Origin of the sequence: Devosia sp. RR2S18, assembly GCF_030177755.1 — a bacterium.
Classification (GTDB): domain Bacteria; phylum Pseudomonadota; class Alphaproteobacteria; order Rhizobiales; family Devosiaceae; genus Devosia; species Devosia rhizosphaerae.
In genome coordinates, this window is record NZ_CP126539.1 from 2149989 (window position 1) to 2207659 (window position 57671).

Annotated in this window: 49 protein-coding genes and 1 tRNA gene (2 of these 50 cut by a window edge); 28 read left to right on the forward strand and 22 right to left on the reverse strand. The window is 61.1% G+C overall.

Features of this window, described 5'->3' with window-relative positions:
- The 4 genes from QOV41_RS10690 to QOV41_RS10705 form a co-directional block, all read right to left on the reverse strand.
- A protein-coding gene (locus tag QOV41_RS10690; protein ID WP_284576478.1) for an NAD-glutamate dehydrogenase crosses the window boundary here: on the reverse strand, positions 1-1474 show its 5' end (the start). The gene continues 3194 nt to the left of window position 1, outside the view; only the first 1474 of its 4668 coding nucleotides appear in the window; the start codon lies at positions 1472-1474; its stop codon lies beyond the left edge, outside the window.
- A 374-nt stretch (positions 1475-1848) separates the two neighbouring features.
- Positions 1849-2127 (reverse strand): DUF6894 family protein, encoded by a 279-nt coding sequence (locus QOV41_RS10695; protein ID WP_284576479.1) that lies wholly within the window; start codon positions 2125-2127, stop codon positions 1849-1851.
- A 69-nt stretch (positions 2128-2196) separates the two neighbouring features.
- Positions 2197-2730, reverse strand: coding sequence for a flavin reductase family protein (locus QOV41_RS10700; protein ID WP_284576480.1), 534 nt, complete (start codon positions 2728-2730; stop codon positions 2197-2199).
- A gap of 129 nt (positions 2731-2859) precedes the next feature.
- The gene (locus tag QOV41_RS10705; RefSeq protein ID WP_284576482.1) at positions 2860-3462 is read right to left on the reverse strand and encodes a superoxide dismutase; all 603 of its coding nucleotides are present in this window, start codon (positions 3460-3462) and stop codon (positions 2860-2862) included.
- A gap of 162 nt (positions 3463-3624) precedes the next feature.
- Here QOV41_RS10705 and QOV41_RS10710 point away from each other — a divergent pair, with 162 nt between their 5' ends.
- From QOV41_RS10710 to QOV41_RS10720, 3 genes are all read left to right on the forward strand, one after another.
- Entirely contained in the window at positions 3625-4230 is a 606-nt protein-coding gene (locus QOV41_RS10710; protein WP_284576483.1) for a helix-turn-helix transcriptional regulator, read from the forward strand.
- Complete coding sequence (locus tag QOV41_RS10715) at positions 4223-4708, forward strand: group III truncated hemoglobin (RefSeq protein ID WP_350149790.1); 486 nt, start codon at positions 4223-4225, stop codon at positions 4706-4708. The genes QOV41_RS10710 and QOV41_RS10715 overlap by 8 nt, the downstream gene beginning before the upstream one ends.
- A gap of 124 nt (positions 4709-4832) precedes the next feature.
- Complete coding sequence (locus QOV41_RS10720; RefSeq protein WP_284576484.1) at positions 4833-5867, forward strand: sulfate/molybdate ABC transporter ATP-binding protein; 1035 nt, start codon at positions 4833-4835, stop codon at positions 5865-5867.
- 61 nt (positions 5868-5928) lie between these two features.
- Here the strand turns inward: QOV41_RS10720 and glnA are convergent, their stop codons facing one another.
- A complete protein-coding gene (gene glnA / locus QOV41_RS10725) occupies positions 5929-7338 on the reverse strand; it encodes a type I glutamate--ammonia ligase (protein WP_284576485.1) in 1410 nt (469 codons plus the stop codon).
- Between the two features lie 48 nt (positions 7339-7386).
- Positions 7387-7725, reverse strand: a complete 339-nt coding sequence (locus QOV41_RS10730; RefSeq protein ID WP_284576487.1) for a P-II family nitrogen regulator — start codon at positions 7723-7725, stop codon at positions 7387-7389.
- Between the two features lie 305 nt (positions 7726-8030).
- Here QOV41_RS10730 and QOV41_RS10735 point away from each other — a divergent pair.
- From QOV41_RS10735 to QOV41_RS10745, 3 genes are all read left to right on the forward strand, one after another.
- Positions 8031-8115 (forward strand) — tRNA-Leu (locus QOV41_RS10735).
- A gap of 46 nt (positions 8116-8161) precedes the next feature.
- A complete protein-coding gene (gene tig, locus QOV41_RS10740; protein WP_284576489.1) occupies positions 8162-9541 on the forward strand; it encodes a trigger factor in 1380 nt (459 codons plus the stop codon).
- A gap of 96 nt (positions 9542-9637) precedes the next feature.
- Entirely contained in the window at positions 9638-11113 is a 1476-nt protein-coding gene (locus QOV41_RS10745; RefSeq protein ID WP_284576491.1) for an NAD(P)H-hydrate dehydratase, read from the forward strand.
- Here QOV41_RS10745 and QOV41_RS10750 read toward each other — a convergent pair.
- A complete protein-coding gene (locus tag QOV41_RS10750) occupies positions 11110-12366 on the reverse strand; it encodes a cytochrome P450 (protein ID WP_284576493.1) in 1257 nt (418 codons plus the stop codon). The genes QOV41_RS10745 and QOV41_RS10750 overlap by 4 nt on opposite strands.
- A gap of 126 nt (positions 12367-12492) precedes the next feature.
- Here QOV41_RS10750 and QOV41_RS10755 point away from each other — a divergent pair, with 126 nt between their 5' ends.
- The 3 genes from QOV41_RS10755 to clpX all read left to right on the forward strand — a co-directional run bounded on the left by QOV41_RS10755 (position 12493) and on the right by clpX (position 15053).
- Positions 12493-12723: a hypothetical protein gene (locus QOV41_RS10755; RefSeq protein ID WP_284576495.1), complete on the forward strand. Its 231-nt coding sequence runs from the start codon at positions 12493-12495 to the stop codon at positions 12721-12723.
- 248 nt (positions 12724-12971) lie between these two features.
- Positions 12972-13601: an ATP-dependent Clp protease proteolytic subunit gene (locus QOV41_RS10760; RefSeq protein WP_284576497.1), complete on the forward strand. Its 630-nt coding sequence runs from the start codon at positions 12972-12974 to the stop codon at positions 13599-13601.
- Between the two features lie 174 nt (positions 13602-13775).
- Positions 13776-15053, forward strand: coding sequence for an ATP-dependent Clp protease ATP-binding subunit ClpX (gene clpX / locus QOV41_RS10765; RefSeq protein WP_284576498.1), 1278 nt, complete (start codon positions 13776-13778; stop codon positions 15051-15053).
- 53 nt (positions 15054-15106) lie between these two features.
- On the opposite strand, the gene rocF is transcribed toward clpX, so the two are convergent.
- Positions 15107-16105, reverse strand: coding sequence for an arginase (gene rocF / locus QOV41_RS10770; protein WP_284576500.1), 999 nt, complete (start codon positions 16103-16105; stop codon positions 15107-15109).
- A 244-nt stretch (positions 16106-16349) separates the two neighbouring features.
- On the opposite strand from rocF, the gene lon reads away from it, so the two are divergent.
- From lon to QOV41_RS10840, 14 genes are all read left to right on the forward strand, one after another.
- Positions 16350-18779, forward strand: coding sequence for an endopeptidase La (gene lon, locus QOV41_RS10775; protein WP_284576502.1), 2430 nt, complete (start codon positions 16350-16352; stop codon positions 18777-18779).
- Between the two features lie 369 nt (positions 18780-19148).
- Complete coding sequence (gene dnaE, locus QOV41_RS10780) at positions 19149-22604, forward strand: DNA polymerase III subunit alpha (RefSeq protein WP_284576504.1); 3456 nt, start codon at positions 19149-19151, stop codon at positions 22602-22604.
- A 323-nt stretch (positions 22605-22927) separates the two neighbouring features.
- A complete protein-coding gene (rpsB, locus tag QOV41_RS10785; RefSeq protein ID WP_284576506.1) occupies positions 22928-23698 on the forward strand; it encodes a 30S ribosomal protein S2 in 771 nt (256 codons plus the stop codon).
- A 71-nt stretch (positions 23699-23769) separates the two neighbouring features.
- On the forward strand, positions 23770-24696 hold the full coding sequence (gene tsf / locus QOV41_RS10790) for a translation elongation factor Ts (protein ID WP_284576508.1): 927 nt from the start codon (positions 23770-23772) through the stop codon (positions 24694-24696).
- 190 nt (positions 24697-24886) lie between these two features.
- A complete protein-coding gene (gene pyrH / locus QOV41_RS10795) occupies positions 24887-25597 on the forward strand; it encodes a UMP kinase (protein WP_284576510.1) in 711 nt (236 codons plus the stop codon).
- Positions 25598-25623: 26 nt separating this feature from the next.
- Positions 25624-26184 carry a ribosome recycling factor gene (gene frr, locus QOV41_RS10800; RefSeq protein ID WP_284576512.1) on the forward strand — a complete coding sequence of 187 codons (561 nt, stop codon included), beginning with the start codon at positions 25624-25626 and terminating at the stop codon, positions 26182-26184.
- Positions 26185-26216: 32 nt separating this feature from the next.
- Positions 26217-26978: an isoprenyl transferase gene (locus QOV41_RS10805; RefSeq protein ID WP_284576514.1), complete on the forward strand. Its 762-nt coding sequence runs from the start codon at positions 26217-26219 to the stop codon at positions 26976-26978.
- A complete protein-coding gene (locus QOV41_RS10810) occupies positions 26975-27829 on the forward strand; it encodes a phosphatidate cytidylyltransferase (protein WP_284576515.1) in 855 nt (284 codons plus the stop codon). The genes QOV41_RS10805 and QOV41_RS10810 overlap by 4 nt, the downstream gene beginning before the upstream one ends.
- 28 nt (positions 27830-27857) lie before the next feature.
- On the forward strand, positions 27858-28994 hold the full coding sequence (rseP, locus tag QOV41_RS10815; RefSeq protein WP_284576517.1) for an RIP metalloprotease RseP: 1137 nt from the start codon (positions 27858-27860) through the stop codon (positions 28992-28994).
- A gap of 183 nt (positions 28995-29177) precedes the next feature.
- On the forward strand, positions 29178-31292 hold the full coding sequence (gene bamA / locus QOV41_RS10820) for an outer membrane protein assembly factor BamA (RefSeq protein WP_284576519.1): 2115 nt from the start codon (positions 29178-29180) through the stop codon (positions 31290-31292).
- Between the two features lie 72 nt (positions 31293-31364).
- Positions 31365-32393, forward strand: a complete 1029-nt coding sequence (gene lpxD / locus QOV41_RS10825; RefSeq protein WP_284576521.1) for a UDP-3-O-(3-hydroxymyristoyl)glucosamine N-acyltransferase — start codon at positions 31365-31367, stop codon at positions 32391-32393.
- Complete coding sequence (gene fabZ / locus QOV41_RS10830; RefSeq protein ID WP_284576522.1) at positions 32390-32866, forward strand: 3-hydroxyacyl-ACP dehydratase FabZ; 477 nt, start codon at positions 32390-32392, stop codon at positions 32864-32866. The genes lpxD and fabZ overlap by 4 nt, the downstream gene beginning before the upstream one ends.
- A complete protein-coding gene (gene lpxA, locus QOV41_RS10835; RefSeq protein ID WP_284576524.1) occupies positions 32863-33669 on the forward strand; it encodes an acyl-ACP--UDP-N-acetylglucosamine O-acyltransferase in 807 nt (268 codons plus the stop codon). Before fabZ ends, lpxA begins: the two co-directional genes overlap by 4 nt.
- Positions 33669-34817, forward strand: coding sequence for a lipid-A-disaccharide synthase (locus QOV41_RS10840; protein WP_284581276.1), 1149 nt, complete (start codon positions 33669-33671; stop codon positions 34815-34817). The genes lpxA and QOV41_RS10840 overlap by 1 nt, the downstream gene beginning before the upstream one ends.
- Here QOV41_RS10840 and gltA read toward each other — a convergent pair.
- The gene (gene gltA, locus QOV41_RS10845; RefSeq protein WP_284576526.1) at positions 34804-36093 is read right to left on the reverse strand and encodes a citrate synthase; all 1290 of its coding nucleotides are present in this window, start codon (positions 36091-36093) and stop codon (positions 34804-34806) included. The two genes, QOV41_RS10840 and gltA, sit on opposite strands and share 14 nt — an antisense overlap.
- Positions 36094-36240: 147 nt before the next feature.
- Positions 36241-37656, reverse strand: a complete 1416-nt coding sequence (gene gltX / locus QOV41_RS10850) for a glutamate--tRNA ligase (RefSeq protein WP_284576528.1) — start codon at positions 37654-37656, stop codon at positions 36241-36243.
- Positions 37657-38116: 460 nt separating this feature from the next.
- Between gltX and QOV41_RS10855 the strand changes: the two genes are divergently transcribed.
- Positions 38117-39877, forward strand: coding sequence for a ComEC/Rec2 family competence protein (locus QOV41_RS10855; RefSeq protein ID WP_284576530.1), 1761 nt, complete (start codon positions 38117-38119; stop codon positions 39875-39877).
- On the opposite strand, the gene QOV41_RS10860 is transcribed toward QOV41_RS10855, so the two are convergent.
- The 4 genes from QOV41_RS10860 to QOV41_RS10875 are packed head-to-tail and all read right to left on the reverse strand — an operon-like array spanning position 39846 to position 44231.
- On the reverse strand, positions 39846-41804 hold the full coding sequence (locus tag QOV41_RS10860; RefSeq protein WP_284576532.1) for a beta-galactosidase: 1959 nt from the start codon (positions 41802-41804) through the stop codon (positions 39846-39848). The genes QOV41_RS10855 and QOV41_RS10860 overlap by 32 nt on opposite strands.
- Before the next feature lie 8 nt (positions 41805-41812).
- A complete protein-coding gene (locus QOV41_RS10865) occupies positions 41813-42691 on the reverse strand; it encodes an SMP-30/gluconolactonase/LRE family protein (protein ID WP_284576533.1) in 879 nt (292 codons plus the stop codon).
- Positions 42688-43299, reverse strand: a complete 612-nt coding sequence (locus QOV41_RS10870) for a 2-dehydro-3-deoxy-6-phosphogalactonate aldolase (protein ID WP_284576535.1) — start codon at positions 43297-43299, stop codon at positions 42688-42690. Before QOV41_RS10870 ends, QOV41_RS10865 begins: the two co-directional genes overlap by 4 nt.
- Positions 43299-44231: a 2-dehydro-3-deoxygalactonokinase gene (locus QOV41_RS10875; protein WP_284576536.1), complete on the reverse strand. Its 933-nt coding sequence runs from the start codon at positions 44229-44231 to the stop codon at positions 43299-43301. The genes QOV41_RS10870 and QOV41_RS10875 overlap by 1 nt, the downstream gene beginning before the upstream one ends.
- A gap of 283 nt (positions 44232-44514) precedes the next feature.
- Between QOV41_RS10875 and QOV41_RS10880 the strand changes: the two genes are divergently transcribed.
- Entirely contained in the window at positions 44515-46323 is a 1809-nt protein-coding gene (locus QOV41_RS10880; RefSeq protein ID WP_284576538.1) for an IlvD/Edd family dehydratase, read from the forward strand.
- A 54-nt stretch (positions 46324-46377) separates the two neighbouring features.
- Here QOV41_RS10880 and lexA read toward each other — a convergent pair whose 3' ends face one another.
- The 8 genes from lexA to QOV41_RS10920 form a co-directional block, all read right to left on the reverse strand.
- Positions 46378-47091 carry a transcriptional repressor LexA gene (gene lexA / locus QOV41_RS10885; protein ID WP_284576539.1) on the reverse strand — a complete coding sequence of 238 codons (714 nt, stop codon included), beginning with the start codon at positions 47089-47091 and terminating at the stop codon, positions 46378-46380.
- A 125-nt stretch (positions 47092-47216) separates the two neighbouring features.
- The gene (locus tag QOV41_RS10890; protein WP_284576541.1) at positions 47217-48419 is read right to left on the reverse strand and encodes a molybdopterin molybdotransferase MoeA; all 1203 of its coding nucleotides are present in this window, start codon (positions 48417-48419) and stop codon (positions 47217-47219) included.
- Positions 48416-48898 (reverse strand): cyclic pyranopterin monophosphate synthase MoaC, encoded by a 483-nt coding sequence (gene moaC / locus QOV41_RS10895; protein WP_284576543.1) that lies wholly within the window; start codon positions 48896-48898, stop codon positions 48416-48418. The genes QOV41_RS10890 and moaC overlap by 4 nt, the downstream gene beginning before the upstream one ends.
- Complete coding sequence (gene trpC, locus QOV41_RS10900; RefSeq protein WP_284576544.1) at positions 48895-49710, reverse strand: indole-3-glycerol phosphate synthase TrpC; 816 nt, start codon at positions 49708-49710, stop codon at positions 48895-48897. The genes moaC and trpC overlap by 4 nt, the downstream gene beginning before the upstream one ends.
- A complete protein-coding gene (trpD, locus tag QOV41_RS10905; protein ID WP_415926705.1) occupies positions 49707-50729 on the reverse strand; it encodes an anthranilate phosphoribosyltransferase in 1023 nt (340 codons plus the stop codon). The genes trpC and trpD overlap by 4 nt, the downstream gene beginning before the upstream one ends.
- Positions 50726-51325: an anthranilate synthase component II gene (locus tag QOV41_RS10910; RefSeq protein WP_284576546.1), complete on the reverse strand. Its 600-nt coding sequence runs from the start codon at positions 51323-51325 to the stop codon at positions 50726-50728. Before QOV41_RS10910 ends, trpD begins: the two co-directional genes overlap by 4 nt.
- Positions 51326-51437: 112 nt before the next feature.
- Positions 51438-52946, reverse strand: coding sequence for an anthranilate synthase component I (trpE, locus tag QOV41_RS10915; protein ID WP_284576547.1), 1509 nt, complete (start codon positions 52944-52946; stop codon positions 51438-51440).
- Between the two features lie 38 nt (positions 52947-52984).
- Complete coding sequence (locus QOV41_RS10920) at positions 52985-54859, reverse strand: peptidylprolyl isomerase (protein WP_284576550.1); 1875 nt, start codon at positions 54857-54859, stop codon at positions 52985-52987.
- A 130-nt stretch (positions 54860-54989) separates the two neighbouring features.
- Here QOV41_RS10920 and tpiA point away from each other — a divergent pair, with 130 nt between their 5' ends.
- The 3 genes from tpiA to QOV41_RS10935 all read left to right on the forward strand — a co-directional run.
- Complete coding sequence (gene tpiA, locus QOV41_RS10925; RefSeq protein WP_415926773.1) at positions 54990-55739, forward strand: triose-phosphate isomerase; 750 nt, start codon at positions 54990-54992, stop codon at positions 55737-55739.
- 106 nt (positions 55740-55845) lie between these two features.
- The gene (secG, locus tag QOV41_RS10930; protein WP_284576553.1) at positions 55846-56358 is read left to right on the forward strand and encodes a preprotein translocase subunit SecG; all 513 of its coding nucleotides are present in this window, start codon (positions 55846-55848) and stop codon (positions 56356-56358) included.
- Between the two features lie 111 nt (positions 56359-56469).
- Positions 56470-57671: the 5' portion of a CTP synthase gene (locus QOV41_RS10935; protein WP_284576555.1), read on the forward strand. The gene runs 427 nt beyond the window's last position; the window shows 1202 of its 1629 coding nt (coding positions 1-1202); its start codon is at positions 56470-56472; the stop codon falls past the right edge of the window.

The following is a 57671-nucleotide window of genomic DNA, read 5'->3' on the forward strand; positions in this document are numbered from 1 at the left end:
CGGCAGTGTTGCGGGTTTGGTAGGCAGCCGAAAAGGCGCTGCGGTAATCGCTGACAGCGGCGGGATCCGGCGCAGCCGACATCAGGAGGTCGCCGAACTGGGCGGTAAGCTTTTCGACTTCGGCTTCGAGTTCGGCACGGTTGGGGCGCGGCGTCGGCCCGCCAACACGCCCGATGATTACGTGGACCCGCACCAGGGAGGCTTCAAGGAAGTGCGGGTAAAAGGCCGACACCCGGCCGTCATAGACGCGGGCGAGATAATCGGTGATGCGGGAGCGGACCTCGGCGTCGTAGCGGTCGCGCGGTACATAGACGAGCACCGACACGAAATTGTCGAAGCGGTCGATGCGCGGGAGCACCCGCACGCGCGGGCGATCGTGCAAAGCAGCGATTGTGGTGGCGAATTCTTCGAGCTGGTCGATGTCGATCTGGAACAGTTCGTCGCGCGGATAGCTCTCGAGTGCTGCAAGGAGCGTCCGACCGTCATGGCCCTGCGGATCAAAGCCCGAGCGCTGCATGACGGCTGCGATCTTGCGCCGGACGATCGGAACCTGGGCGTGGGGCGTGGCTTGCGCTTGGGCGGTGAAGAGGCCGACCACCCGCAACTCGCCAATGGGCTTCCCTTCAGCATCGAAGCGCTTGATGCCGACATAATCGAGGTGCGTTCGGCGGTGCACCCGTGCTCGGAGATTGGCTTTGGTGATCAAGAGCGGTTCGGGTTCGGAGAGAAACGATGCGTGCTGCGGGGTGGAGTGCACGAAATCAGGTCCGCTGCGCAGGACCCTAAGGTCTGGGTCGCGCATGATCCCCAAGCCGCTTCCGTCCACCGGCACCAGTTCGCCCGCTGACAGGTCGTAGGTCCGGGTACCTAGGAAAGTGAAGTTGTGCTGGAGCAGCCAGTCGAGGAACTGGGCTGCTTCCTCCCCACCGGTCTGCTTGAGCAGCTGGGCTGCGGCGCTCACGCGCTCCTGCATCCCGTTCCAGTCGCTAGTTGCCTGGACGACCTCTTGCATGGTTGCTTCGATCTCATGCCGCAAAGCATCGGCATCCGCGACAGGGTCGCTGTGGATATGCAACAGACTGAGTGGCCGGCCATCGGAGGAGACTTGCCCACCAGCCACACGGACCATCGGGTGGGCGAAAAGGCGCGTTGTGCCCCCCGAGGCCCGCACGGCTGCCAGAACGCTGTCCACGATAAAGGGCATGTCGGGAGATATGACGTCGATGATGATCGGCTCAGCCGGATCGGTCGAGGTGGTGATCACCACTTGGCTTTCGTCTCCCGAGAACTCCGTCAGCAAAGCAAAAGCGCGGCGCAGTCGATTCTCGAGCTGTTGCAGGGGTGCCTGTGCCAAATCCTCAGGGTCACTGGATTTGGCTGCCGTGAGGAGGAAAAGTGCGAAGCCCGGTTCGCTCTCCGCTAGCGCATCGGCGCGCTTGAGCAACTCGGTTTGGTTCGCCTGCGTCGCATTCATGCCGTGCCCTTCCGTATGCAGCAACGGGCGTTCAGCCCATCTCATTAGCTAACATCTCTGGTGCGAAACTGTTGCGACGCAATCTCCGCATACCCAGGCGAGGGGTGATCGCTGTGGGATCGCGCGAGATCGTCAAGGCAATCGCATCGCTGTTGCTGGGGCATGCTTAGCAAAGTGTTTCCTGCCAGAGCCCGGACGGTGTCAAACCAGCCTTGTTAATCCCTACTTAACTGATAGTCTTTTCGCATCCTTCTAGTGGAGCATCGCGATGAAGATCATCGCTCGAGTCCTTGCCTATGTCGCTCTTGTCGCGGCCCTTGCCCTTGGATTTGCAATCACCGCACACGGCCAGTGGCCGGCGGAGTTTGCCCTAATCAGTGCACCGTAGCCGGTGAAACCGGAGGTCCGCCCATGCCGCCGATCTTAGGACCAGCCCAGAAGACGACGTAGAGAAGCTCGCGGCCTGCTGCGTCGGTGATCTCTATGGAGCGGGGCAAACCTGTATCGCCACCGGTGCTGGCAGCTCGATCAACAATGGCTCGCCCAAGTTCAGCTGCATTGTGTTCGGCTGCGTCCAGGTCTTGGAGTTCGACGCCGTCTGTGTCGCGGATCAGTTCGTCGTCGGTGCGATAGTGAAAATAGAACTTTGGCACGTGCGCCTCCCTCTTTGCGGGAAACTGATGGGGCGCAGAGGGGTTGCACCCTTCACAAGCTTTGCAGGTCTAGACTTCCTCGTCGAGCACGCCGAGCCGATGATAGTGATGGCGTTGCCAGAGGAGTGGCGAGCGGCTGGTGATGGTCTCGGCCTCGATCACCGCACCGGCAAACAGCACATGAGTGCCAGTCTCGATCGACCCTATGACCTCACAGTCGAGAGCTGAAACGGCGCCTTGGAGCATGGGGCTTCCAGAAGGCCAAGCGGACCACTCCCCGACATCGAAGCGCTCTTCGGGATCGACGGCGCCGGCGAAGGCATCGGCAAGATGCTGCTGATCCTCAGCCAGCATGGCGAATGAGAACCTGCCAGTTTTGGCGATCACGTCCGCCAACCGGCTCACCATGTCGATGGAGATGAGGATCGCGGGCGGATTGACTGACAAGGACAGCACGGAGGTGACGGTGCGGCCAAGACGCTCGTCGCCACGGCGGGCAGTCACCACCGTAACAGTCGCTGCCATGGCCGACATGGCAGCACGAAACTCGGCGTTGCCCACGGGGGGACGTCGGGATGGCCGCAAAGCCATGGTATCGGGCATGTCGAATCCGGCCATGCTGTTCAAGAGTGCACCTCGCGATCCTCAATCCGTGGTTCTGGCGGGAGTTCCAATCCCACCAGGGAGAGCCGGGTTGTTGTTAACCCAGCCCTTTGTCCGTTCGCGGGGAGCTTAGCCGAGGTTGGCTTCGGCAAACTCATAGTTCGCCAGCTTGTCGAGAAAGTTCGAGACGTAGTCCGGACGGCGGTTACGGAAGTCCACGTAGTAGCTGTGCTCCCACACATCGAGGCCCAGCAGCGGTTTGCCTTCGCCGGTCGCCAGAGGGTTCGAGCCGTTGGGCGTCTTGGTAATTTTGAGCTTACCCTCGGTGCCGAGAACCAGCCAGGCCCAGCCTGAGCCAAACTGACCGACAGCGGCGGCCTTGAACTGCTCCTTGAAGGCGTCGACGCCGCCCAGATCGCTGACGATCCTGGCCTCGAGCTTGCCCGGCAGTTTGCCGCCATCAGGTGACAATGCATTCCAGAAGTGAATGTGATTCCAGTGCTGGCCGGCATTGTTGATGACCGGAGCGAGATCCGCCTTGCCGTTGGCGAACGCGATGATCTCTTCGAGCGACTTACCCTGCAGATCTGGGTTCTTCTCAACGAAACCGTTCAGGGCGGTTACGTATGCCTGGTGGTGCTTATCATGGTGCAGTTCCAGCGTTTCCTGGCTCATGCCACGTTCGGCAAGGGCAGAATGGGAATAGGGCAGGGCAGGCAGTTCAAACGCCATCTTTTAAGCTCCTCAGGGCTGCGGCATCAGCGGCGCTTGCTTTGCGACGCGGCTGCCTTTATTTTCCAAGCAACAACTTTGAAAACCTGTGCGGCTGATATGTCAAGCCAGACCTTGGAAAATACCGCCTGGTCTCCGAGAAGCCCGGGGGAGCGCGTGCTGATGGCGCTCAAAATGCACGGGGCAATGTCGACCGCCGCGTTAGCGACCAAGCTCGCCATCACTGGCGAGGCCGCACGGCAGCAACTTTTGCGCCTGGCCGAGGAGGGACTGGTTGCAGCAACCGCGCAGAGCCGGGGCGTGGGTCGCCCCAGCCAAAGTTGGGCGCTCACACCGGCAGCGCAGGCGCGCTTCCCGGACACCCATGCCGCCTTGACGGTCCAACTGCTCGACATTGTGCGATCTTCGCTCGGGGAGGACGCCCTCGACCAGATTATCTCGGTTCGCGAGGCGGACACTAAGGCAGCCTACAAGCGCGTTGTGGGAGAACAAGCTGGTCTGCGCGGCAGAGTGGCAGCACTGGTCCGTCTCCGCTCTGCCGAAGGCTACATGGCCGAGTGGCGCGAAGCCGAAGACGGCTCGCTGTTGCTGGTGGAGAACCATTGCCCCATCTGTGCCGCTGCAACCGCATGCCAGGGCTTCTGCCGCGCTGAGCTGGAGGTCTTCCGATCGGTGCTCGGCCCCAATACCGAGGTGCGTCGGGAGGAGCACATCGTATCTGGTGGGCGGCGCTGCAGCTACGTAATCCGCGAGGTCGCAGGTGAGTGAGCCGGAACGCCCCGCGGGCACGCGCCTGCACCGCATCGGTTGGGACACGCCCGAGGCGCTGACCGAGGAGATGATCCGGGCCGTGGTCGACCGGTTCTACGCCGACGCTCGCCGCGATCCGATCATCGGCCCCGTGTTCAATCGCGCGATTGCTCCCGAAGCGTGGCCGCAGCACCTCTCAACCATCGTCGACTTCTGGAGCTCCATGCTACTCGGCAGCGGTCGCTACACCGGCCGTCCAATGCCCAAGCATTTGGCCATTCCTGATTTAACTGACGCACACTTCATGCGGTGGCTCGCGCTGTTCCGTAGCACCGTCGAGGAGCTCTGCCCCCCGGACGTCGCGCAATTGTTCATCGAACGGTCGGAGCGAGTGGGCAACAGCTTCCGGATGAACATTGCCATGCGGCGCGGCGAGGACATCACCACCATGGGGCCACTCGAGCGGGAAACCTCGATCTGGTCACCGCCACGGTAAGAAACTCCGCCAGGCGCTTGCCTGAGCACATTTTTTTACACCCGTTCAGACAAACGCACCGGCCCGCCTTGTGAATTCCGGCTCCGCCGCTACGTTTCGGCAAACACCAGAAGTGAGTGCCGTTATGGAAGTTCGCGTCGCCGGCGTGCGCAAGGAATTCGACAAGTTTCCCGCGCTGCATGACGTTTCGCTCGATATCAGGTCGGGGGAGCTGATCGCGCTTCTCGGGCCCTCGGGATCTGGCAAGACAACGCTTCTGCGCCTCATAGCCGGGCTGGAGACGCCGACAGATGGCCGCATCTTCTTCGGCGATACCGACGCGTCCGAAAAGTCGGTCCAGGAGCGCAATATCGGCTTCGTCTTCCAGCACTATGCGCTCTTCCGGCACATGACGATCCTGGAGAACGTGTCCTTCGGCCTCAAGGTGCGGCCGAAGGACAGGCGCCCACAGACTGAGGAAATCCGTCGCCGTGCCCTTGAGTTGCTGGACCTCGTCCAGCTCTCTGGGCTGGAGAAGCGCTATCCCAACCAGCTGTCTGGCGGGCAGCGGCAGCGCGTGGCGCTGGCGCGCGCCCTGGCGATCGAGCCGGCAGTGCTGCTGCTTGACGAGCCCTTTGGCGCACTCGATGCTCAGGTGCGGCGGGAGCTGCGTAAGTGGCTGCGAGAAATCCATGATCGCACCGGCCACACCACTGTCTTCGTAACGCACGATCAGGAGGAGGCGCTGGAGCTGTCTGATCGGCTTTGCGTCATGAGCCAGGGGCGAATTGAACAGGTCGGCACGCCGGACGACGTCTATGACCAGCCAGGCTCCCCCTTTGTTTTCGGTTTCATCGGTGAATCGAGCGAAGTGCCGGTGGTGGTGGAGAATGGCAAAGTGCTTTCTGGCGGACGCCCCATCGGCATACCGGCAGAGGGGGCGCATAGCGGCCCGGCACGGCTGTTCTTTCGGCCCCATGATGTGGACCTGGTGGACAGCGGCGCGGCTCTGTCGGGCAATGTGGCGACGACCCGCCGCGTCAGCGGTACCCGCCGCGCCGAACTCGACATAGGGGCTGGGCAATTCGTTGAGGTCGACCTGCCGTTCGGCCATCCGTTGGCGGAGCGGACCACCCTGAGTTTCCGACCGCGCCGGTGGCAGCTCTTCCCAGCGCAATAGGTTTGCCACAACTAAAGCAAAGGGGCCCTCGCGGGCCCCTTCTTCGTTTCAGTATCAGCACTTAAGCCGAGTAGTACATCTCGTACTCGACCGGGTGCGGCGTGTGCTCGAACTTGATGACTTCGGTCATCTTGAGGTCGATATAGCTGTCGATCTGGTCGTCGTCGAACACGCCACCAGCGGTGAGGAAGGCGCGGTCCTTGTCCAGGTTCTCGAGAGCTTCACGCAGCGATGCCGACACGGTCGGGATCTGCATCAGCTCCTGGCGCGGCAGTTCGTAGAGATCCTTGTCCATCGGATCACCGGGGTGGATCTTGTTCTTGATGCCGTCGATACCGGCCATCAAGAGGGCGGCGAAGCCGAGATAGGGGTTCGCCAGCGGATCGGGGAAGCGGACCTCGACGCGCTTTGCCTTTGGCGACTGGCCGAAGGGGATACGGCAGGAGGCCGAACGGTTGCGAGCCGAGTAGGCGAGCAGCACGGGGGCTTCAAAGCCGGGCACCAGGCGCTTGTAGCTGTTGGTGGTGGGGTTGGTGAAGGCGTTGATGGCCTTGGCGTGCTTGATGATGCCGCCGATGTAGTAGAGCGCATCCATCGAGAGGCCGGCGTACTGGTCACCAGCAAAAAGCGGCTTGCCGTCCTTCCAGATCGACTGGTGGCAGTGCATGCCCGAGCCGTTGTCCCCATAGACGGGCTTGGGCATGAAAGTCACGGTCTTGCCGTAGGAATTGGCGACCTGCTGGATGACGTACTTGTAGATCTGCACATCGTCGGCCGACTTGATCATCGGGGCGAACTTGATGCCGAGTTCGTGCTGGGCCGAGGCCACCTCGTGGTGGTGCTTCTCGACCACGACGCCCATGTCGGCCATGGCTGCGAGCATTTCACCACGGATGTCCTGGGCGCTGTCGACCGGCGGAACCGGGAAGTAGCCCTTCTTGAGACCAATGTGGTGACCGTTGTTGCCGCCTTCATAGGAAGAATCGTTGTTGGACGGCAGTTCGGGGTGATCGAGCTCGAAGCCGACCTTGTAGGTGGTGTTGGAGTACTTCACGTCGTCGAACATGAAGAACTCGGGCTCGGGGCCGAACACCACAGTGTCGCCGATACCAGAGGACTTGAGGTAGGCCTCTGCCTTCTTAGCCGTGGTGCGCGGATCACGGTTGTAGGGCTGGTAGGTGAGGGGCTCAAGAATGTCGCAGTTGATGGCCATCGTCGAGGCGCCGAAGAACGGATCCATATAGGCCGACTTCGGATCGGGCATAAGCACCATGTCGGACTCGTTGATAGCCTTCCAGCCAGCGATCGAGGAGCCATCGAACATGGTGCCCTCTTCGAAGAGGTCCTCATCCACGACGCTCACATCCATGGTGACGTGCTGGAGCTTGCCGCGGATGTCGGTAAAGCGGAGATCCACGTACTTGACGTTCTCATCCTTGATTTTCTTGAGAATGTCGCTTGCGGTAGTCATCAGTTTTCCCCTGTGGTGAAACTAGTTGTCGTTGTTGCGGCGGACGGCCTAGAGCGCGTCGTCGCCGAATTCTCCGGTACGGATACGGATGGCCTGTTCGACCGTATAGACGAAAATCTTGCCATCGCCGATGCGGCCCGTTTGCGCGGCCACGCGGATGGCCTCGATGGCGCGTTCGGCGAGCTCATCGGGGCAAACCACCTCGACCTTAACCTTGGGCAGGAAGTCCACGACGTATTCGGCGCCACGATAGAGCTCAGTATGCCCCTTCTGGCGGCCGAACCCCTTGGCTTCAGTTACGGTGATACCCTGAAGGCCGACTTCCTGCAGCGCCTCTTTGACTTCGTCGAGCTTGAAGGGCTTTACGATAGCCTCGATCTTTTTCATGTGAGCCTCCAATTCCCGCAAACCGGCGGTACCGCCTCCGTGTATGCACAGCCTGTGCCAGTAAGGTCGTCCAGATGAAATTGGCGCATATTCAGGCACTTGAGCACTGCCAATCAGGCACACAGACGCCCTGTTGCAGCTGAACTGCATAAAATACAGGCAAATTGCACAATTTGTGTGCATCTGTGGGGCGCCCGTTGGTGCGCAAATGCCGCGCAGAACGGCAGGGGGGCGCCTGCAATGAGGCTTTGACTGGCACCTTATCTTAGGCTAGAGGGACGCCCAACCCGGCCAGCGGGTCTTATGCGGGCGTGGCGGAACTGGCAGACGCACTGGATTTAGGTTCCAGCGCCGCAAGGCGTGGAGGTTCGACCCCTCTCGCCCGCACCACCTCTAGGCACTGGCCTCAAGATTAATGAATACGGGACAAGACCCTATGCAGGTTACCGAAACCCTCAACGAAGGCCTGAAGCGCAAGCTGAGCGTGACCATTCCGGCCGCCGACCTCAACTCGCGCCTCGACACCAAGCTCACCGAGCTCAAGGGCCAGGCCAACATCAAGGGCTTTCGTCCCGGCAAGGTGCCGCTGAGCCACCTCAAGAAACTCTATGGCCGTTCGGCCATGAGCGAGGTGATGAGCGATGCCATCAACACCACCGTCACCGAGACCCTCGATGAGCGCAAGGAGCGTGCAGCCGCACAGCCCAAGGTCGATCTGCCCGAAGACCAGAGCGTCATCAATGACGTGCTGGACGGCAAGGCCGACCTCGCGTTCGAAGTCGAGTATGAAGTGCTCCCGCCCGTCAGTCTGATGGAGCTCAAGGGCATCACCCTGACCAAGCCTGTGGTCGAAATCACCGACGAAGAGCTGGATGCGGAAGTCAATCGCGTCTTTGCTCAGAACCGCGGCTACACCGACAAGGGCGACGACGCCGTTGTTGAGAATGGCGATCGCCTTGGTCTCTCCTTTGTCGGCAAGATCGACGGCGAGGAGTTCGAGGGCGGCAAGTCCGACCACGCGCACCTGACCGTTGGTTCGGGTGAGTTCATCCCCGGCTTCGAAGAGCAGCTGATCGGCGTCAAGAAGGGCGGTACCAAGCAGGTCGAGGTTACTTTCCCCGAAGACTACCAGAACGCCGAATTGGCTGGTAAGGCAGCTACCTTCGACGTCACCGTGCTGCATGTCGATGGCCCTAATGAAGGCGAGCTGGACGACGAGTTCGCCAAGCGCCTTGGCCTCGAGAACGTTCAGGCGCTGCGCGATGCGGTCAAGCAGCAGATGGAAAATGCGCTGGGCTCCATGAGCCGCCAGCACATGAAGCGTCAGGTGCTCGACGCCCTTGATGAGGGTCACAAGTTTGACGTGCCGGCGCAACTGGTCGACGCCGAGTTCAACACCATCTGGAGCCGAGTCCAGCACGAAGTGGAAGGCCATGGCCGTTCCTTCGAGGACGAGGGCACAACGGAAGAAGAAGCCCGCGAGCAATACCGTCGTATCGCTGAGCGCCGCGTTCGCCTCGGTCTGGTCGTTGCCGAGATTGGCAACGCCAACGAAGTCAACGTGACCGATGAAGAGCACCAGCAGGCGCTGATTGCCGAGGTACGCCGCTTCCCTGGCCAGGAACAGCAGGTTTACGACTATTATCGTAAGAACCCGCAGGCCCTGGCTGGCCTGCGCGCTCCGGTGTTCGAGAACAAGGTCGTCGATTTTGTAATCGAACAAGGTGAGGTCACCGACAAGACGATGAGCCGCGCCGAACTCGCCAAGCTGATTCAGGCGGACGAGGATGAGGTTCCCGAGGAACACCACCACTAAGCTATTATAGCTGAGTCAGATTGAGGCCGCCCTGCAAGGGGCGGCCTTTTTCATTGTGCTAGACTGCAGATCGAATCCTGAACGTTGAGGACCGCTATGGCCGCTCCATCCGCCGATATCCTGTTGACCCCCAAGCAGATGGCAGAGGCCGACCGCCTCACTGTTGCGGTCGGGGTGAAGTCAATTGACCTCATGGAAGCAGCCGGCAAAGCGGTGGTCGACGCAATTCTCGAACGCTATTACCAGCGCTCTGTGCTGGTTCTGTGCGGGCCGGGCAACAATGGGGGTGACGGTTTCGTCGTCGCCCGCCTGCTAAAGCAGAAGGGCTGGCCGGTGCAATTGCGCTTGGTTGGCGAACGGGCGCGGCTGACCGGCGACGCCGCTGCCATGGCGGAGCTTTGGACGGGCCGAGTCGTGCCTCCAAATCGGGAGGACCTCGAAGAGGCCGACCTGGTGGTCGATGCACTGCTTGGCGCGGGCCTCGATCGTGACGTCGAAGGCGATCTAGCCGGCTTGATTGATGCGGTAAATGCTGGTCCGCATCCGGTGGTCAGCATAGATGTTCCCAGTGGTCTCGATGGCGCGACGGGTACCGTACGCGGCACGGCGATGGCCGCCGATATGACCGTCACCTTCTTCCGTCTCAAGCCAGGGCATCTGCTGCTGCCTGGACGGCAGCTTTGTGGCGACGTTGTTCTGGCGGATATTGGCATCCCTGAGAAAGTTCTGGAGCCGATCGCCGCAACAGCTTGGCAGAACAGCCCGAATCTTTGGTCGGTGCCAAGACCGGATACAGCGCATCACAAGTTTAACCGAGGACATTGCCTTGTGGTTTCGGGCAGTGCACTTGAAACCGGAGCATCACGGCTCGCGGCCGCGGGAGCCTTCCGAGCTGGCGCCGGGGTCGTATCGCTGGCTGGGTCCAAGGAGGCACTCTTGGTACATGCGGCGCACGTCACTGCGGTAATGCTCAAGCAAGGCGAAGGGCCGGATGGCCTCGCAGAGCTTCTCTCCGACAAGCGGATCAACAGCGTCGTCATCGGCCCGGCTGCCGGGGTGAATGCCACCACGCGTGAGAGCGTGATGACCATCCTCGATTCTGGCGCCGCTACAGTTCTGGACGCCGATGGCATCACCAGCTTTGCCGAAACCGGGCCATCCTTATTCGAGGCGATCAAGGCCAAGCCGGAACGTCCTGTCGTGCTGACCCCGCATGGTGGAGAATTCCAGCGCGTCTTCGGCGACGTGCCCGGCGCCAAGCTTGAGGTCGCCAGAGCTGCTGCCCAGCACTCTGGAGCCGTTATCGTGCTCAAGGGCAGCGACACGGTAGTCGCGGCTCCAGACGGGCGTGCCGCCATCAATGCTAATGCCCCAGCCTGGCTCGGGACAGCTGGGGCCGGCGATGTCCTGGCGGGGATCATTGCCGGCCTTCTCAGCCAAGGCATGCAGGGCTGGGAGGCGGCCTGTGCCGGCGTATGGCTCCACGCCGAGGCTGCCAACCGCTTCGGAGGGCCCGGCATGATCAGCGAGGATCTGCCGGACCTGCTACCAGGTGTGCTCGCTAGCCTTTAGTGCCAGCTGACCATTAGCCGCTCGAGGCCGTGGAAGTGGTAGACATCGTTGTAGCGCGGCGGTTCGGCCAGCTTCAGCTTGGGCAGCCGCCGGAACAGCTCACGCATAGCAACCTGAAGTTCGATCCGGGCGAGCGGTGCACCGATGCAGAAGTGGATACCAGCGCCGAAGCTAACATTGGCATAATCGGCTCGGAACGGATCGAAGCTGTTCGCGTCGGAGAAGCGCCGTGGGTCCCGGTTGGCAGCGCCGAGCATCAGCCCGATGACGTCACCCTTGCGAAGCTGAATGCCCGCCACTTCCAGATCGCTCAGCGCGTAGCGCGTGAACATATGCAACGGTGCATAAAAGCGCAGGCATTCCTCCACAGTAGCTTCGGTCTGCTGCTCGGAGGCAAATAGTGATTGTGGATCAAGACCGCTTTCGAGGATTGCCTTGATCCCATTGCCGGTGGTGTGAACGGTCGCTTCGTGCCCCGCATTGAGCAGCAGGATGGTGGTGCTCATCACCTCTTCGTCGCTGAGTTTTTCGGCGCCCTGTTCTGCCGTCAGCATGTGCGTGAGCAGGTCCTCGCGCGGCGCCCGGCGCCGCTCGGCAACCACGCCGCGCAGATAATCGGTGAATTCGGCAGCGGCGGCGTTGGCGTCCAGCTCCCTCTCCAGCGTGACGCCGAACATGTACATGGCCACCATGCGGTTGGACCAGGCAAGGAGCTGCGGCGCCATCTCTGCCGGTAGCCCAATCATCTCTGCAATGACGATGGCTGGTATCAGCGCGGCGTAGGACTTGATGAGGTCGACTGTCTCCTCGTGTTCGAAACCGTCGATCATCTCATTGGCGAGTTTGACGATGCGCGGACGGAGTTGCTCGACATGCCGCGAGACAAAGGCGCGGTTCACCAACGTACGCAAGCGGGTGTGCGCCGGCGGCTCCAGGTTTAGTAGCGAATACTGCTCGGTTAGGTCGAAATCGGCAGTATGCGGCTTGGGCGCGGGCATGCCGAGTTCCTCACGCGTCGAAACGTGGAGAATGTCCCGACCGAACCGCTTGTCGCGGAGCAGGGCGCTGACCTCCTTGAAGCCAGCAAAGCACCAATGACCGTACTCATCCCAGAAGAAGGTTGGGTTGGACGCGTGTAGCCGATCGTAGAAGGCGTAAGGATCTTGAAAGAACACCGGATCACGCGGTGCAGCGCTGGCGCGGCGCTCCGGAGGAACATCGGTGATGGGAGAGAGCTGGAGGATGGCGGCCATATCAGTCCATTCTGGTGGTCGCGAGACTTTAGGTCCTCACCCCGCATCAAGGCAAATGCCCAGGGCGCCTTGCCCCCCGTGAAAAAATCGCTAGTTGAGAAGCAACAGACCTGAGGAGCTTCCTGCGTGACCGACCTGACCCTGGCCCAGGCCATCGACAACATCTACGCCTCGATCAAGAACGATAACGAGGATCTGGACGAGCATATCGCTGCCCTCAAACAGGCCATGGCGCGCGAGGACGTGAAGGAAGCCGTGTTCGAGCCGTCAAAGCTGGCGCAATCGAACCGCCAGGGCCGCAAGCTCATGCAGGCCTATTTCCGCAAGAAGGGCGTGGCGGTGAGCTTCGCTTCCTGAGTGGAGCGACCAGCTTGTTCACCTTAGTATCACGTCGGCAGGTGGCGCTATTGAAGCTCGCCGCATTGCCGCCTATCTCTGGCTTTACCGCGCGTTAATGCGGCACAGTCTGCAATCGGCCAGTCGCGCTGATTCGAATTGGCACCCTCGAACGGGCCCTGGATGTCCGGACCCGATCGAGAACAGTGTCCTACCTGAAATTGGCTAGCCCGGTACCCACGCGACCCGGCGCAGCAAAGGGGCATCAAATGCAAGATCCACACGATCTTTATATGAATACGCTTGTGCCAATGGTGGTCGAGCAATCCAATCGCGGCGAGCGCGCCTTCGACATCTATTCCCGCCTGCTGCGGGAGCGCATCATTTTCGTCACGGGCGTGGTCGAGGACAACATGGCGAGCCTGATCGTAGCGCAGCTGTTGTTCCTCGAATCAGAGAACCCGAAAAAAGAAATCGCCATGTACATCAACTCGCCCGGTGGCGTGGTGACGTCTGGCCTGTCGATTTACGACACCATGCAGTTCATTCGTCCGGCCGTGGCAACCATGGTGATGGGGCAGGCTGCTTCCATGGGCTCGCTGCTGCTAGCGGCCGGCGAGGCGGGCATGCGGACGTCGCTGCCGAACTCGCGCGTGATGGTCCACCAACCCTCCGGCGGTTTCCAGGGCCAGGTAACCGACATCCTAATTCATGCCAAGGAAGTCGAAGGCTTGAAGCGGCGTCTTAATCAAATCTATGAGAAGCACACCGGCCGCACTTACGAGGAAATCGAGAACGCCCTCGAGCGTGATCGCTTCCTTTCTCCGGAAGAGGCCAAGACCTTCGGGCTTATCGACACCGTGCTCGAAAAGCGCGTCGTGCCGGAAGCTTCTGCTTGAACTTCACAGCATTAACAGCGTTCCACGACAGTCCGTTGACTGTGATGTGAGTGCAATTGCACGAAGCCGGAACGGCCTTTAAGGTCGTTTCGGCTTAGACTTTCTTTAGGCTCGAGCGTTACCGTTTCCGAAAGCGCTCGGATTTGGGGGCGCAACGCTCCCGGGAGTGACAGGATGTCCAAAGAGACAACAAACGGCGAAACCTCCAAGAACACGCTGTACTGCTCGTTCTGCGGCAAGTCACAGCATGAGGTTCGCAAGCTGATTGCCGGTCCGACAGTGTTCATCTGTGATGAATGTGTCGAGCTGTGCATGGACATCATCCGCGAAGAGAACAAGACCTCCATGGTCAAGTCCGCCGATGGCGTTCCGACCCCTGCAGAGATCTGCAAGGTGCTGGACGACTATGTCATCGGTCAGTTCCGCGCCAAGCGCGTGCTCTCCGTGGCCGTCCACAACCACTATAAGCGCCTGCACCATGCGACCAAGAACCAGGACGTTGAGCTCTCCAAGTCCAACATCCTGCTGATCGGTCCGACCGGTTCGGGTAAGACCCTGCTCGCGCAGACCCTGGCGCGCATTCTCGATGTGCCGTTCACCATGGCGGATGCGACGACGCTGACCGAGGCTGGTTACGTCGGCGAGGACGTCGAGAACATCATTCTCAAGCTGCTCCAGGCTGCCGACTACAATGTCGAGAAGGCGCAGCGCGGCATCGTCTATATCGACGAGGTCGACAAGATCTCCCGCAAGTCTGACAACCCGTCCATCACCCGCGACGTATCGGGCGAGGGCGTGCAGCAGGCCCTGCTGAAGATTATGGAGGGCACCGTTGCTTCGGTTCCGCCGCAGGGTGGCCGCAAGCACCCGCAACAGGAATTCCTGCAGGTGGATACGACCAACATCCTCTTTATCTGCGGTGGCGCCTTTGCCGGCCTCGAAAAGATCATCTCGGCGCGTGGCGAGGGTTCGGGCATTGGCTTCTCGGCGACCGTCAAGGATCCGAACGACCGCCGGGTTGGCCAGATTTTGGCCGACGTAGCGCCGGAAGATCTGGTGCGGTTCGGTCTGATCCCCGAGTTCATCGGTCGCCTGCCGGTACTTGCTACCCTAGAAGACCTCGATATCGCGGCGCTGATCGAAATCTTGACCCAGCCCAAGAACGCCCTGGTGCGTCAGTATCAGCGGCTGTTCCAGATGGAAGAAGTCGAGCTCACCTTCCACGACGACGCCCTCAAGGCGATCGCGGAAAAGGCTATCGAACGCAAGACCGGTGCTCGTGGCCTTCGCTCCATCATGGAAGCGATCCTGCTCGACACCATGTACGACCTGCCCTCGCTTGAAGGCGTCGAGGAAGTGGTGATCTCGGACGAAGTGGTGAAGGGCAAGGACGTGCGTCCGCTCTACATCTACTCGGACCGCAAGAAGGAGGACATGCCCGCCGGGGCGTGATCGAGCTTTAACAGAAAATGAAAACGCCGGGTGATGAGCCCGGCGTTTTGTTTTTAGGCGGCGGTCTCTGCGTCCTCGCCGTCGGTCACGAACTCGATTGGGCCGGGCTCCTCTCCCATGATCGTGCGTCCAAAGAGACTTGCGATGAGGTCAACCAGGAGAGTGGCGCTCTTGCCGCCATGGTCGAGGAATGGGTTGAGCTCCACTATGTCGACGGAGCCGACTGCGCCGCTTTCACAGAGCATCTCCATGATGAGATGCGCCTCGCGGTAGCTTAGGCCGCCCGGCACCAGCGTACCGCCGCCAGGCGCGATGGAAGGATCCATGGCGTCCACGTCGATGCTGACATGGAGGTGTCCACCGGCTTGCTTGACCTTGTCGATCACGCCCCGCATCAGTGCCACCACGCCCATCTCGTCGATGCGCCGCATGTCCAGAACGCTCACACCTCGGCTGGCGAGCAGTTTGCGCTCGTCGCGGTCGACCGAACGGGCTCCGATGATGGTGACGTTCTTGGGGTCGATGCGTCCGAGCCAAGGGCCGCGGAAAATCGCGTCGAACTCGGGCTCGCCACAGAGGAGAGCCAGCGGCATACCGTGGAGATTGCCGGAGGGTGAGGTTTGCGGAGTGTTGTAGTCGGCATGGGCATCCACCCAGAGCACGAAGACCGGCTTGTCGTGGGCGCTGCAGTGACGAGCGGCGGCCGAGACGGTGCCCATGGCGATGGAATGGTCGCCACCCAGGAAGACCGGACATCGTCCCGCACGCAGGACCTCTAGTCCCCTGTCGCTGGCTTGCGCGGCAAGCTCGAGCACATCGGCACGACGTTCCTCTGGCAGGCGCCAACTCGCCGGGTCGCCCTTTGGACCGGGATGGGGGCGGCGCAAATCACCATGGTCAGCTACCTGGTGTCCAAGCTCGATCAGAGCCTCGGCGATGCCGGCTACCCGGAGCGCCTCCGGACCCATTCCGGCTCCACGCATCGAGGCGCCAGAGGCAGTTGCAACGCCAAGCAGATCTATCTTCCGGAAGGCGGGGGCGTTTTCAGCCATTCACGTTCTCTTTTCTGGTGGTCTGGCATCCATCGGGCCACGTTGACCATTTGTATGCAACCACGGAAGGGCAGGGATCCGCTGCTTAGCGGTATCAACAGTCATAAATTCGCAATGGTTGACTTGCCTGCCGGTTGGCGGGACCTATTTATTAACCGGAATCAGCCCAGCCTCTAGTTGGAGCTGTCTATCACGGGCGCGCTCTCCTCTCCCTTCCTCCCGCGCGCCCTGGAAAGGATACGAGATGACGGACGTCAATCCCACAGGCGGCGACTTCAGCCGGGATCGCGTTTACCCCGTTCTGCCCTTGCGCGACATCGTCGTGTTCCCAGGCATGATCGTGCCGCTCTTTGTCGGCCGCGAGAAGTCGGTAAAGGCGCTCGAAGAAGTCATGCGTGACGACAAGCACATTCTGGTCGTGACGCAGAAGAATGCACAGGACGACGATCCAACCCCCGAGCAGATCTATTCGACGGGTACGATCGCCACTGTCCTGCAACTGCTCAAGCTACCCGACGGTACTGTGAAGGTGCTGGTCGAGGGCCTCAGCCGTGCGACCATCGATCAGTATCTGCAGACCGTCGACTATTTCGAAGCCGAGGCTTCCGTGCTGGAAGAGCCGGAAGAGGACGCAACAGAAGTCGAAGCGCTTGCTCGCTCGGCGCAGACTGAGTTCGAGAGCTATGTGAAGCTCAACAAGAAGATCTCGGCTGAGGTGGTTGCCGCAGTTGGCCAGATCGAGAATCACTCCAAGCTCGCCGACACCATCGCGAGCCACCTGGTCATCAAGATTCAGGAGAAGGAAGACCTGCTCTCGACCCTATCGGTCGGCGAGCGCTTCCAGAAGATCCTGGGACTTATGGAAGGCGAGATCGGCGTTCTGCAGGTGGAAAAGCGTATTCGCTCCCGCGTCAAGCGGCAGATGGAGAAGACGCAGCGCGAGTACTATCTCAACGAGCAGATGAAGGCGATCCAGAAGGAGCTCGGCGACGGCGAGGAGGGGTCCAACGAGCTTGCTGAGCTCGAGGAGCGTATCGCTAAGACCAAGCTGTCCAAGGAAGCCCGCGCCAAGGCGGAAGGCGAGCTTAAGAAGCTCAAGGGCATGAGCCCGATGTCGGCCGAAGCCACCGTTGTGCGCAACTATCTTGATACCCTGCTTGGCTTGCCTTGGGGCAAGAAGAGCAAGGTGAAGCGCGACCTCGTGCTGGCCGAGAAGGTGCTGGACGAAGATCACTACGGCCTCGAGAAGGTCAAGGAGCGCATCCTTGAGTATCTCGCCGTTCAGGGGCGTACAGGCCAGCTCAAGGGGCCGATCCTTTGCCTTGTTGGCCCTCCGGGCGTCGGCAAGACCTCGCTCGGTAAGTCCATCGCCAAGGCGACGGGCCGTGAGTTCGTGCGCATGGCCCTAGGTGGCGTTCGTGACGAAGCCGAGATCCGCGGTCACCGCCGCACCTATATCGGCTCCATGCCCGGCAAGGTGATCCAGTCGCTCAAGAAGGTGGGAAAGTCCAATCCGCTCTTCCTGCTCGACGAGATCGACAAGATGGGCCAGGATTTCCGCGGCGATCCGTCTTCGGCGCTGCTCGAAGTGCTCGATCCGGAACAGAACAACACTTTCAGCGATCACTATCTGGAGGTCGACTATGACCTCTCGGACGTGATGTTCGTAACCACCTCGAACACGCTCAACATCCCTGGCCCACTGATGGACCGCATGGAGATCATTCGCCTCTCGGGCTACACCGAAGAGGAGAAGCATGCGATCGCCAAGCAGCACCTCATTCCTGAGGCGGCCAAGGAGAATGGCGTGGCCCATGGCGAGTTCGTCATGAGCGACGAGATCCTGATGAAGGTCATCCGCGAATACACCCGCGAAGCTGGCGTCCGTAACCTCAAGCGGGAGATCTCCAAGCTCATGCGCAAGGCCATCACGGACATCGTCAAGACCAAGGTCAAGTCGATCACCGTGGATGACGAGCGTCTGGCCAAGTATTTAGGTCCGGCGATCTTCAAGCACGGCGAGATCGAAGCAGAGGCTCAGGTGGGTCTGGTGACCGGTCTAGCCTGGACCTCGGTGGGTGGTGAACTGCTGACCATTGAAGGCGTGATGACGCCCGGCAAAGGTCGTATGACCGTCACCGGTAACATCAAGGAAGTGATGAAGGAGAGTCTCACCGCGGCCACGGCTTATGTGCGCTCTCGTTCGATCGAATTCGGCATCAAGCCGCCGATGTTCGATACGCGGGATATCCACGTCCACCTCCCCGAAGGTGCCACGCCCAAGGACGGTCCGTCTGCAGGTATCGGCCTCGCCACGGCCATTGTCTCGGTAATGACTGGCATCCCGGTTCGCAACGACATCGCCATGACCGGCGAGATCACGCTGCGGGGCAGGGTACTGCCCATCGGCGGGCTGAAGGAGAAGCTGCTCGCGGCTCTCCGCGGCGGCATCAAGACGGTGCTGATCCCCGAGGAGAACGTGCGCGACCTCCAGGAGATTCCGGACATCGTCAAGGAAGGCATGGAGATCGTTCCGGTCAGCCGTATGGACCAGGTGATCGAGCGGGCGCTGGTGCGCAAGCCCGAACCCATTGAGTGGAACTTCGACGAGGCCACTCCCGCTGTTTCCACCACGGTTGAGACCAGCGACGAAGCCACGACCGGCCTGCACTAAGGTCATCTTATCCGATGCAGTTTGACGGCGGCCCCTCGGGGCCGCCGTTTTCGTTTTGTGGGCAACACGAAGCGCGGACGCGCTGCCTCAAATGCTAACAGTACGTTAACCAGAAGGCGCCTTTCCCCGCTGTTAGCGCTACACACACTGGACAAGAACAAACAGGAAACTTACAAGAACGAACAACGAACACTGGAGACCAGAGATGCTCGCTTTCATCAAAGACTTCGCTGCCTTCGTCACGCTCGGGGCGTTCACTCTCGGCTCCCTCACCTGGATGGACATCCTCACTCGGCTAGTATGATGCTCCCTGTGGATAGCACTGGGGGTGATTTGAGGATCAAGGCACAGCAGTGGTAGTGATCTGACATGACAGGTCCTGGCTTCATTCACCTCCACATCCATTCCGCTTATTCCCTCCTCGAAGGGGCACTGCAGCTGGAGACGATTCTTAAGCTCGCCAAGGAGGATGCACAGCCAGCACTTGGCATCGCCGACACCGGCAATCTCTTCGGTGCGCTGGAGTTCTCGGAAAAGGCGAGTGGCAAGGGCATGCAGCCGCTGATCGGCGTTGAATTGCCGATCGACTTCGCTGCGGCGGAGGAGCGGGTAAGCGAACGAGGACATGTGGCCTGGGCAGGCAAATCCAGCGTTGTGCTGATGGCGCAGAGCGAGACTGGATTCGAAAATCTCTCCCGCCTGGTGTCTCGCGCCTACCTCGAGGGTGAAGACAGCCTGTCGCGGGCGCAGCTCGACTGGCTCTCGCGTGAGGGCTTAGAAGGCATCATCTGCCTTTCTGGTGGTCCCGAAGGGGCAGTCGATATGCCCTTTGCTCTAGGTCAGGATGCCAATGCATTGCGGCGTCTCGATCGTCTCAGGGAACTTTTCGGGGATCGGTTCTACATCGAACTGCAGCGGCATGGGCGTCCACAGGAGGCCGCTGTGGAACCACGGCTGATCGATTATGCCTACCGCAGAGGTATTCCGCTAGTGGCAACCAACGAGCCCTTCTTCAAGTCGCCCAAGGAGTTCGAGGCCCATGATGCGCTGCTGGCAATTGCCGGCGGGACCGTTTTGGCGCAGACGGAGCGACGCAAGCTCAACGATCAGTACTATTTCAAGACGCGCGCCGAGATGATGGAGCTGTTCTCCGATCTGCCGGAGGCAGTGGAGTCTACCGTCGAGATCGCCAAGCGCATCAGCTATCGACCACTCAAGCGCAAACCGATTCTGCCCAAGTTCGCGGCGGCACCCGGTGTTTCCGAGGATGAAGCCGTAGCCACCGAAGCTGCCGCCCTTCGCCGGATGGCAGAGGAGGGCTTGGATAAGCGCCTGGCGACTGTTGGCCTGGCGCCCGGGAAGGCCGAGCAGGAGTACCGCGAGCGCCTCGAGTTCGAGCTGGGCATCATCCAATCGATGAAATTCCCTGGCTACTTCCTGATCGTGGCTGACTTCATCCAGTGGGCTAAGGCGCACGACATCCCGGTCGGCCCTGGCCGTGGTTCCGGTGCGGGCTCGCTCGTCGCCTATGCCACCACCATCACGGATCTCGACCCACTCCGCTACAACCTGCTGTTTGAGCGCTTCCTCAATCCAGAGCGCGTCTCGATGCCGGACTTCGACATCGATTTTTGCCAGGACCGGCGCGAGGAGGTGATCGACTACGTCCAGGACAAGTACGGCTACCAGCAGGTCTCACAGATCATCACCTTCGGAACCCTGCAAGCGCGTGCCGTGCTGCGGGACGTCGGGCGCGTGCTGCAGATGCCCTACGGTCAGGTAGATCGGATCTGTAAGCTCGTTCCGGCTAATCCCGCCGATCCATGGTCGATCGAGCGGACCATGAATGAAGTCTCTGAGTTCCGGCAGATGGCCGAGGACGACGAGACTGTTGGTGAGCTGGTTGCCATCGCCCGCAATCTCGAGGGCCTGTTCCGGCATGCCTCGACACATGCTGCCGGCATCATCATTGGCGACCGGCCGCTGCAGGAGCTAGCACCACTTTACCGCGACCCGCGGTCCGACATGCCGGTTTGTCAGTACAACATGAAGTGGAGCGAGGCCGCGGGCTTGGTGAAGTTCGACTTCCTGGGCCTCAAGACCCTGACGACCATTCGCTACGCGGTTAACATGGTCAACGAGGCGGGCGGGTCGCTCGATATCGATGCCATTCCCATCGACGATCCGGCCACCTACCAGCTCTATGCCCAGGGGGACACATACGGCATCTTCCAGTTCGAAAGTGCGGGCATGCGGCGAGCTCTGATGGAGCTCAAGCCCGACCGGATCGAAGATCTCATTGCCATGAACGCGCTCTATCGGCCCGGTCCCATGGACAACATTCCGAGCTTCATCGATCGCAAGCACGGACGGGAGCCGGTGAATTATCCCCACCCCGCCCTGAAGGCTGTGCTGGACGAGACCTACGGCATTATCGTCTATCAGGAGCAGGTGATGCAGATCGCCCAACTCCTCTCTGGTTACTCACTCGGTGAAGCGGATATGCTGCGCCGTGCCATGGGCAAGAAGATCAAATCGGAGATGGACGCTCAGCGCATTCGTTTCCGCGAGGGATCGGGGCCGCAGGGGGTCAGCGAGAGTCTTGCCGACCAGATTTTCGACCTTCTTGCCAAGTTCGCGAATTACGGCTTCAACAAAAGCCATGCCGCGGCCTATGCTTGGGTGTCCTACCAAACGGCCTATCTCAAGAAGCACCACCCGCATGAGTTCTATGCGGCGTCCATGACGCTCGACATGGCGCAAACCGACAAGCTCTCCGACTTCCACCGGGAGGCAAGCAAGAAGGGCATCGAGGTTGTTCCGCCTTGCGTGAACAAATCCGAGGTCGTCTTCGCGGTGAAAGACCAGAAGGTCTACTACGGCCTCTCTGCCGTGAAGGGGGTAGGTCGGTCGATGGCAGAGCATATCGTGGAAGTGCGGGGTGATCGTCCGTTCAAGGATCTCGGAGATTTTGCGCGGCGCGTCGATCCGCGTGTGTTGAGCAAGCGCACGCTCGAAACCCTGGTCAGTGCCGGTGCGTTCGATGCTTTGGCGCCACGTCGCGAGATCGCTTTTGCTGCTATCGACAATGTCATCGGCACAGCCCAAGCACTCACCGCTGAACGCAGTGAAGGGCAGTGGAACATGTTCGATACTGGTGAACCGGAGCCGTTCCGATTGCCTGCCGGTGTGGCAGCCTGGACAACGACAGAGCGGGCGGATCGGGAGTTGGCGGCCATCGGTTTCCACCTATCGGCGCACCCGCTCGACGCTTATTCTGACCTCTTCGAAAAGCTGCGTGTGCAGCGCTGGAGCGACTTCGAGCGGGCGGTGAAGGATGGCGCCTCTGCGGGGCGCCTGGCCGGGACCATTGCTTCGCGAAACGATCGCCGCACCCGCAAGGGGACGCCGATGATGATCCTGACGCTGTCGGACCAAAGTGGTACCTATGAGTGCATCGCTTTTTCCGAGCAGATCAACGAGTACGGGGCAATCCTGAAGCCAGGTAAGTCCGTTGTCCTGCAGGTCGGCGCCGACGAAAGGGCGGAAGGCATCAGCCTCCGGCTGCTCACCGCCGAGCCAATCGACGGGATTGCCGATAAGGTCGACAGGCGGCTGACGGTTTTCGCGGCTGATGTAAGGGCGCTTATGCCGATCAGCGCGCAGCTGAAGCGAGGCGGGGAAGGGTCGGTCAACTTTGTCGTCATTCGTGATGAAGGCGCCCGCGAGTACGAGATCGAGCTGCCTGGGACCTATCGCATCACTGCAGAGGTCGCTGGAGGAATCAAGGCATTAGAGGGCGTCACCGACGTCCGCCTGCACTAAGACCAAACAAAAGCGCGGGAGAGGCGAGCTCTAAGCCCTTCCTCCCCCGCTCAGGGGTTTTCACCCTTGCCCCCGCGAGCGTGCGCGGGTCTATGGTTAATAAATGCGTGGTGAGGCCCGCGGTTCCGGTTCAGACGCGTGACAGCGCGTAGTCTTGCCTTTGTCACAGGCTTGCCCTATATCGCGCTCGTGTTCGGCTGTTGTGCCGACGCAATCTCACACACGAGGCAGGCTTTTCGGACTATCCCGGAAAACCATCCGGTGGCGGGAAACCGTCGCAAGGCTTCGTGGAGGCATCAACCGGTAAATAAGGAGCAGCCATCATGGCTTTGCCCGATTTCTCTATGCGTCAATTGCTTGAAGCTGGCGTCCATTTCGGCCACCAGAAGCACCGTTGGAATCCGAAGATGGAACGCTACATCTTCGGCGTTCGCAACGACATTCACATTCTCGATCTCAGCCAGACCGTTCCCGCGCTTAGCCGCGCGCTGCAGCTGATCAGCGATACCGTTGCCGATGGCGGCCGCGTGCTCTTCGTGGGCACCAAGCGCCAGGCCGCGCCGCTGGTTGCCGATGCAGCCAAGCAGTCGGCTCAGTACTTCGTCAATTCGCGATGGCTGGGTGGTACGCTCACCAACTGGCAGACTATTTCGAACTCCATTGCTCGCCTGCGTGAGCTGGAGTCGATGGGCGAAGACGAGCTTGCGCTGCGCACCAAGAAGGAGCGTCTGATGATGAGCCGCGAACAGGAACGCCTCGAGCGTGACCTGGGCGGGATCAAGGACATGGGTAATCTCCCGAGCCTCCTCTTCGTCATCGACACCAACAAGGAAGCCAACGCGATCAAGGAAGCCCGCCGTCTGGGCATCCCCGTCGTGGCGATCGTCGACACCAACTGCGATCCTGACACGGTCGACTACCCGATCCCGGGTAATGATGACGCGTCGCGCGCCCTCGAGCTCTATGTGTCGCTCGTGTCCAAGGCTGCAATCGACGGTATTGGCCGTTCATCGAGCGCACTGGGCACTGATCTTGGCGCGTCTTCCGAAGCCCCGGCCGAAGATCTGCCGGCCGATGAAGCTGCTGCCGGCTAATCCGGCGCAAGCCACTTCCTTTTGACACGAACCATGCGGCCCCGCAAAAGGGGCCGCGAAGAGGTGAACCCATGGAAATCACTGCTGGAATGGTCAAGCAGCTCCGCGACTCGACTGGCGTCGGGATGATGGACTGCAAGAAGGCCCTTGCTGAGACCAATGGCGACATGGAAGCCGCCGTTGACTGGCTGCGTACGCGTGGCCTGGCTAAGGCTGCGAAGAAGGCGGACCGCGTCGCTGCTGAAGGCTTGGTCGGCGTTGCTACGGCCGGCAACAAGGCTGCCGTTGTCGAAGTGAACTCCGAAACTGACTTCGTTGCGCGCAACGAGCAGTTTCAGACCATCGTTGGCAGCGTCGCAAAGCTCGCTCTGGACGCCGAGGGTGACGTCGCCAAGCTTGGTGAAATGCCATTCCCCGGAACCGGCCACTCGGTGTCGGCGGAACTGACAGAAGCCATCGCCAAGATCGGCGAGAACATGAACCTGCGTCGCACGGCGGTGCTCGAAGTCACCAATGGCGTCGTCGAGAGCTATGTGCACAACGCCGTCAAGCCCGGCTTGGGCAAGATGGGCATTCTTGTTGCGCTGGAATCCACTGGTGACAAGGCTGCCCTAGCGACTCTGGGTAAGCAGTTGGCGATGCACATCGCGGCAACCAACCCGCTCTCGATCTCCCCCGAGGACATCGATCAGGAAGTGGTTGCTCGTGAACGCTCGATCATCCTTGAGCAGGTCAAGGAATCCGGCAAGCCAGCTGATATCGCCGAAAAGATGGTCGACGGCCGTATGCGCAAGTACTTCGAAGAAGTCACTCTGCTGGCCCAGACCTTCGTGATTGATGGCGAGACCAAGGTCGGTGACGCGATCAAGAACGCTGAGAAAGAAGTTGGGGCGCCGATCAAGCTCACCAAGTTCGTCCGTTATGCACTGGGCGAAGGTATCGAGAAGACCGAGTCTGACTTCGCAGCCGAAGTCGCCGCGACCGCCGGCGTAAAGTAATAGGCGCGGGCGGGCCCCAATGGGGTCCGCCCGCTGCTCTCCCGCACAATCTACGGGATCGAGCGGCACCATCCTTTAGCTTTTTCGTTGCAACAGGCATGGCGCTTCCCCTAGGGAACGCTACTGCATAGTTTTGCGCGGGTGCAGGTCAGCGCTGCGCCAGATCAACAATCGTCTCCGGGGAACTGCAATGGCGCCTGCCTACAAACGTATCCTGCTGAAGGTCTCGGGCGAGGCCCTTGCGGGGGACAACTCGTTTGGCATTGAGCCGCCGTTTCTGCAGGGTATCGCAAAGCAGATCGCCGAAGTCGCCTCGACCGGCGTTCAAATTGCCATTGTCGTGGGTGGCGGCAACATCTTCAGGGGAATGGCGGGTGCTGCAGATGGCACAGACCGGGTTACCGCCGATCTGATGGGCATGCTGGGAACCATGATCAACGCTCTGGCGCTGAGCAACGCCATCAGCCGACAGGGCGTTCGGTCCAAGCCTTATAGCGCGGTCTCCATGCCTTCAGTGGCTGATACTTTCACCGCACGCGAAGCCAAATCCGCCCTGGAAGATGGCATGGTCGTGGTACTCGGGGGTGGTACGGGTAATCCGTTTTTTACGACAGACACCGCATCGACGCTGCGCGCAATCGAGCTTGAGTGCGACGTGGTCCTCAAAGGCACCAAGGTTGACGGCGTCTATTCAGACGATCCGATGAAAAACCCCGATGCCACCCGTTACGACGCGATAAGCTTTGAGGATGTGCTCCGGCAAGACCTGCGAGTGATGGATACGGCAGCCTTTGCACTTGCCCGCGACAACCGCATGCCGATAATCGTCTATGCACTTAACGACGAGTCAGGCCTTGCTGGTGTACTGTCCGGCACGGCCCGTTCAACCCGCGTCGGATAACGGACCAGACCAGAAGGACCAGAGCAATGGCCACCAGCTACGATCTCGCCGACATCAAGAACCGGATGCAAAAATCGATCGCATCGCTCAAGGATGAGTTGTCCGGCTTGCGTACCGGCCGAGCCAGCGCGAGCCTACTGGAGCCTGTGACTGTGGAAGCGTACGGTTCTCGCATGCCGCTGAACCAGGTTGCGACCGTTACCGTGCCCGAGCCGCGTATGCTGAGCGTGCAGGTTTGGGATCGGTCCATGGCAAACGCCGTCGAGAAAGCCATTCGTGACAGCGGGCTTGGCCTCAACCCCATGGGGGAAGGACAGGTCATCCGCGTTCCTTTGCCCGAGTTGAATGAGCAGCGTCGCAAGGAACTGGCCAAGGTCGCTCACAATTATGCCGAGCAGGCCCGCGTGGCTGTCCGCCATGTGCGCCGTGATGGGATGGACGCGCTCAAGAAAGCCGAGAAAGACGGCGACATGAGCCAGGACGATGCCAAGAAGCAGTCGGAGCTGGTTCAGAAGGCAACCGACGACGCCGTGACCGAGATCGATCAGATCGTTGCGTCCAAGGAACAGGAAATCATGCAGGTCTAAGGACCTCGCTGCGCTACGCCGGGAGGGCGTGGATGTCTATGGATCCGGCCGTTTCAGTTAAGCGCGTGCAGCAAACCCGTTTGCGCATCCCTGCGCATTTGGGCGTCATCATGGATGGCAATGGCCGTTGGGCTCAGGCGCGCGGCAAATTGCGCACTGAGGGGCACATCGAGGGCGTCAAAGCCCTCCGTCGGCTCGTCGAGCTGTGCATCAACTACGGCGTTGGTCACCTGACAGTGTTCAGTTTCTCCTCAGAAAACTGGACGCGTCCCAAGGACGAGGTCTCCTTCATTTTCAATCTCCTGCGGCGGTTCGTTGCATCGGATTTGCAAAAGCTGATCCGCGGCAACGTTCAAGTCCGCATCATCGGCTCCCGCCTTGGACTGGAGGAGTCGCTCGTGCGGCTCATCGATGACGTCGAAGCCAAAACAGCCCGGAACACCGGTCTCGTACTGATCGTGGCGTTCAATTACGGCGGCAAGGCTGAAATTGCCGATGCGACCCGGCGCATTGCGGCTGAAGTCGCGGCTGGGCGCTTGCGTGCCGAAGAGATCACCGAAGCTACCATTGAAGCGGCTCTCTACACCGCGGGCCTGCCCGATCCTGATCTCATCATCAGGACCAGCGGAGAGCAGCGGATCTCGAACTTTCTCCTGTGGCAGTCGGCCTATTCCGAGTTTGTCTTCGTTGACGAGAACTGGCCCGATTTTGACGAAGCGAGCTTCGTACGCGTTCTGGAAACCTACTCCCACCGGGAGCGCCGTTTCGGCGGCGTTGAGGCGAAGCTACCTTGAGCGATTCCCGCGAACCATCCGTTGAGCCGCCCCGACGGCGGGCCTGGGCTGATTTGGGACCACGGCTCGCTTCGGCATTGGTCCTCATCGCGATCACCGTGGGCGCCCTCTATATCGGCAGTTACTTCTTCGCAGCCGTGGTTGGAGTGGCCTTCGGGGGGGCCTATCGCGAGTGGGAAACCATGGTCTCGCGGGCGCCGCTCACCCCACCTGGAATAGTGCTGATCGGCTTGGTGGCGCTCTCCGCACTGGGCTTTCCCCTTTGGGGGGCGGCAGGGTCGGGCGTGGTCATTGCTCTAGCCTGTGTCGTTGCCCTGGCAATGCGCGGGGAGGGCGCTTGGTGGCGCGTTCTGGGTCTGGTGATCTACGGGATCATCATCATCGCAGCGCTGGCCCTCCGTGGGGATACCCTGGCGGGAGTTTGGGCAGGGCTTTACCTGGGCACCATAGTCTGGATGACCGACTCGGCAGCCTTCTTCACTGGACGCCAGATTGGTGGGGAGAAACTTGCTCCCGATATTTCCCCCTCCAAGACCTGGTCGGGTGCGCTGGGTGGGCTCGCTCTCGGCACTGGCGCTGGGCTGCTAGTTTGGATAGCGGTGACGGACTCCCCGTGGTGGATCGGACTGGCTCTGTCGGCTTTAATCAGCATTCTGGGGCAGGCCGGCGATCTCTGCGAGAGCGCTTTGAAACGGTTCTTCCGCATCAAGGACAGCGGCGACATTATCCCCGGACACGGCGGACTGATGGACCGCCTTGATAGCCTCACATTCGGCATAGTGTTGGTGCTGTTCATCGGAGCGGCAAACGCCGGCTTTGATTCAGTGGCCGAGGGACTGCTCTACTGGTAGGACTGAGGCCCGCCACCTGGGAACTACCATGTTCGACTTCGTTTTTTGGCTGCTTTCATACGTCGTACCGTTCTTGGCGGTGCTGACCGTGATCGTGTTCGTGCATGAGATGGGCCACTATCTGGTGGCCCGCTGGAACGGCGTAGCCATCCATACCTTCTCGATCGGATTTGGGCGCGAACTCATTGGTTGGAACGACAAGCACGGGACACGTTGGCGGATTTCGGCGGTTCCCCTGGGCGGCTATGTTCGATTCGTCGGCGACATGAACGCGGCGAGCCTTCCTGACCCGGCTGCGGCCGAGAAGGTTGACCCAGCTTTGGCGCCACATCTCTTCGTCAACAAGAACGTCTGGCAACGTATTGCGGTGGTTGCCGCCGGCCCAATCGCCAACGTGCTGCTCACCTTTCTGATCCTGTACGCGCTGTTGTTGGGGTATGGGCGCTATACCGTACCCCCGGTGATTGGTGAGGTACTCCCCGGCTCGGTGGCGGAAGCCGCGGGGCTCGAACCTGGTGACACCATCCAGTCGGTGGACGGCTACGCGGTGCGCGGATTCGAAGACTTCCAGCGCTACGTGGCGACCGCTCCAGAGCGTCAGGTTACGCTCTCTTTGGCTCGCGATGGCGCGACCGAGACGCTAATTCTGGTACCCGAGGCTGTCGAAACCGAAGACAGGTTCGGCAACACGCAGCGCATCGGCCGTATCGGGGTGAGCCGGGATATCGCCGAGGCTGATGTGACGCTCTACCGTCCGGGGCCTGTGGAAGCCGTCGGCATGACCTTCGAGGAGATTCGCTTCATCGTCGAGCGGACGGCAGCCTTTCTGGGGGACTTCTTCGTTGGCCGGGGTGATGTCGAGCAACTTGGGGGACCGGTAAAGGTCGCCAAGGTGTCAGGAGAAGTCGCCACTCTCGGCGTCATAGCGCTGATTAACCTGACGGCGTTGCTGTCGCTCAACATCGGAATCTTCAATCTCCTGCCAATTCCGATGCTCGACGGTGGACATCTCGTGTACTATCTGCTCGAAGCTGTTAGGGGGCGTCCGCTCAGCATGAAAGTTCAGGAGATCGGTTTCCGCTTTGGATTCGCGCTTGTACTGGCTTTGATGGTGTTTACGCTCTTCAATGATACGATCTTCGCTTACTTCGGAATCTTCCGTTAACTCGTTGTTAACTTTGGTTCGCGAGGTGTTGCAGGAATACAAGGGCACCAAGCATTTGCTAACCTCGACGGGGCTTACGCCTTGTCCTTGGTTAAAAAGGCGGTAAAACGGTGCAATGGAGTCTGCTTGGGGGAGCGCTGTGCATGGCGAGACCCCAAGCCTGGTCGCAGAGGCAATAAAAATATGATCGATCCCACCAAGCTGATGCGCGGCGCTGTTTCTGCGCTAGCAATCATGTGCGCGGCTCCGCTCGTCGGGTCAGGTGTTCCGCTGCTCGGCGTTGCTAGTGCCCAGGCTCAGGAGCAGCTGGTCGGCTCGGTGCTGTTCGAGGGTAATCGGCGGTTCTCCGATGCTCAGTTGCTTGAGATGGTGGATATTTCCGCCTCAGGGATTTTCACTCAGCAGCGCTTGGCTGCCGACATTGAGAGCATTCGCCAGGCCTATGATCGTGACGGATTTCTTTCTGTCTCCGTAGCTGCCCGGACCGAGGCGACTGCCGATGGTCGCGTGCGGGTGACTTTTGTGGTGAACGAGGGTGAGAGGGCTGGCATTGCCGCCATCAACTTCACCGGGAATAACTCCATTGATGCGGGCACGCTGAAGAGCGCGCTGTTGACCAAGGAGACTGGCTTCCTGAGCTGGTTGTTCAAGGATGACAGCTACAATGAGCAAAAGCTCGCTGTCGATCGCGAGCGGATTCGCCTCTACTACGCCAATCGGGGTTTTCCTGATGCGCAGGTGACATCGGTCGATCAGTATGACGCCGCCAAGAACGCCTACTTCATCAACTTCACGGTGAATGAAGGCCAGCGCTACGAGTTCGGCAATGTGGGTATCGAGACCAGCATCACTGGTCTCAACACCGACGCGCTGCGTGGCACTGTGCAGACCAATCAGGGTAGCCGCTACTCCGTCAGCGACCTGCAGGAGACCATCGAGGATATGGCCTATCAGGCCACGACTCAGGGCTATTCCTTTGCTGACGTGCGCGCCCGGCTTGATCGTGACGTGGCAACCGGCAGGTTCAACATCACCTACCTCGTTGACGAGGGTGCTCGGGTCTATGTTGAGCGGATCAACATCACCGGTAATACCAAGACGCGCGACTTCGTCATTCGTCGTGAGTTGGAATTTGGTGAAGGCGACCCCTTCAACCGTGCCCTGGTGGTGCGTGGCCGCGAAAACATCAATGACCTCGGGTTCTTCTCGACCGTCGAGATCACGACTGCTCCTGGCTCATCTCCCGATCAGATCGTTCTCAACGTCAATGTGACTGAGACTTCCACCGGTGAATATGGTGCGACGGCCGGTTACTCCACCAGCGACGGTATCCTGGGTGAGGTTTCCCTGACCGAGCGTAACTTCCTCGGTCGTGGCCAGTACCTGCGTGCCGCCATTGGCGCTTCGCAGAACGGCCGCACCTTTGACTTCTCCTTCACCGAACCGCGCTTCATGGGTCTGCGGGTTTCTGCCGGCGTCGATGCCTATCACCGTATCCTCCAGGAAGGCTCCAGCAACTACTATGGCTCGCAGTCGACCGGCGGTCAGCTCCGCTTCGGCGTGCCGATCACTGAAGAACTCAGTGCAACGGTGTTCGCTGGCGGCGAGCGTAAGGTTATTGTGGACGAGGAGGGTCCGCGGTCGCAGTTGGTTAGCGATGATCAGGAGTTCCACAAGGCCTTTGTTGGCTACACGCTGACCTATGCGGGTGTGGACGATGTTCGGAGCCCAACAGAGGGTCTCTACGCGACCTTCAGCCAGCAGTATATTGGTTGGGATCACAACCTGATCCGGACCGAAGCCCGCGCCCGTTACTTCGTGCCTCTTATGGAGGACAGCGGGATTGTCGGTAGCGTCCGGGGTCAAGCGGGTATCGTGAATGCCCTTGATGACTCGGGTGTGCACGCGGTTGAGGCCTTCACGCCAGGTTCGCAGCTTGTTCGTGGTTTTGAAGGTCGCGGGTTTGGTCCGCGCCTTGAGAGTGGCGAGTATCTGGGTGCCACCATGTTCGCCGGTGTTTCTGCCGAAATCGAGTTCCCTCTTCCGGTCTTCCCGGAAAGCTATGGCCTCAGCGGTGCCGTCTGGGCAGACGCTGGTTGGGTGGACGGTTTGCCCAACACTGGTTCGGGCACGTTCGATCCCGACAGCCAAGACCAGCCATGGCGTACCTCCGTTGGCGCCTCGCTGATCTGGGATTCACCGTTCGGCCCGCTACGTGGCGATTTCGCTCACGTGCTCAACAAGTCGACGGATGACCGCACTCAGGTCTTTCAGTTGACCATGCAGACCTTGTTCTAGACGCCAGAGCGTGAAAGAGCTTGTTGAGCCGCGGGGCGGTAGCGCCGCGGCTCAACTATTTGAAATGGCACCATGGTCGATACTCGTTTTCATCGCTTCGCCGGACCTGCCTCTATCAGGGCTATCCTTGATAGCCTGAACCAAGGCGAATTCGCCGCTGACCTCACCAGCCCTGAATGGCTGGTCGAGGGGGCCACAGACCTCGATGTTGCCTGTCCCTATGACATCGCCTTGGCTGCGCACACCAGCTACCTCGAGGAATTGCGCTCAACCTGTGCAGGTGCGGTGATCGTACTGCCGGCCATGCGTGACGCGGTGCCGGCTGACACGATGGCGATTGTCCATCCCAAGCCGCACCATCTGTTTGCCGACATTCTCGACTATCTCTACCCCGCTAGCACCCGCGGCGCGATTGCCGATGCGCGCGAGGATCTTGGCCCACCAGTTTTTGAGCGTGATGTCACCATCGGGTCCAATGTAGTCGTTGGTTGCGGCGTGGAGATTGGCCGCGGCACTGTTGTTGGTGCCAATACGGTGATCGGACCGGGTGTCACGATTGGACGCAACTGTACCATCGCGCCAAACTCCACGATCGACTGCGCCCATATCGGCAATGATGTGGTGATCCACTCCGGCGTCAGGATCGGTACCGAGGGGTTCGGCTGGTTAGACTTCGGTCAAACCAATCGAAAATTGCCGCAGCTAGGGCGGGTGCTTGTGCAAAATGGGGTGGAGATCGGTGCCAACAGCACGATTGATCGTGGCGCACTCGGCGACACAGTAATCGGCGAAGGCACAAAGATCGATAACCTCGTGCAGATCGGCCACAACTGCCGGATCGGGCGCAACTGCCTGATCGCTGCCATGAGCGGACTTTCTGGATCCACAACGCTGGAAGACGGCGTGCTAATGGGCGGTGGGGTAGGCACCTCAGGTCACCTCACCATCGGCGCTGGATCTGTGGTGCATGGGCGCGCCGCTGTCACCAAGAATTGGCCACCAGGGTCGAAGCTTGCCGGAGCTCCGGCACAAGACATACGAGATTTTTGGCGGGAAATGGCCGCCATGCGCAAATTGTCTAAAGGGGAAAAGCGCGGATGAACGACAGCCTTAGCCAAGACACCGAACTCTCGGCCATGAGCCTTGCCGAGATCCTCAAGGCGCTGCCGCATCGCTATCCCTTTCTGATGATCGACAAGATCATCAAGATCAACGGCGACGAGACCGCTGTAGGCATCAAGAACGTCACCTACAACGAGCCTATCTTCCAGGGTCACTTTCCGGGAAACCCTATATTTCCAGGTGTGCTGATCATCGAGGGGATGGCCCAGACCGCCGGCGCGATTGTCATCAAGCACGACGCAAATGAGGGGGGCAAGAACGTCGTTCTGATGCTGGGCGTCGACAAGGCCAAGTTCCGCAAGCCCGCCGGCCCAGGTGACATCATCGAGTTTCACATCGCCAAGATTCAGCGGCGGCGCAATGTCGGCCGCTATGAGGCGAAGGCGATCGTGGACGGCACCATCATTGCCGAGGCTGAGATCACCGCGATGATCGTGAAGGCGGATCAGTGAGCGCTGCGAGCATTCATCCGACGGCAATCGTCGGTAACTCGGCCCGTCTCGGCGAGGGGGTCAAGATCGGTCCCTATTGCATAGTCGGCGACAGAGTCGTTCTAGGCGACGGGGTTGAGCTGGTCTCGCACGTCTCCATTGACGGCAATACCGAAGTTGGCGCCGGCACCCGCATCTTCCCGTTCGCGGCAGTAGGGCACCAGCCGCAGGATCTGAAGTATCACGGCGAAGACTCCCGGCTCGTTATTGGGGAGCGCTGTACCATCCGAGAATCGGTGACAATCAACCCTGGCACCGAAAACGGCGGCATGGTCACTAAGATCGGCAATGATTGTCTGCTGATGGCGAGTTCGCACGTGGCGCATGATGCCGTCCTCGGCAACAACGTCATCATGGCCAACTATGTCGGCATCGCAGGCCACTGCCAGATCGGCGACAATGTGATCTTCGGTGGCACTTGCGTTGTGCATCAGTTCACTCGCATTGGGGCACATGCCTTTGTTGGCGCCCAGTCGATGGTCGATGGGGACGTCATTCCCTACGGGATGGCCGTGGGCAATCGCGCTGTTCTTACCGGGCTCAATTTGGTCGGGCTGCGCCGTCGAAAGTTCGACCGCGAGGCCATCCACCGTCTGCGTGCCGCCTACCGCATGATCTTTGCGAGTGAAGGCACTTTGCGGGAGCGCGTCGATGACGCCGCTGAATTGTTCAAGGCAGATCCACTCGTGCAGGACGTCGTCCGCTTTATCGCCGCAGCGGAGCGCCCGGTTCTGCTGCCGCGCAATGGCCAATTAGCTGAATGATGCCACCGGAGTCCGCTCCGCTAAAGCTCTTTATTCTGGCGGGTGAGCCATCTGGCGACCGCATTGCTGCGGACTTAGTTGTTAGGCTCAAACAGCGTGTTCCTCTCGCTATCAGCGGGGTAGGGGGGCACGATCTCATAGCGGAGGGGCTGAAGCCTCTCTTTCCTATGTCCGATTTGTCGGTCATGGGGATCAGCGACGTACTAAAACGGCTGCCGCTTTTGCTCTGGCGCATTGAGCAGTCCGCGCGTGCGATACGTCGGGGCAATCCTGACATTGTCGTCTTGGTCGATGCGCAGGACTTTTCAGCGTTGCTGGGGCGGCGCCTTCGTTCGCTCGGCTATCGCGGCCGTCTCATCCTCTATGTTGCCCCTTCGGTGTGGGCACGGGCACCGCAACGTGCCGCCAAGCTCAAGCGCTGGTTTGACGAAGTGCTTGCTGTGCTTCCTTTTGAACCTGAGGTGATGGAGCGGCTCGGCGGACCCAAGACCTCCTATGTCGGTCACCCTGCGCTCAAGGAACGCCTGCCGACAAGAACCGCTGCTGCATCCGGGCCGCTGATCCTGCTTCCGGGCAGTCGGGATGGCGAACTGCGCCGGCACTTGCCCCTTTTCAAGCAGGTCGTCGTAGACCTAGCCCGACAGCACGGCATCAAGGAAGTGGTAGTCCCGACATTGCCGCATCTGTTCCAGCGGCTGGAGACAGAAACGGCAGGATGGGCAGTGCCGGTATCAGTGACGGCAAGCCGAGAAGCCAGAGCGGAGCTCTATAGTCGGGCCACGCTGGCGCTCGTCGTCTCGGGCACTGCCACCCTCGAACTCGCCCTTGCCGGCGTTCCAATGGTCGTGAGCTATGTCATGGATGCCCATCAGGCTCGTGCCTTCGAGAAACTCGGCAAGCCTGCGGTGTCTTTGCCCAACATCATTCTTGGCGAGCCGATCGTTCCCGAACTCGTACAGGAACGTGCCAATCACGAGACGGTCCTGGAAGCCCTTCGTGGATTGCTCGAACAAAAAACAGCGCGCCAAAAGCAGGTTGATGCTTTCAGCGCGCTGGGTGATCTGATGGAGAAGGGCACCGGGATGGCACCCCGCCAGGACGCCGCCGAGCGGATCCTGGCGCATTGGCACGAGCTCAGCGGGCGCTGAGCTCGACATAGTCCCGCATGGGCGAGCCATTATAGAGCTGGCGCGGGCGACCGATCTTCTTCTGCGGATCGCCGATCATTTCCTTCCACTGCGAAATCCAGCCGACGGTGCGCGCGACAGCAAAGAGCACGGTGAACATGGAAGTGGGGAATCCGATCGCGTCCAGGATCACGCCCGAATAGAAGTCGACGTTCGGGTAGAGCTTGCGCTCCACGAAGTAGGGATCCTCCAGCGCGATCTTCTCCAGTTCGCGGGCGACCTGAAGCGTCGGGTTGTTCTCGACCCCAAGGATATCGAGGACCTCCCTGGCGGTCTCCTGCATCACCGTGGCGCGCGGGTCGTAGTTCTTGTAGACGCGGTGCCCAAAGCCCATCAGGCGGAATGGGTCGCTCTTGTCCTTGGCCCGGGCAATGAACTCGGGGATCCGGTCGACCGTGCCGATCTCGCGCAGCATGTTGAGCGCTGCCTCGTTGGCGCCACCATGAGCGGGACCCCAGAGGCAAGCCACGCCCGCCGCAATGCAGGCAAACGGGTTGGCGTCCGACGAACCGGAGAGGCGCACTGTCGATGTCGAGGCGTTCTGCTCGTGATCGGCATGGAGCGTGAAGATCAGGTCCATGGCGCGCGCAATGCGCGGATCCACCTTGTATTCTTCAGCGGGCACCGAGAAGCACATGTGGAGGAAATTGCTCGCATAATCGAGGTCGTTACGCGGGTAAACGAAGGGCTGGCCAACCGAATACTTGTACGCCATGGCCGCAATGGTCGGCATCTTGGCGATCATGCGGATCGAGGCGATCTCGCGCTGCTGAGGATCGTTGATGTCGGTAGAGTCATGGTAGAACGCCGCCATGGCTCCTACCACACCGGTCATGATCGCCATCGGGTGCGCGTCACGACGGAAGCCACGGTAGAAATAGTGCATCTGCTCGTGCACCATGGTGTGGCGGGTGACGAGCTGATCGAACTCAGCCAGTTTTTGTTTGGTCGGCAGTTCGCCGTAGAGCAGGAGATAGCAGACCTCGAGATAGCTGCTTTTTTCCGCCAGTTGGTCGATCGGGTAGCCGCGATAGAGCAGTTCGCCCTTGTCCCCGTCGATATAGGTGATGGAGCTGTCGCAGGCTGCCGTTGATGTGAAGCCAGGGTCGTAGGTGAAGAGACCGGTCTTGGCGTAAAGCGACCGGATATCGATCACATCAGGCCCGACGGTGCCGGAGAGCACCGGGAATTCGAACGTCTGGTCTCCGATGACTAGTTTTGCAACTTGGTCGGTCATTCAGCTCTCCTCGAAGGTCCGCAACGCAGCCGAGGAAAGTGGCTGTTGGGACCGGCAGATTTGCATTCGTCTTTGCCCCGGAGAGGTATCAGCTTTGTCCCTCCAGAAGCAACCAATAGGTAAGAAGGACTTACCCTCCTGCGCCACTCAAGCGCCAGTCTGATCAGCCAGCCGCGCCATGGTTTCCTCGCGGCCTATCAACACCATAACTTCGAAAATGCCCGGCGACACAGTTCGCCCCGTCAGGGCTGCGCGGAGCGGTTGAGCCACTTTGCCCAGCTTGAGCCCCTTCGCCTCGGCAAACGTCCGCATGGCGGCATCGATTGCCGGAACATTCCACTCATTCAGTCCGCGAAGTGTCTCGGCGACATCGCCCAAAAGGGATTGCGAGTCGCTGGTCAGCAGGGCTGATGCCGCAGCATCAGCAATGATAGGCCGGACGGCGTAGATGAACTGCGCCAAGTCGATCAGCTCCAGCACCGTCTTGGCGCGCGGCTGCAGTTCGGGGAGGGCGGAAAGCACCGTCTCGCGATTGCCGCGCAGGCCCGCCAAGTCCTCATCGCGACCAAGCTCCTCGGCCGTTGCCACCATCACGTCGTATAGATACTCCGGCTGACTTTCGCGGATATAGTGACCGTTGATGTTCTCGAGCTTGACGAAGTCGAAGCGCGCGGCACCCTTGTTGAGGCCATCAAGGCTGAACCAATCGACCATTTGATCGGTCGAGAAGATTTCGTCGTCGCCATGGCTCCAGCCCAGACGCGCCAAGTAGTTTCGCAGGGCTTCGGGCAGGTAACCCATCTGCCGATACGCTTCGACCCCGAGCGCGCCGTGGCGCTTGGAGAGCTTGGCGCCGTCTGGTCCGTGAATGAGCGGGATGTGCGCCATCTCGGGAATGGTCCACCCCATGGCGTTGTAGATGACAATCTGGCGAGCAGCGTTGGTGAGGTGGTCGTCGCCGCGGATGATGTGAGTGACCCCCATGTCGTGATCGTCCACGACGACTGCATGCATGTAGGTTGGCGTGCCATCTGAGCGGAGGATGATGAAGTCGTCGAGGTTCTCGGCCTTAAAGACGACCTTGCCCTGCACGTGGTCTTCCACGACGATGTCGCCTGAGAGCGGGGCCTTGATGCGGATGACCGGCGCCACTCCTTCTGGTGCTTCGCCCGGGTCGCGGTCGCGCCAAAAGCCGTTGTAGCGCGGCGGCTTGCCGGAAGCGCGCGCTTCCTCGCGCATCTGGTCCAGTTCCGCAGGCGAGCAATAACAGTAGTACGCATGCCCCTTCTTCACGAGTTCATGCGCAATCTCGGCATGCCGGGTTGCGCGTGCGAACTGGCTGATTGGCTCCCCAGACCAATCGAGCCCGAGCCACTTCAATCCGTTGATCAGTGCGGTAACTGCCGCATCGGTGGATCGTTCGCGATCGGTATCCTCGATGCGCAACAGCATCTCCCCGCCCATCTTCTTGGCATAGGCCCAGCTGAATAGGGCCGTGCGGGCACCACCGATGTGCAGGTAGCCGGTGGGCGAGGGGGCGAAGCGGGTAACGACCTGAGACATGGAACCGGGATGCTTGGAGGAAATCGATGCCGTGTGTAGCATAGAGCAGCACGAGCGCAAGGGCGGGGGCCGGGCGGGTGTCGAGCACAGAAACACTCGGCCAGGATAGGAAGGTGACGCCACCACTGCCACCGCATGGTCCTCTGCGGTTGGCCGGGCGAACTCCCACTAATCCGTTTCAATGGACACCATTTGCCACCCTGATGAGAGCCGCAGCGGATGCCGCGGGTGCGCGCCGCGTCTTTGTGCTTGCTCCCTTCGCAACGATTTTGGGACTGACGACATATGCCGGCCTGCCAGGCGAGCCGAGCGGGTGGGCCCTCCTATTCTGTGCTTTGCTTCTCGGCGCTCTCTTCCTACTGCGGCTGCGGCACGGGAGCCTATCAGTAGTGGGCTTGCTGGGCGCCTTTATGTTGGCTTGTGCCTCCTGCCTTTGCATGGGCACTGGCTTGGGACGGCTATGCTCGTGCGGCCGGTCTACGGCCTCTATGAAGCGCGCGTAGATGAAGTGCTCTCCGCGACAGAGCAAGCGCGCCGAGTAGTAGTCTCTGGCCTGGCCCCCGCACCCGGGGAACGCATGCTGGAGATCCGACGCGCCCGCCTAGTGGTCCCTTCGAGCCCTGCAGTCGCCCCGGGCGACCACATTCGTGCATCCTTGCGCCTGGCCCCGGTGGCCGGTCCTGTGCTGCCCGGAACCCATGATGGGCAGTTTCACGCCTGTTTTGATGGTGTCGGCGCTTACGGAACGGTGACGAGCAACTTTGAACTGGTGAGCAGTGGCGGTGCCTCTGACCCCACTCGCATGACCGACGCCACCCGCATGGCGATCGGAAGTCGCATTGACGCCATTCTGGATGATGCATCTGCCGCGATCGGCCGGGCCATGGTCGTTGGCGACCAGAGTGTTATCGCGGACGACACCCGTGATGTCATGGCAGCGTCTGGCCTCGCGCATATTTACTCGATTTCGGGGCTGCACCTGTCCATCGTTGCAGGCGGCATTTATTGGCTGTTGCGGCTCCTGATGGCAGCCGCTCCATCGCTCCCAACGGCTTTGCCGACAAAGAAGCTCGCTGCCCTTGGCGGACTGGTGGCGGCGTTCGGTTACCTCCTTCTCGCCGGCGGTGTCGGCAATGTACCGGCGTTCCGTTCGACCCTGATGCTGGCCCTTGTCTTCGGCGCAGTCCTTGCCGGGAGGCGGGCGCTGACTATGAGGAACGTGGCGTTTGCAGCCCTCGTCATCATTGCTATCGATCCAGCGAGCGTCTTCCGCGCCAGCTTTCAGTTGTCTTTCGCCGCCGTCGTCGCACTTATCGGCGCCTATGAGATGCCAAGGCGCAGTCCCGAGAGGGAGGCGGGCTGGGTCAACCGGCTATGGTCCCTAGTCTGGACGGCAGCGATGACCAGCTTCATCGCCGGAACGGCAACACTCGTGTTCTCTGCCTATCACTTCCAACAGACAGCGCCGCTCGGGGTAGTTGGCAATGTGCTCGTGCTGCCGCTCGTCAGCCTTGTTATTATGCCGTTTGCCGTTCTCTCAGTGCTTATGATGCCACTCGGTCTCGAAGCGCCCTTCGTCTCGATCATGGGCTGGGGCATAGACCGGATGTTCGATTGTGCGGTCTTGGTGGCCGGCTGGAGCAACGGCCTTACCGGTAACCCGCTGCTGACCAGTTCGGCTCTGCTCTTGAGCCTTGGGGCGCTTGCCTGGTTTGCGTATTTTCAGAACTGGTGGCGATTGATCGGCCCGGCACTTGCGGTCCCTTTGATCCTGCTCTTTGCACTAGACAGCCGGCCCGACATTCTTATCGCGGACAGCACCCAAGCCGTAGCGGTACGTGCCGATACAGGGCTGGGGCTTGCGACGGGGCGGACCGGAAGCTTCGCAGTCGACGCCTGGTCCGAGCACTTCCAAGAAGAAATCGCAGCGAGTGCAGACGCGACCACTTGCGACAGCCTGGGTTGCATCGTTCGAACGCCGCGCTTCACGGTGGCTGTCGTCAAGAACGTAGCAGCACTGCCCGATGATTGCGGTGCACATGACCTTTTGATCGCCCGTATCCCAGTTCCGGCGACCTGCACAGGCGGGCAGGTCATCGATGCAGATGACTTGGCTCGAGGCGGTGTTCACTGGTTGCGATGGCAGGACGGGGCAGGGCAGTTCGAAATCCGCCCCGCCATTTCTAATCTCAACCGGCCGTGGCGAGTCGCGCAACCGTGACACCGGCGGCCGGTATGTCGGCGGAGCCAAGCACATAGCCGGTCTCGTCGTCCGCCGGGAATAGCGATGCTGCGCCAGCACCATAGTTCACATAGACCCGGAAACCACCCCGTACCCGGCACCGGACGCCGGCAGGAAGGCTTAGGATCGGCAAGTCAGCCTCAGCGACAAGATGATCGGCTACCCGCTGGATCAACGCGCGATTACCGCTTGCTCCGAGATAGAAGAGGCGGCCCTGCGAAACCAGCACGGGCCAGCCTTTGGCATCTTCGATGATGACTTCGGCGCTGGTCTCGAGCCGTTCTCGCCAGTGATGAACGGCGCCGCCCCCATTCACCTCCACTTCCACGTCAGATGGAATGCTGTCGACCCGCAGAACCTTTACGTCCAGCAGATCGCTGGGCAGGTCCGGTGGCAGGCGAGCGGGAATTGAGAAGTCCTCGGTCTTGGACCCGGAGCGCGGCCCGATCAGCACCCGCCCTTCGAACTCGGATATGGCAGCCCGGAGGGTTTCATTCCAGGCAAACAGCGCCGGTATGGCCAGGATATCATAGCCATCGAAGCTCTTGGTCGAGGGCGGCAGAACGTCGATGTCGATGCCGTGCTTGCGGAACACCGCATAGAGCGCGCGGGCATGGGCGCCGTGGCTGAACCCTTGCGCCTGGGGTTGTATGTCCCAAGCCCACTCGCTTTGGTAGTCATAGACGATCGCAACGCGCCCCTTGCTAGCCTTTCCGGCAAGGCCGGTACTCTCAAGCTCCTCGGCGACTTGCATCGCCTCAAGGAACGCCGGCGCCGGTTCATTATCGGGCCGCAAGAGGCCGGCATGCATCTGCTCCTGCGCAAAGGGGGCCTGCCGCCACCGGAAAAAAGAGACGACTTCCGCACCATGGGCAAATGCCTCCCAGGCCCAAAGCCGCGCCATGCCGGGCAGGGGATCGGGATTGAAATTTCCCCAGTTCACCGGCCCAGGTTGCTGCTCCATGATCCACCAGCGCCCGTGGCCTACGGCTCGATAGAGATCGTGATGGAAAGCGGCGTTGTCGGGGTCGCCCTGGCGAAGATACTGCCGCTTGATCTCCACCGGTTCGTCGCTGACTGCCAGATGACCGATCGGGTAGGAATCCCAGCTCGCGATATCGATGCTCTCGCCGAGGTCGTAATGGTCGAACTCGGTGTACCGGCTCATGAAATTGTGGATGACCGGCAGGTCGGCGCGCCGAGCCTTGAGCACGTCGAACTGCACCTTGTTGAAGGCGCTGACCTGATCCGACGCATAGCGGCGAAAATCCAGATCGTGGACGGGGTTGGGCTCGCAAACAAGGAGGTTGGGTAGTTCGATCTGGTCGAAGCTGTTGTATTCCATGGACCAGAAGGCATTGCCCCAGGCGGCGTTCAGCGCATCCACGGTGCCGTACTTCTCCGCCAGCCAAATGCGGAAGCCGTCCCGAGCCGCCTTGGAGTAGGAATAGGTCGTGCCGTGGCAGCCATATTCGTTATCGGTCTGCCACGCGCCCAAAGCCGAATGGTCGCCGATGGCATTGGCGAGCAGTTGCACGATCCGCCGGCATTCCTCGCGATAGCCGAGATGTGAAAAGTCATAGTGCCGGCGCGAGCCGAAACCCTTCGTTCGCCCCTGCGCATCGACCGGCAGCATGTCGGGATGCTTGTCGATCATCCAGCGCGGCGGCGTTGCGGTCGGGGTGCCGAAAACGACCTTGAGCCCATGCTGTCCAAGCACGTCCATGGCTCGGATGAGCCAATCGAACTGGAGGTTGCCGGGCGTGGGCTCCAGCCGCGACCAGGCGAACTCGCCGATGCGGACCCATTGGATACCCACCTCGGCCATACGGGCGGCGTCACGCTCCCACCAGTCCTCGGGCCAATGTTCGGGATAATAGCAGACGCCGAGGCTGGGTGCGGTCATGATGGTCTCTAGAGTGCGAGGTCGGGTTCGGCGAGGCCGGCGACATCAAGCTTGATGGAGAAGATGCCCCCTGCCGTCGGCTCCTTGGCGAGTTGCTCGGCGCTCATGGTCTTGTTGGCGGTGGTCAGGAACATCGTCTTGAGGTCTGGTCCGCCAAACGCGGGGCAACTGACTTGGCTTACAGGCACTTCGATGGTCCGCTCGATGCTTCCGTCCGGTGCGTGACGAACGACGCAGGCGCCGCCCCATTTGGCGTTCCACAAATAGCCTTCGCTGTCGACGACGGCGCCGTCGGGATAGCCAGGTTCATCCGAAACGTCGGCAAAGAGCTCCCACTCGCCGACGGGCAGACCCGTCTCAGGATCGGTAGCCACCTTGAGGATTTGTTTGGTGGGTGTATCCGTCCAATAGGTGGTGCGGCCATCGGGCGCAAAGCAGGTTGCATTGGGGATGCGGATATCGGTCTTGAGCGGCGTCAGCTTGCCCGATCGGTAGTGATAGAGCGCACCGATGGCACCTTCCTCATTGCCGCGGTCCATGGTGCCGATCCAAAACGCGCCGGAGGGGTGCACGCGGCTGTCGTTGCAGCGTGTTGCTGTCTTGTCCGCCTCGATCGGCATGATGGTCTCGCCCATGCCGTGCTCGAGGTGAAAGCGCTTGAGCCCGGTTTCCGTCACCACCGCCAGATTGTCATGGTCGATGATCGAACCTGCCGCGACGATCTCGGGTAGCTCCCACCGCTGTGCAACTTCACCTTCGGGCGTGGCGGCAAACATCGCCTTGTTGTTGATGTCAAACCAGAACAGCTGCTGTCGCCCTGGGTGCCAGAACGGGCCCTCGCCAAGTGAGCAGCGGCTGTCGATGAGAAGGGATGCTTTTTCGGTCATGCGGTGCTCCCAATGTCATAGGCAGCTACAGCCTTCTGCGCCCGGTCTCCAACCTCGCTGGCGGTGACCCCAGGCTTATAGAGGAAGGTGCCGAGTCCGAAGCCAGTGCAACCAGCTGCGAAGTATTCATGGAAATTGTCCGGGTTCGCTCCCCCCACGGCATAAACCGGCAGTTCGGGAGGCAGCACAGCACGCATGGCCTTTATCCCCTTGGGACCGAGCACCTCAGCGGGGAAGAACTTCAACCCCGTCGCGCCAGCCCGAATGGCAGAGAAGGCGTCGCTGGGGGTAAATACACCCGGGTAGGACAGGAGATTGCGGCGTCTCGTTTCGCCGATCACCTGATCATTTGTATCGGGCGATACGACGAATGTGCCTCCCGCACTGGCGACGGCCTGCACATCCGCCACGCTCAGCACGGTTCCCGCGCCAATCATGGCATCGCCGCCCAGGTGCTCGGCCGCCCGCTCGATGCTGATAAGTGCATCGGGTGAGTTGAGCGGCACCTCGATCATGGTCACGCCTGCGGCAATCAGTTGCTCGCAGACGGGGATAGTTTCTGATGGCGTGATGCCGCGAAGGATAGCAATGAGATGTCTGTGGTTCATCAGATCAATTCCGATCTAGCGGTGCGGTCACGGGCGGCTTTCAATCCCGCGAGTACAATAGTGGTGGCGTCCACGGATTCACCCTTTGCTCCGGCCCACTCCAGCACTTGCGCGTATAGGGCGCAAAGAGCCGGTGAGCCTATGAGCGGTACCGGAGCGGTACCGATCAGCTGCCGATTGGCGCCAATTTCAGCACCGATGAGTAGCCCGGATAGAAAACCGGCGCACCAGTCGGGCTGGCGATCGGACAGCAGCGAACCGGCGCGGATCTCGAACAGCCGCCCAAGCAGCTGACCCGGATTCTTGAGCCCGGCCATCGCGCCTGCCTCGAAGCCTTCCGCGCGTGCTGGGCCGTCGAGATCACCCTGCAAGGAGTGCCGCAGCACTGATTGCGTGCGCAGGACTTCGAACAGCTCTCCGGTCATGGCGGTCGAGAACCGCTCAATCCTTGTGCCATCGAGCACAGCCCATTTGGAGTGAGTGCCGGGCATGCAGACAACGCCCGCGAAGTCCGTGTAAGTGGCCGCGAGGCCAAGCAGCTGTGTCTCTTCACCACGCATGACGTTGTCATTGCCGCCGCGCTGACAGACGCCAGGCAGGATTGCGACTCGATAGCGAGTGTCTGGCATTGCTGGGTATACTGCGCCTGCAGCAAGATCGCGCAGATCGGTAGGTGCCTCCAAATATGGCGCCTCCATCCAACCCTGCCGGGCGCCCGCCATGCCGCAAACCAAGACTTCAGTGGGCTGGCCCTCTTGTCCAGTGTCGGCGAGAAGCTCCATCAGAACACCAGCGAATTGGTCGCGCTGGAGCTTGCCCATGCCTTTGTCGGAGCGGCGCTCAAAAATCACCGAGCCATCGGCAGCGATGCCCCAGACCCTGAGGTTGGATGTGCCCCAGTCCACCGCTATCCAATCCATCTTGGCGCTCAATCTATTCTCCCCGTCCGCCTCGGCGGGCGACACTAGTGACCGAATCTAATTCCAGCCAGCCCCATTCTCCGCCTGCGTCGCGACAGCAAAGGACGGCCGGGTCGACCTGTCTCCTCCTTGAGTAAGGCCCGACGCGCGTTGCGGCAGGTCGCGACGGGTTCTCCACTTCCGATCATTAGTATGATTTTTTCGGTGCCAAGGCATTTAATCTCGGTGCAGCCGTGTTAGAACTGTTCCAACGTTGGCGCTTGCGCCGACGGCCACTCAAGGAAAGATACGACAGATGACGGCAGGTAATGGCAACGGCGCGCCCAAGCAGCTGCGCTCGCGAGCCTGGTTCGACAATCCAGACAATCCCGACATGACCGCGCTTTATCTCGAGCGCTACATGAATTTCGGTGTCTCTCGCGAGGAATTGCAGTCCGGCAAGCCGATCATCGGCATCGCCCAGACAGGCTCGGATCTCAGCCCTTGTAACCGGCACCACATGGTCCTCGCCGAGCGTGTTCGCGAAGGCATTCGCGAGGCCGGCGGCATTGCAATCGAGTTTCCGGTTCATCCGATCCAGGAAACCGGCAAGCGGCCAACTGCCGGGCTCGACCGCAATCTCGCCTATCTTGGCCTCGTTGAAGTGCTTTACGGCTATCCGCTGGATGGTGTGGTGCTCACCATTGGCTGCGACAAGACCACGCCGGCAATGCTGATGGGTGCGGCGACGGTCAACATCCCGGCCATTGCCCTGTCTGTTGGGCCCATGCTCAATGGCTGGCACAAGGGCGAACGCACCGGTTCGGGCACCATCGTGTGGAAAGCTCGCCAGATGATGGCCGCTGGCGAAATCGACTACCCGCAGTTCATCGAACTTGTGGCGTCTTCGGCACCTTCGACCGGCTACTGCAACACCATGGGGACGGCGACCACGATGAACTCGCTGGCCGAGGCGCTCGGCATGCAGCTTCCGGGCTCGGCGGCGATCCCTGCGCCTTACCGCGACCGGCAGGAAATCGCGTACCGCACCGGCAAGCGCATCGTCGACATGGTGCATGAGGACCTCAAGCCCTCCGACATTCTGACCAAGGACAATTTCGTCAACGCCATCGTCGTGAACTCCGCTATTGGCGGCTCGACCAACGCGCCCATCCATATCAACGCGATTGCCAAGCACATCGGCGTCGAGCTCAACATCGATGACTGGCAGGAGCACGGCCACAAGGTGCCGCTGCTGGTCAACCTGCAGCCGGCTGGTGAGTATCTAGGCGAGGACTACTATCACGCCGGCGGCGTTCCGGCCGTCGTAAACGAGCTGATGAAGCAGGGACTGATCCGCGAGGGCGCGCCCACGGTCAACGGCAAGTCCATTGGTGAGAATTGCCGCAGCACGCCCATTCAGGACGACAAGGTCATCCGTCCCTTCGATCAGCCGCTCAAGGGCGAAGCGGGCTTCCTGGTGCTCCGTGGCAATCTGTTCGACAATGCCATCATGAAGACCAGCGTGATCTCGCCCGAATTTAAGGAGCGCTACCTTTCGGACCCGGTGCATCCCGGCATGTTCGAAGGCAAGGCCGTGGTGTTCGACGGGCCTGAGGATTACCACCACCGGATCGATGATCCGTCGCTCGAGATCGACGAGCACACGCTCCTGTTCATGCGCGGCGCGGGGCCCATCGGCTACCCTGGTGCGGCTGAAGTGGTGAACATGCGGCCACCCGATTACCTCATCAAGAAGGGCATCCATTCCCTAGCTTGCATCGGTGATGGTCGTCAGTCGGGTACTTCTGGCTCTCCCTCGATCCTCAACGCTTCGCCAGAAGCGGCAGCTGGCGGCAACCTCGCCATTCTCCAGACTGGCGATCGGGTTCGCATCGATCTCAACAAGGGTGAAGCCGACATCCTGATTTCGGACGAGGAAATCGCGTCCCGCCGTCAGCAACTGGCCGAAACGGGCGGCTACAAATACCCAGCCCATCAGACACCCTGGCAGGAAATCCAGCGCAACATCGTTGGCCAGCTGGGCGAGGGGGCGATTCTCCGAGGCGCTGACAAATATCAGCGGATTGCCCAGACCAACGGCGTCCCTCGCGACAATCACTAGGAATGCAGAAGGCCCGCCAATCGGCGGGCCTTGTCTCATGTCAGCTAAATCTACTCAGTACTTGCGCAGCAGGCCCACCAGCCGACCTTGCACCTTGACGCGGTCCGGCGGGAAAATGCGGGTTTCATAAGCCGGATTGGCCGCTTCCAGTGCCACAGTGTTCCCCTTGCGGCGCAGGCGCTTGAGGGTTGCTTCCTCGTCGTCCACCAAGGCCACGATGATCTCGCCCGTCGAGGCTTGATCCTGCTTCTTGATGAGCACGGTGTCGCCGTCGAAAATGCCTGCCTCGATCATCGAGTCGCCGCGCACTTCCAGTGCGTAGTGCTCGCCGGGCCCCAGCATTTCCGGTGGCACGGCGATGGTGTGGGAGTGGCTCTGGATAGCTTCAATGGGCGTACCGGCAGCAATGCGGCCCATGACCGGGATGGAAATCGGCCGAGCATAGTCCTCGCCGGCGCTGATGCGAGATGGGGGCGAAGCGACCTTGCCGAGATTGCCTTCGATGACTGAAGGTTCGAAGCGGGCGCGGCGACCACCGAGCGTTGGGTTCATCGAGTCCGGGAGTTTGACCACTTCAAGCGCACGCGCCCGATTGGGGAGGCGGCGGATAAAACCGCGCTCTTCCAGGGCGGTGATCAGCCGGTGAATGCCGGATTTCGACGCCAAATCGAGGGCATCCTTCATCTCATCGAAGGACGGCGGAATGCCGCTTTCTTTCATCCGTTCGTGGATGAACATCAGCAGCTCGTGTTGTTTGCGCGTCAGCATTGGCCCCTCGGCGAGAATCGGAACATAGGCAGAACGACTATAGGTGTTCCAGTTATGTTCTGCAATATCTCCATTGCCATTCCGTGGGACTTAAAGATGAACGGATCCTGAACGACTTTCTCGCTTCAGAATCCGTCTATCGGTAGTGCTTCGACAACTGCTCTGGCGGGCTGGCCGGGATCATGCTCGGGTTGCACGATCAGCATGTCGGCATCTGCGAGCGAGGAGGTGTGCCCGCTATCGGTTTGGGCGATCGGGTCGAGCATCGGCCCGGCATCCGTCTGCACGAGGCGGGCCCGCATGAAGTGCCGACGCGCGGTGTTTGGCGGCGTGGGGCCGACGAGAGGCAGGCGCCAATGCGCAGGCTCGTCGTAGCCCAGCCAATGGCGGAGTGCCGGCTTGATGAAAACAGTGGCCGTGACCATGGCCGAGACGGGATTGCCCGGCAGGCCGAACACCAGGGTTCGTCCATTGCTGCCGAACATCAGCGGCTTGCCGGGGCGCATGTTGATGCGCCAGAAGTCGAGCGCGACACCCAGATCTTTCAATGCACCTTGGACGAGGTCGTGCTCGCCCACGGACGCGCCGCCGGTGGTGATGAGGATGTCCGGCTCGGCAGCCAGCGCCGCACCCAGGCGAGAGCGCAGCAGGGCTGCGTCATCAACAATGATGCCGTGATCCGTCACTGCCTCGGCATAGGGCGCGAGCATGGCAGCAAGCCCAAAGCTGTTGGAGGCGACGATCTGGTCGGGACCTAGTGGAGTACCGGGGAGAACAAGCTCATCGCCCGTCGCCACGAGGGCAATCTGCGGCCGGTGGGCTACGGTTAGCCCGGCGCAATTGGCTGCAGCCGCCACGGCGATCTGCATGGGCGTGAGGCGCGTGCCCGCCGCGACCAGCGTCTGACCAGTAGCGAAGTCAGCACCCGTGGGGCGGATGCTGTGGCCAAGCCGGGCAGGGGCCGTGAAGCGGACGAGGTCGCCCTCGCGCACCGCCTCTTCCTGCATGATCACGGTGTCGGCGCCGACGGGGACTGGCGCGCCAGTGAAGATGCGGACCGCTTCTCCTTCCCCAACAGACCCGCTGAAGGCTGCGCCGGCCTGAGACATGCCAACGACCCGAAGCTGCGCCCCGTCGCTCACGTCCGCGGCCCGCATGGCATAACCGTCCATGGCGCTGGCATTGAAGGGCGGCTGGTCGTGCGTGGCAATGATCGGGTCGGCGAGGACGCGGCCCACCGCCTCGGGCAGGGCCACAATTTCCGGCGTTACTGGGGGAACACGGCTGAGGATTTGGGCCAGCGCGTCGTCGACCGGAAGAAGGCTCATGGCGCCCGCATGTAGTCGCCGGATTTGCCACCCGACTTCTCGAGCAGGCAGATATCGCTGACGACCATGGCGCGGTCGATTGCCTTGGCCATGTCGTATAGCGTGAGGGCCGCGGTAGAGGCAGCAACCAGTGCTTCCATCTCGACGCCGGTCTGTCCAGTTGTTTCAGCCGTCGCGGTGATGCGGATGGCCTCGGCGCTCTCGGCTTCGATTTCGACGTTGACCTTGGTGAGCGGAATGGGATGACAGAGCGGAATGAGCTCGGAAGTCTTCTTGGCACCCATGATGCCGGCCACGCGCGCCACTGCGAGTGCGTCGCCTTTCTTGAGGCCACCGCCCATAATGGTGCTGATTGTCGAGGGTTGACCGGTCAACCGCGCCTGCGCCGTGGCTCGGCGACGCGTAACCGCCTTGTCACCAATATCGACGATGTGCGCCTCGCCCCGGGCATTGAGATGGGTGAGGGCTTGGTTGCTCATGAGCGAACCGTCTCGACTTGGCCCATCAGGAGAGCCCGCGTCGCGGCGACCACATCGTCCTGCCGCATCAAACTCTCACCAACGAGGAAGGTCCCGATACCCGCTTCGCGATCCAGCAGTTGCAGGTGGGCGTGGTCCACGATGCCGCTTTCGCTGACCAGGGTCACGCCTTCCGGAACACCGCCTGCGAGCTTGATGGAGGTTTCGAGGGTTGTTTCGAAGGTGCGCAGATTGCGATTGTTGATGCCGATGAACTGGGCGCCCAGCCCTAGCGCACGATCGAGTTCAATCTGGTCATGCACCTCCACCAGTGCATCCATGCCCCATTCCTCGGCGGCGTCGAGCAGGTAGCGCGCCACGTCGTCGCCGACCGCGGCGAGGATGATGAGGATGCAGTCCGCGCCCCAAGCCCGTGCCTCGGCAACCTGATAGGTCTCGAACAGGAAGTCCTTGCGCAGCACCGGCAGGCGCGTCGCAGCGCGGGCCTCGATCAGATAGCTGGGCGAGCCCTGAAAGCTCGGCCGATCCGTCAGCACAGAAAGGCAAGCTGCGCCCGCCATTTCATAGCTCCGGGCGATCTCGGCGGGGTTGAAGTCGGGCCGGATTAAACCCTTGGACGGGCTGGCCTTCTTCACCTCGGCAATCAGGGCATACTGCCCCGCAGCGCGCTTGCTCTTGAGAGCCTTGAGGAAACCACGTGGAGCGGGCTGGTCATGGGCCTGTGCCACCACCTCTGCCCATGGGTGCATCGCCTTGGCAGCAGCGATTTCCTCGCGCTTGTAGGCTTCGATCTGCTGGAGAATATCGGTCATGCGTCCCGTCCGTTTGACACCGCCACCAGGCGGGCGAGAGTGCCCTTGGCCTTGCCCTCATCGATGATCGTGCTGGCCACGGCAATGCCGTCCTCGATGCTGCCAACGCGATCCGCGACGAAAATGGCCGCTCCGGCATTGAGCAGTACGGTTTCCCGGTAGGCACCCGGTGCTCCGTCGAACAAAGCCCTGATCGCCTGCGCATTCTCTTCCGGCGTGCCCCCCAGTAAGTCTTTGGGGTCGGTCAGTGGCAAGCCGATCTGCTCGGGGTGAAGCTCAAAGCTGCGGAGATCGCCATCGACGATCTGGGCGACGAAGTTGGGTCCAGAGGTCGAGAGTTCGTCGAGCCCTTCGCTGGAGTGAACCACCCAGGCCTTGATGGCGCGATTGGCCAGCAAGGCCGCTGCAACCGGCTCGACCCATTCCTGCGCGTAGACGCCCAGGAGGTAGCGGCGAACCCCGGCGGGATTGGATTGCGGTCCGAGCAGATTGAAGAGGGTGCGCACGCCCATTTCGACGCGCGACGGGCCTACATGGCGCATCGCGGGATGGTGGGAGGGCGCGAACATAAAGCCAATACCGGCTTCATGGATGCAGCGCGAGATTTCCTCGGGAGAGAGATCCAGCTTGACGCCGAGAGCCTCCAGCGCCTGAGACGAGCCAGACCGCGAGGACAGGGCCTTGTTGCCATGCTTGGCGACGGGTATTCCCGCCGCAGCAACCACCACGGCGGTCGCGGTCGAAATATTGAGGCTGCCGACGCCATCGCCGCCGGTACCCACGATGTCGATTGCATCCTGCGGTGCCGCGACGGGGATCATCTGCTCGCGCAAGATGGACACGGCGGCGGCAATCTCGCCCACCGTTTCGCCCTTGATCCGCATGCCCATGAGAAAGGCGCCGATCTGGCTGGGCGTAGCTTCACCCGCCATGATGATGCGCATGACGCTGCGCATTTCCTCACCGGTCAGGTCGCGGCGATCAGCGATTTTGTGGAGGGCCGCCTTGATGTCCATCACGCTGCCTTCCGGGTTTTAAAGTCGCGGGCGATATTCAAGAAGTTCTGCAGCAAGGCATGGCCGTTCTCCGAGGCAATGCTCTCGGGGTGAAACTGCACGCCATGGAGCGGCAGGGTCTTGTGCTGCATGCCCATGATCAGCCCGTCCGCCGTGCTGGCGGTGACCTCCAGCGTTTCGGGCAGCGTCTCCTGCTTGACAATCAGCGAGTGGTAGCGTGTCGCCTCAAAGTTCGAATTGAGGTCCTGGAACAGTCCCTTACCGGTGTGTTCGATCGGGCTTGTTTTGCCATGCACCAGGTGGGGCGCGCGGATCACTTCGCCACCCATAGCCTGGCCGATGGCCTGATGGCCAAGGCACACGCCAAGCATGGGGATTTCGCTCTTGAAGCGGTCGATCACATCGAGGCAGATGCCGGCTTCGGTCGGTGTGCAGGGGCCGGGAGACAGCACGATCGCCTCGGGCGCCATCTCTGCGATTTCGTCGGGCGTGATCTTGTCATTGCGCACCACGGTGATGTCGGCGCCGAGTTCGCCCAGGAAGTGGACAAGATTGTAGGTAAAGCTATCGTAGTTATCGATGACGAGGGTCTTGGTCATTTGGGGTGTTTCCTAAACCAGGGGGACATTCCCGCACCTGCGGGAACCTCTGTTCAGAGTTGACCCCGCCATCGAAAAACGTGGGTGACGAGCCGGGTAGATATCTGCGCACTCATTGGCCGATCCTTGCCTCGCCAGCATAGCGCAGAGCTTCCTCGGCGGCACTAAAAAGAGCGCGAGCCTTGTTCTCGCACTCGAGCTGCTCGAGTTCGGGCTTGCTATCGGCAACGATGCCTGCGCCAGACTGCACGAACACCTTGCCATCCTTCAGGATGGCCGTGCGTAGCACAATGCAGGTGTCCATGGTGCCATCGGCGCCGAAATAGCCGACGCAGCCGCCATAGATCCCGCGACGCGATCGCTCGAGCTCATCGATGATCTCCATGGCCCTTACCTTGGGAGCGCCAGAAACCGTTCCCGCAGGAAAACCGGCGGACAGCGCGTCAATGAAATCGTTCCTGGGATCGAGTTCGCCCACCACGTTGGAGACGATGTGCATCACATGGGAATAGTATTCGAGGAAGAACTTGTCCGTAACCTTGACGCTACCGGTCTTGGCGACCCGGCCGACATCGTTGCGACCCAGATCGAGCAGCATCAGATGCTCGGCGCGCTCCTTGGGATCGGCGAGCAGTTCGGCTGCTAATTCCTGATCCCGCGTCGGGGTGGAACCACGCTTACGGGTGCCAGCGATGGGCCGGATGGTGACTTCGCCATTTTGCACTCGCACCAGGATCTCCGGGCTGGACCCCGCCACGGCAAAGTCGCCGAAGTCCAAAAAGTACATATAGGGCGATGGATTGGTGCGGCGCAGGGCACGGTAGAGGGCGGTCGGCGGCAGGGTGAAATCGGCGGAAAAGCGCTGGCTGAGCACCACCTGGAAGATGTCACCGGCTGCGATGTATTCCTTGGCCTTCGCCACCATGGCGAAATAGTCGTCTCGCGAGGTGTTGCTGGTGACCGCAAGAGATTCCAGCTGGGGCAGGGCGCTGGTGGCGGGGAGGGACCGACCCAAGCGGCCGATTGCATCGTCGATCCGCGCCTGGGCGGCTTCATAGGCCTGACGCGCCGAGACACCGCTGCGGACATAGACTGGCGCAGTCAGATAAAGCTCATCCTTGAGCGTATCGAAGATGGCCAAGAGCGAGGGACGGATCAGAATGGCTTCCGGCGTACCCAGCTCGTCTGGATTGCTGTCGGGCAGCACCTCCATATACCGGACCATGTCATAGCTGAGATAGCCATAGATGCCCGCCGATTGCGGCGGCAGGCCCTCGGGCGCTTCGATGGCGCTTTCCGCAACGAGGGCCCGCAATGCATCAAGCGGTTTGTCGCTGATCGCCTCGAAGACCGAGGCGTCGAGATGCGCCGAGCGGTTGATTGACGGCTGCCCGCCCTCAACCTTGAGGATCACGTCGGGCAGCAGGCCAATAATGGAATAGCGACCGCGGGTCGTGCCATCCTGCACCGATTCCAGCAGGTAGGAATTGGTGCGCCCCTCGGCGAGCTTGAGATAGGTGCCGATCGGCGTTTCGAGGTCCGCGACAATACGGCGCCAGACAATCTGCGACTTCCCAGCATCGTAGTGTTCACCGAAGCGCTGAAAGTCGTCGTCGCCCATCTTGGATCTATCCAGTTTGGTGTGAAACCGGCCTGTGGTTACAGGCCAGTGTTGAGTGCTAGCGCCTGCTGCAATGCCGGCTGGTTGATGCGTAGGCCCAGATCATTGGTCATCGCCGAGACGAAATCGCTGTAGAGACCGACGCGCAGCTCGTTTTCGAGGCTCTCCTGGGCGTCGGCTTCCAACGCGCCCTCAGCGGGCGTCGTGCTGATGACGTCGAAGACGACGAACTGGCCGGACTGGCTGACGGCGCTGCCGTGATGATCGGGACCGCCGGCAAAAACTGCGGAAGCTACGGTGGTGTCGATAGTGCCGTCATCGGCGCCGAAGCGCGTGAAAGGTTGGCTGAGCTGAGGGAAGGCATTGTAGGAGGCGGCGACCTCCGCCAGCGCTTCCCCGTTGTCGAGCCGCGCTACCGCATCATCAGCAGCCGCCAGGAGGGCGTCGTTCACCGCTTCGCTGGTATAGGCAGCCGCGATCTCCTCACGCGCCTCCTCGAGTGTTTGATCCCGCGCCGGCTCAATAGTGCTGACGTTGAAGAAGAGGTTGCCGCTGCCGCCGAGCGGGAGAGACGGCGTTAGTGCATCGGTTTCAGCGCGGAAGATGGCCTCGGCAACCCGTTGACGATCTTCCTGGGGCAGGCCCTCGACCGCAGCAAGCTCTGTGCCACCGGCGGTGACGTCGAGCTCATAGAGTTCGAGACCGAAGCGTTCGGCGATCTCGGGCAAGGGACGGAAGGCCGCGCGGAGTTCCTCCACCTGATCGAGAATGTCGGAGATCTCGTTGCGTGCTTCGGTCATGGCCAAATCTTCGGCGATCTGGTCCCGAACATCCGCCAGCGCGGGTTCGCCGCCGGCTTCGATGGCCGAAACAAAGACGGCACGCTGACCGGCAACGCCGGGGATGAGGGCAAACGTCCCTTCTTCGAGCCCAAAGGCAGCGGAAGCGAGATTGCGGTCGGTGATGCCGCTCTGGGGCAGGGTGCCTAGCTGCGTGGCGGTGAGGCCTGCATCGGCAACCAAGGTCTCGAATGGTGTACCGGCGGCAAGGCCTGCTTCGAAGGCCGCGACCTGCTCGGGGGTAGAGAGCACGACCTGCTGGATGGTACGTCGCTCTGGAACGCTGAGATTGGTGCGCGTCCGCTCATACTCAGCCGCGATGGCTTCGTCCGAGATGGTCCTGCCAGCCGCGAGTGTGGCTGGAGAGAGCACCAGCACCTGTGTGCTGCGCGTCTCGACCGTACGGAACTCGGCCTGACGTTCTGCCAGATACGCGGCCAGTTCTTCTTCCGTCGGGGCGGGCGGTGTGGGGATGCTGAGCTCGGAGAGCGTGAAATAATCGATGGTGCGCTGGTCGCCGGCATAGCGGTTGACCAGTCGGGAAGCGGCTTCGGGCAAAGCGGCCTGGCTGAAGAGCGTCAGCGACAGCTGCTGCCGGCGTGCGGCATCGGCCTGGTTCTCGAAATACTCCCGCTCGGTGACGCCGCTCATTTGCAGTACCTGCTGGAACGAGGCGGGATCGAACGTGCCTAGTGTTCCCTGAAAACTGGGATCTTCGCGCACCATCTGGCTCAGTTGCGCTTCGGAGACGCCGAGGCCGAAATCGCTCGCCATCTGCGTCAGCGCCGCTTCCTGACCCAGTTGCTGGAGCACCGCGGAGGGAATGCCGAAGTTCATCGCCTCCTCGGCAGTTGGCACTGAACCGAGCTGCTGGGCGATGCGGTTGAGCTGGTTCTGATAGGCGCGCAGGAATGTGCTCGACTCGATCTCCTGATCGCCCACGGTGGCAACCGTGTTGCTGCCGAGCCCGGTGATGACATTGTTGATGCCGAAGCCTGCAAGCCCCACCAGGAGAAAGACACCGAGGATTTTCCCGGGCCAAGATTTTGCAAAGGCACGCAAACTATCGAGCATCTGAGACGTTCCAATTCGGCGATGCTAGGCTTTACCGCATGAGCGGCGGCACCTAGTAATCCAGTTTGACAGCCGGGGTTAGGGCAAAGCCCGCCATGGTGCAAGAGGAATGCAGGAGCAAACAGTGACCATGACCATCACGCCGCTTATCGCAGGTAACTGGAAGATGAACGGCCTTCGCAGCTCGCTCGACGAGGTGGCGGAGCTCGCGGGGCTGCTGACCACCGGGGAAGCGCCGCGCGCACTTGTGGTCATCTGTCCCCCTGCAACTATCCTCCATACGGTCGCCTCGGCCGGAGCGACCAGCGGGATTCTGGCGGGTGGCCAGGACTGCCACACCGCTGTCTCCGGCGCCCACACTGGCGACCTTTCCGCCTCGATGCTTGCCGATGCCGGCGCGCAATATGTCATCGTGGGCCACTCCGAACGTCGCGCTGCGCATGGCGAAACCGACGAGGTGGTGCGGGCCAAGGCGGAGGCCGCCATTGGCGCGGGACTGAAGCCAATCATCTGCGTGGGCGAGACCGAAAGCGAGCGCGACGCGGGCAATGCGGAAGCCGTGGTCGCTAGCCAGATCACCGGATCGATTCCCGATGCCGCAGGCCAGCATGAGGTGATCGTCGCCTATGAACCCATCTGGGCCATCGGTACCGGGCGGACCCCGAGCTGCGAAGAGATCGGACAGATGCACAATGCCATCCGCCGGCAATTGGTGGAGCGGTTTGGGGAGAAGGGCGCCAGCACGCGCATTCTCTATGGTGGGTCGATGAAGCCGATGAATGCGCGCGAGATCCTCGACATCGAGAATGTGAATGGTGGCCTTGTTGGCGGCGCCAGCCTCTTGGCAAAAGACTTCTACACCATTATCTCGGCGGTATGAGCGGATGCTGGAGGCGGGCTAAAACTTGGCCGGCGCCTCTGGCCTTTGCCGTTCGAGGCGTGTATGACGCGCCATCTTTTGACCAAGACCGATTGACTGAGACACGATGGCGAACGTCCTGATTGTGGCCTATCTGCTGATCGTCCTGGCGCTGATTGCGGTGATCCTGCTGCAGCGCTCGGAAGGTGGCGCGCTGGGCATTGGCGGCGGTGGTGGCGGCGGGCTGATGACCGCGCGCGGCTCTGCAAACCTGCTAACCCGCACCACGGCGATCCTGGCTACGCTCTTTTTCGCCACGGCAATCGGGCTGACGATTCTTTCCGAGCTGGATCGCGGCACCTCGGGCATTCTCGAGCGCGCGGCGCAGGGTCAAGACGGGGCTGCACCCACCAGCGTGCTTGATGCGCTCAATTCGCTGCAGGGCACCGAGACGCTTCCTGTTCCTGCCGCTGAGACGCCTGCCGCTCCCGAGGGTGCTGACCCGGTGACCGACCCGACGCTACCGCTGCCAGCGACCGATGTCGCACCTGCTGCGGAGCCCGTGGTGGTGGAGACTGCTCCGGCCGGTTCGAGCGATCTACCGGTGCCTTTGGCTCCGGCTGAGACGCCGGCCAACTAACCCGCCGAAAGGCGAAACGGAAAAAGGGGATGGCGACATCCCCTTCTTCTTTTGTGTAGAGCGCCTCCTGGCCTCTACGAATCGACGCTGATGTGATTAAGGTGAACGCCCATGGCTCGGTACGTATTCATCACCGGAGGCGTGGTCTCCTCATTGGGTAAAGGTCTTGCATCGGCGGCTCTTGGCGCCGTCCTGCAAGCGCGCGGCTACAAGGTGCGCCTGCGCAAGCTCGACCCCTATCTCAATGTGGACCCCGGCACGATGTCGCCGACCCAGCACGGCGAGGTCTTTGTCACCGACGATGGTGCCGAGACGGACCTGGACCTGGGTCACTATGAGCGCTTCACCGGCCGCGCCGCCAACAAGCGCGACAATATCACCACCGGCCGCATCTATTCCGATATCCTCGCCAAGGAGCGGCGGGGCGACTATCTGGGCGCCACCGTGCAGGTCATTCCGCACGTCACCGACGCGATCAAGGAATTCGTCCTCGAAGGCAATGAGGAGTACGATTTTGTGCTGGTCGAGATCGGCGGCACGGTCGGCGATATCGAGGGACTGCCATTCTTTGAAGCCATCCGGCAGATCGGCAACGAGCTGCCGCGCGGACAGGTGGTCTATCTGCACCTTACGCTGATGCCCTATATCCCTTCGGCAGGGGAGCTTAAGACCAAGCCGACGCAGCACTCCGTGGCCGAGCTGCGCTCCATCGGCATTATGCCGGACGTGCTCCTGGTCCGCTGTGACCGCCCGATCCCCGAGTCCGACAAGCGCAAGCTCGCGCTCTTCTGCAATGTCCGTGAAAGCGCCGTGATCCAGGGACTGGACGTCGGCTCCATTTACGACGTGCCGCTCGCCTATCACCAGGAAGGGCTTGACCGGGAAGTCCTGGCAGCCTTCGGCATCACCGATGCTCCGGCCCCCAAGATGGAAGGCTGGGAAGAGGTGTCGGACCGCTTCCACAACCCCGAGGGCGAGGTCAACATCGCCATCGTGGGCAAATATACCGGCCTTCGGGATGCCTATAAGTCGCTGTCGGAAGCCCTGACCCATGGCGGCATCGCCAACAAGGTCAAGGTTAACCTGCAATGGATCGACTCCGAGGTCTTCGAGCGCGACGACCCGGCGCCCTATCTCGAGCACGTGCACGGCATTCTCGTTCCCGGCGGCTTCGGCGAGCGCGGGGCCCAGGGCAAGATCGAGGCGGCTCGTTTTGCCCGCATCAAGGACGTGCCCTATTTCGGTATCTGTTTTGGCATGCAGATGGCCTGTATCGAAGCCGCGCGGAACACGGCCGGCATCAAGACGGCCTC

Excerpts from the sequence above, each read along its gene's own strand:
- QOV41_RS10865 (WP_284576533.1), bottom strand. The coding sequence starts at position 42,691 with ATGACCGAAAAAGCATCCCTTCTCATCGACAGCCGCTGCTCACTTGGC.
- QOV41_RS10890 (WP_284576541.1), bottom strand. The coding sequence starts at position 48,419 with ATGAGCCTTCTTCCGGTCGACGACGCGCTGGCCCAAATCCTCAGCCGT.
- QOV41_RS10760 (WP_284576497.1), top strand. The coding sequence starts at position 12,972 with ATGCAAGATCCACACGATCTTTATATGAATACGCTTGTGCCAATGGTG.
- lpxD (WP_284576521.1), top strand. The coding sequence starts at position 31,365 with ATGGTCGATACTCGTTTTCATCGCTTCGCCGGACCTGCCTCTATCAGG.
- QOV41_RS10705 (WP_284576482.1), bottom strand. The coding sequence starts at position 3,462 with ATGGCGTTTGAACTGCCTGCCCTGCCCTATTCCCATTCTGCCCTTGCC.
- QOV41_RS10870 (WP_284576535.1), bottom strand. The coding sequence starts at position 43,299 with ATGAACCACAGACATCTCATTGCTATCCTTCGCGGCATCACGCCATCA.
- QOV41_RS10745 (WP_284576491.1), top strand. The coding sequence starts at position 9,638 with ATGGCCGCTCCATCCGCCGATATCCTGTTGACCCCCAAGCAGATGGCA.
- QOV41_RS10860 (WP_284576532.1), bottom strand. The coding sequence starts at position 41,804 with ATGACCGCACCCAGCCTCGGCGTCTGCTATTATCCCGAACATTGGCCC.
- lon (WP_284576502.1), top strand. The coding sequence starts at position 16,350 with ATGACGGACGTCAATCCCACAGGCGGCGACTTCAGCCGGGATCGCGTT.
- QOV41_RS10720 (WP_284576484.1), top strand. The coding sequence starts at position 4,833 with ATGGAAGTTCGCGTCGCCGGCGTGCGCAAGGAATTCGACAAGTTTCCC.
- QOV41_RS10750 (WP_284576493.1), bottom strand. The coding sequence starts at position 12,366 with ATGGCCGCCATCCTCCAGCTCTCTCCCATCACCGATGTTCCTCCGGAG.
- QOV41_RS10880 (WP_284576538.1), top strand. The coding sequence starts at position 44,515 with ATGACGGCAGGTAATGGCAACGGCGCGCCCAAGCAGCTGCGCTCGCGA.
- QOV41_RS10700 (WP_284576480.1), bottom strand. The coding sequence starts at position 2,730 with ATGCCCGATACCATGGCTTTGCGGCCATCCCGACGTCCCCCCGTGGGC.
- dnaE (WP_284576504.1), top strand. The coding sequence starts at position 19,149 with ATGACAGGTCCTGGCTTCATTCACCTCCACATCCATTCCGCTTATTCC.
- moaC (WP_284576543.1), bottom strand. The coding sequence starts at position 48,898 with ATGAGCAACCAAGCCCTCACCCATCTCAATGCCCGGGGCGAGGCGCAC.
- QOV41_RS10910 (WP_284576546.1), bottom strand. The coding sequence starts at position 51,325 with ATGACCAAGACCCTCGTCATCGATAACTACGATAGCTTTACCTACAAT.
- trpC (WP_284576544.1), bottom strand. The coding sequence starts at position 49,710 with ATGACCGATATTCTCCAGCAGATCGAAGCCTACAAGCGCGAGGAAATC.
- rpsB (WP_284576506.1), top strand. The coding sequence starts at position 22,928 with ATGGCTTTGCCCGATTTCTCTATGCGTCAATTGCTTGAAGCTGGCGTC.
- clpX (WP_284576498.1), top strand. The coding sequence starts at position 13,776 with ATGTCCAAAGAGACAACAAACGGCGAAACCTCCAAGAACACGCTGTAC.
- gltX (WP_284576528.1), bottom strand. The coding sequence starts at position 37,656 with ATGTCTCAGGTCGTTACCCGCTTCGCCCCCTCGCCCACCGGCTACCTG.
- QOV41_RS10855 (WP_284576530.1), top strand. The coding sequence starts at position 38,117 with ATGCTCGTGCGGCCGGTCTACGGCCTCTATGAAGCGCGCGTAGATGAA.
- gltA (WP_284576526.1), bottom strand. The coding sequence starts at position 36,093 with ATGACCGACCAAGTTGCAAAACTAGTCATCGGAGACCAGACGTTCGAA.
- tpiA (WP_415926773.1), top strand. The coding sequence starts at position 54,990 with ATGACCATCACGCCGCTTATCGCAGGTAACTGGAAGATGAACGGCCTT.
- tig (WP_284576489.1), top strand. The coding sequence starts at position 8,162 with ATGCAGGTTACCGAAACCCTCAACGAAGGCCTGAAGCGCAAGCTGAGC.
- pyrH (WP_284576510.1), top strand. The coding sequence starts at position 24,887 with ATGGCGCCTGCCTACAAACGTATCCTGCTGAAGGTCTCGGGCGAGGCC.
- QOV41_RS10840 (WP_284581276.1), top strand. The coding sequence starts at position 33,669 with ATGCCACCGGAGTCCGCTCCGCTAAAGCTCTTTATTCTGGCGGGTGAG.
- QOV41_RS10920 (WP_284576550.1), bottom strand. The coding sequence starts at position 54,859 with ATGCTCGATAGTTTGCGTGCCTTTGCAAAATCTTGGCCCGGGAAAATC.
- fabZ (WP_284576522.1), top strand. The coding sequence starts at position 32,390 with ATGAACGACAGCCTTAGCCAAGACACCGAACTCTCGGCCATGAGCCTT.
- lexA (WP_284576539.1), bottom strand. The coding sequence starts at position 47,091 with ATGCTGACGCGCAAACAACACGAGCTGCTGATGTTCATCCACGAACGG.
- bamA (WP_284576519.1), top strand. The coding sequence starts at position 29,178 with ATGATCGATCCCACCAAGCTGATGCGCGGCGCTGTTTCTGCGCTAGCA.
- tsf (WP_284576508.1), top strand. The coding sequence starts at position 23,770 with ATGGAAATCACTGCTGGAATGGTCAAGCAGCTCCGCGACTCGACTGGC.
- glnA (WP_284576485.1), bottom strand. The coding sequence starts at position 7,338 with ATGACTACCGCAAGCGACATTCTCAAGAAAATCAAGGATGAGAACGTC.
- trpE (WP_284576547.1), bottom strand. The coding sequence starts at position 52,946 with ATGGGCGACGACGACTTTCAGCGCTTCGGTGAACACTACGATGCTGGG.
- frr (WP_284576512.1), top strand. The coding sequence starts at position 25,624 with ATGGCCACCAGCTACGATCTCGCCGACATCAAGAACCGGATGCAAAAA.
- QOV41_RS10710 (WP_284576483.1), top strand. The coding sequence starts at position 3,625 with ATGGCGCTCAAAATGCACGGGGCAATGTCGACCGCCGCGTTAGCGACC.
- QOV41_RS10730 (WP_284576487.1), bottom strand. The coding sequence starts at position 7,725 with ATGAAAAAGATCGAGGCTATCGTAAAGCCCTTCAAGCTCGACGAAGTC.
- rocF (WP_284576500.1), bottom strand. The coding sequence starts at position 16,105 with ATGGCTGAAAACGCCCCCGCCTTCCGGAAGATAGATCTGCTTGGCGTT.
- rseP (WP_284576517.1), top strand. The coding sequence starts at position 27,858 with ATGTTCGACTTCGTTTTTTGGCTGCTTTCATACGTCGTACCGTTCTTG.
- secG (WP_284576553.1), top strand. The coding sequence starts at position 55,846 with ATGGCGAACGTCCTGATTGTGGCCTATCTGCTGATCGTCCTGGCGCTG.
- QOV41_RS10805 (WP_284576514.1), top strand. The coding sequence starts at position 26,217 with ATGTCTATGGATCCGGCCGTTTCAGTTAAGCGCGTGCAGCAAACCCGT.